Genomic DNA, 57,671 nt, shown 5'->3' with positions numbered 1-57,671 from the left:
CAAGCCAGCCGTCGAACCACGGCTTGTGCGAAACACCGACAATCGACAGCACACGGGCGCTCGGGCGTTCGCGGAAGGTCTCGCGGATGTTGGCGATCATGCGCAGGTTGCGGATTTCCCAGCCGCCCACCCACATCTGTGGGTAGCCCTCCTTTGAGGTCGAACGCATGGCGGTGCCGGCGTTGAGGTCGGCGAGCATCGCCAGGTTGGCGGGGCGATTGATATCGCGGTATAGGCCGAGCATATCGTGATTCTTCGTCATGACTTCCTGCCGCTTCTCCGCCGCCGCCAATTCCGCTTTGCCCGTATCCCAAGCCGCCTGCAGCGCCTTGCCGAATGCTGCTTCGTCAGCGACGCGGACGTTGTCGCCCGTGTGATTGTCGACGGCATGCACGCGTTGCAGACCCAGGCGCGCGGCCAGTTGCGCGCCAATCTGGTAGCTCTCGTTATTGCGGGTGGCGAGCTTCTCCAGCATCGCCACCAGCTCATCGTTCAATCCGTCGCCGGTACGCCGTTCGGCCGCCGGCAACTGCCACCATTGCACCAGCGCCGAGGCGCGGTCGTTGGCCGCCAGGAACCGCGACGCAAGCAGGCGTCGCTGATTCGGCGTGGGCTGCGCGGGCCATGTCTCGAGCAAGCTTTTCACAGCCGCGATCGCGGCGGGTACATCCAGTCCGGTGGCAGCCTTGGCTACATCGGTGTCGGGGCAGAAATCCAGCCCGTACACAGCGGGATGGCGAGCGGCCAGATCGCATTCCTCGCCGGACATCGACTCGATAGTGATGATGTCCGGCTTGAACGCCGCCAGTCTGTCGAGCACCGGGTTGAGTGATTCGGCCTTGAAGGTTTCCGGCATGCCACTCAAGTGCACTGAACCCAGCACCAGCACACGGGCGGGCGGCCCCGCCATGCCCTTATCGAGCACGGTCAGATCCACCTGCGCCTGCGCCACGGCCGGAGTCGCCAGCGCCAACACCCATCCCCACTTCGCCCATCGTTTGCTCATGCGTGATTCCCTGTAATGCGCCGACCGGGCGCGCCGGTATTTTTTACGGCGCGCATCCGCACGCACATGTGGCATTCGGCAGGGTGTTCGTTGCAGTGCGCGCACCAAGACCACCGGCCCGGCCGTGCACTGCAATAGACAAGCGATGGAAATCCGCCCACCCTACGGCGTCGGGTGCCGCGACTAACCTTCCAGGCAATAGGGTAGTTTCGCCTTCAACCCAACTGCCCTACTCGGCATCCAAGCAAATGCGCCCTCCCTCCGCACTTCTGTGTGCAACGTCACCCGGGCGCCTTTCCCACCTCAAGGGCACGCCAATGACTCGGAATCGTCTTCTCGCTCTTCGCTGCCTCATCCCCTTTTTCTTCACTGCCGTCTACGCTCCTGACGCCCACGCCACCTGGTCCATCGCGACCGTCAATCCGCGCACGGGCACCATAGGCGTGGCGGCGGCTTCATGCTCAGGCGGGGTCTACGGCATCCAGACCGTCGTTCCGGGCAAGGGGGTGGTCATTGTCCAGGCTGCCAGCAACCACGACGCTCGCGAGGCGGCGGTTGCCATGCTGCGCAAAGGCGCGCCCCTGGACACGATCCTCGCGAAAATCACCGCTCCCAATTCCGATTACCAACCGCAGCGTCAACAATATGCACTGCTATCCAGCGGAACAGACCCGCGCCCACGCACCTACACCGGCGCCGAAGTACCCGGCGCAAAAGCCACCGCCGGCGCCGATCACATCAGCGTGCAAGGCAACACCCTGGCATCGGAAGACGCCGTGGCGAAAACCATCGCAGCCCTGGGCAAGGCCGATTGGCCGGACGACCTGGCCATGGCCCGCGCCATCATGCGCGCCATGGACGCAGGCGCCAAAGCCGGCGGCGACCGCCGCTGCGGCAAGGCCAATAGCAATACCGCCTTTATCGGGCTTTATCGCAAAACTGATCCGCAGGACAAACCGTGGGTGGAGCTAGCCATCAACGGGCTTCCGGCTGGCACCGAAAGCGGTATGGCGCATCTTGATGGCCTGTTTCAACAGTGGGTGGATAACGGAACAAAACGGAGCAGTACGCGGAGATTTGTAGTGCCCTCTGTTGCGAGGCCAATCAAATGAAGCTGTAAGTCCCCACCTCCAATCAGATGGCTCCATCTGGCATCGAGCGGCCTTCAGCCATAAGCTTCGGCGATAGGTAGGATGTGGTGAGCAACGCGAACCGCATCGGTCGTGCCGCTCCGCGCCAGGGAAAACCTTTTTTCGGCCTAGCCGCGAACGATGCGGTTCGCGTTGCTCACCGCATCCTACGAGGGCTGCTGAGGTGTCAGGCAGATGAAATCCGCTGGGTTGACCTTCACCCAGCATCTCATCGAACAATGGCTCCCGGTCCGGGCGTCAACCTCCGGGCAAGCACCGCAACTCACCGGATACACCCTTCTCCACAATGGAATTTTTCATGTCCCGACGCTTCGCCGCTCTCGCTGCCCTCCTGCTTGTTTCGACCGTTGCATCGGCTTCCGCGCGCGCGACGTCGTGCCCGCGAGGCGCCTACGGCCCCGTCGGTGACAGCGACTTCGTGGTGGTGGTGCCACTACCGGATCCGTCGCAGTCGGCACAACGCTATTTGTTCCGCGACGGTCGCCGTGGCAGTACCGGAGATGCGAACACGCCCGTACACTGCATGACCGACGGCGCCGAGGTCCGAAGCGCGGACGGCTCGGTCGTGCTGTGGCCGCGACGCAAGCTTGCCGAAACCGACACCACGTTCGACAGCCACGGCGCGCGCATGGCCGGGCGCCTGATCGAACCCAGTACCGGCGACGCGCTGCCGCTGGTGGTGATGGTGCACGGGTCCGAGCGCACCTCCGCCACCGGCAGTGCCTATGCCTACGCGCTGGCGGCTCAGGGATTGCGGGTGTTCGCCTACGACAAACGGGGAACCGGCGCATCGGAGGGCGACTACACGCAGAACTTCGAACTGCTGGCCGACGACGCTGCAGCCGCGCTCGCGCACGCCAGGACACTGGCGAATGGGCGGGTATCGCGCGCCGGCTACTTCGGAGGCAGCCAGGGCGGCTGGGTAGCGCCGCTGGCCTCCACTCGCTCCGCAGCGGACTTCGTCGCGGTCGGCTTCGGCCTGGTGGTCTCGCCGATCGACGAAGACCGCGAACAGATGATCGATGAGGCGCGCAAGGCGGGGCTCGGCGCCGACGCCATGGCTGCGATTGATCGCCTGTCCCAAGCTACGGGGCGGCTGTTGACCTCGCAGTTCCGCGACGGCCTGGAGGCACTGGGTGAAGTGCGTCGCGACCTCGAAGGACAAGCTTGGGCCGGTGCCATCCAGGGCGAGCACAGCGGCCAGATGCTGCGTACACCCGACGATGTGCTGCGCCGGGTCGGCCGGCCGCTCTTCGACCAACACGAGCTGATCTGGAACTACGACTCGGTAGGTGCCCTGCGCAAGGTAAAGGTGCCGCTGTTGTGGGTGCTCGCCGAAGACGACCGCGAGGCACCGATCGAGCGCACCCGCGATGCGTTATTGGGGTTGATCGACGACGGCCGACCGATCGAGCTGTACATGTTTCCCGATACCGACCACGGCATGTTCGAGTACGAAACCCTGCCCGACGGTTCGCGTCGCGGCACGCGGATCACGGACGGCTACCTGCGCCTGCTTGCGGACTGGATCCGCGGCACACCTCAGGGCTCGTACGGGCGTGGTATGCGGCTCGGCGACGAGGCGCGTTAGAAGGACCGATCAATGTGGCGTCTGCGTGGCAGCGTCCCGATCCGGTCTGCGCGCGGGTTAGCTTGTTCCAAAGGAATTTGATGCCATCACACGGTCTCAACCCCATTCAGACATGGCGCTCACAGGTGCCGGCCTAGCCTGAAGCCGGTTTCGAGCGAGGACACACCCATGCTCCTGCAGACCGCAACGATTCTGTTAGCGATTACCGCCCTGGGTGGATTACTCATGGCGGGGATTCGCTTTACCGCCAAACATAATCCGCCCGCCTGGCTGGCGATGTTGCACGGGCTATTGGCCGCGTCGGGTTTGACGCTGTTGGCGTACGCGATTTGTACCCAGCCCGTGCCGGCGTTTGCCAAATTGGCGTTGGTGTTGTTTCTGTTGGCAGCCGGCGGCGGCGCGGTGATGAGCCTGGCGTACAAGTGGAAGAATCGCCTGTTGCCGGCTTGGTTGGTTGTTGTCCATGCAACGGCTGCTGTCATTGCATTCGTGTTGCTGGCGTTGGCGGCGTTTGGTTCGACTTATTAGGTAGTTCATAGGATGTGGTGAGCAAAGCGAACCGCATCGGTCGAGTACCTTTAGAACAGCGAATATTTTCTCTTGCGATCAGGACGCGAACGATGCGGTGCGCCTGCGGCTTACCGCATCCTACGGGCTGGCTGTAGCAAGTAGCCTGGGTAAGGCTGAAAGCCGCACCCGGGGAACGTATAGCTTCCGTGTAAAGCATCCCGGATGCGCTTCGCTTATCCGGGCTACGTGGATGTCTCGGCATCGGCGACGAAATCACTTACCAGATCAGGTCGTCCGGCACTTTGAACTGGCTGTAATAGTCGTCATCGCCGCCGCTGCTATCCGCGTTGGGTTTGCCGTGGTCTAGCACGATCATCGCCGCATCCCGGGCGTAAACCTTGTCCGCCGCGGCGCGGGGAATCACTGCATAGCCTTGGTCGTGGCGGGCGATGACCAGGGCGCCGCTTGCCAGCTGCGTGCGCACCGATTCGGTGACCAGCAGGTTCTTGATCTTGCCGTCGTCGGTGAAGCCGTAGGCGATCTCACCTTCGCGCTTGAGCTGGTTCTGCTCCACGATCTGACGCGCCTGGGCACGTTGCTCGTGCAGGCGCGCTTGCGCGTTGCGCTCGGCGGCCAGGGCGCGGTCGCGCTCCACTTTCTCCAGGCGAACGCGTTCGGCTTCGGCTTGCTCAGCGTTGGGTACCGGAGCTCCCTTGGCGTGGCGCTGCTTGGTCTGCTCGCGCACCACCTCGGCGACCTTGGACTTCTTGACCAGGCCGGCCTTGAGCAATTGTTCTTGCAGGGGATTACGCATGGAGAGGAGACCAAGGCTGAGGACAATCGCCGCCATGATAACCGCGTCGGAAGCAAGCCCGCGGAGTTCATCGGAGTGCCCTTCAGCCTCTCCTGGCTGGTAGCGGGCCGCCAGTCTGCCGCACAGGGAGCTGGCAATTGCGTCCATAAAACACCCGCAGCGATGAACTGGACTCGGCCAGGACGATATCTGGACAACGATCCGAATTGACGTCGGCGATCACGAAAGAGTTATCCATGTAATGACTATTCGTCCACGCATTGTCGCTGGTGGTTTGGAACACCGGCTCACCGAAGCCCGATGGTCCCTGCAGGATATAAGCCATCTGGTTGTAACTGTTCATCATGGCAACAATGTCGGGGTAGCCGTTGCCATCAATGTCGGCCACTTGCACTGCACCCGGCCGTTGGTACATGCCCTGGAAATGCAAAAATTCGTGGCGCCTAATGCTGTTTCCTTCGCCCCGGTAATAGACATGGATGCCACGAAGAGATGCCGATGCGTTTCCTTCGTCAGGCATGACTAAATCGGGTCGTCCGTCGCGGTCCATATCGGCGACGGTCATGCCAAACGATGGCATCGTCTGTACCGCGGGCATGGGTATCTCGATGAGACTTTGCAGTCCTCCGAAGAACGCAGCAGGGTATACGACTACCTTCGGCCAACCTTGCCCATTGGTCATGACCACATCGGCAATTCCGTCAGCCGTAAAGTCGGAAATCTCCAACGTGTTGTAGCCGGATAGTGGCGTAGCGATGCGTTGCGCACCACGGAACCCACCATGCCGATCGCTCAGGTAGATGTCGGCACCCTCTTCCCATCCTTGCGCAAAGATGTCCCGGTGCCCGTCGCCATCAAGATCGATAGCGCCCAGAGAGAGCGACCTGACGTTTCCAACGTAGGATTGGTATGCATAGCCTCCGGAGGTCTTCCTGAAAACCGTCAGGCCCTGACCCGCACCCACTACGATTTCCGGCAATCCATCGTTGTTCAGATCGACTGCTTCAACACTGCCGCCGCCACCGCTGGTGGCCATGATCGGCGACATAAGATCGATAGCATCGGCGAGTGTTCCGTCCGCGTTCTGCGCATGGATCCTCAACACGACTTTTAGCAGCGCGTCTATCGCCAACACGATGTCGTTACGGCCATCTCCCGTCACGTCGGCGACAACCACCTGGTCGGGCCAGACGTCCACGACGACGGGGGAAACGATGACGCGGTCGAAATAGAAGCCCGGCGCTAGCAATGCTGAAGCAAGTGCCGCCTTGGGTGGCGACGCGCCGCCCAGCACAGGCTCTGGAAAATCCGCCGGCATAACACTCGTTGGCAGCTTGGCGGCACGCGGTAAAGGCTGCGCCCCGCCTGACCACCGCGGCGCGCTGGCCACTTCCTGCGGCTCAGCAGACGTGGAGGACGTAGTGGGATGCGTGCGAAACCACAGCCCCAGAACAGCCCCCATCAACAGGAAAAACAACCAAAAGAAGATTTTCAATGACCCCATGTGCGTGCCCCTCTCCCCATTTGCAGTCCGAAATCCATGCAGCCGCCACTAGCGGCGTGATGTACGGGTCATCTTCGGAAAGACGATACCGTTGCCCCAGGCGCGCTTCGCTTGCCCGGGCCATGTACTAGCGTTGATCCACCCGCGTCAGGCCTACCCCACGCCGCCAGACGAAGTTCCAGTGGTATTTTCCGGTCGGCGGGCAATGCTTCGTAGGCTGCCGCCCTTCTGTCGTCGACACGTAACGCTTGCAGATGGGTGAGTCCTCGCGCACCTCGAAATCCACGTTCACTGTCTTGTTGCTGATCCGCACGCGCTGGATATCGCCCGGGATGAAGGCGTTTCCTTCTGGAACGTATCCGGTGGCGAACGCACGTTTGTCATCAGCGTGCATCTTGTCGTAGCCACCCGGCCGCGCTCCCGATTTATTCAACGTCAATACGCGGATGCCGTTGGTGCAGTCGAAGTTGGCCCCAATGCAGGTGGCTGTCTCCGCGTACAGGATTTCTTCGATGCCATCGCCGTCAAGATCGACCGGCTGCACATGCACCAGGCGGAAGTCGTTCTGTATGTCGTCGCCCGGATACAACGAGAGGTAGGTCTCCGCAATGCGGCGGGCCGCGGCCTGGTCGAGTGCATGAGCCTTGGGCACAGAGGTGAGCAATACGACGCCCGCCAACAGCAGGATAGGGGTGATGGTCCTTTGATTCATGATCGGTCCTTCCAGTGGAGATAACTACGGTGGTCGCTTTCCATCCGCAACAACAAGCACACCGCTAATCGAGCATTGCGAATCCGTCGTCGCCGATGCCCACCCACAGCACATATTCAAAATTCTGCACCATGCGGTGGAAGCCGCCTTCCGGGGCGCCGTAGTTCGCCCCCACCACGATGGTGTGCTTGCCCACCGGCAGCGGCGGGATCAACAGCCAGTACCCGTCACTGGCCGCAAGCGGCGTGATGTACCGATCATCTTTGGGAAGATCCGGATACATCTCAAAACAACCATCGCTGCGCACCCGGTAGCTGGCCACGTTTTTTACCTGCACCCCGTCGATCAAAACTACCGCGCTGACCAGATGATCGTTGTTGACCGCCGCCGAGGCCTGCAAGCGGTCGCACGACATCACCGTCTTGCCCTTCTTCACGCCCAACGGTATCTGGTGGAACATGTTGATCACCGGCAGAAACAAATGCTTGCCCGCCGGCACCTTGCACTCGCGACGTGCGTCGAAACTGCCGTCCGTTCCTGCCAGGAACCACACCGGTCCGTCTTGCCCTATATCGCAGAAACGCCCATCAGGATCGCGATAGGGTTCCACCGGCATGGACAGGGCCCACTGCCACCACCGCGCCGACAACTGCGCGTAACCCTTGCCTTCTACTTTCGCGGTCAATGGCAGCACGATGGGTTGCGATGGCGCTCGCACTTGCGCCGCTTCCTGAGCGAAGACTGGCAAGGCCAGCCATCCAAACGCAACCACCGCGCAAGCACGGCGTATGCAAACCTTCATTCCCTTCCCCGTTTGCCCATTCCCCGCCTTGCAAACTAACCGATACCAGGCGTCAGCAAAAGGGGGAATTACCGCACTATGGCGGCGTCGGGCCCAGGGTGCGGATCCGCGGCGCAGATCCGATTGGCAGGTAAAAGGCGCCGCCGGACAGGCAGGACGCGCGCCGGATCACATGTTGCGGCGGTACTCTCCACCCACGTCGTACAGCGCATGGCTGATCTGGCCCAGGCTGTGGGTCTTCACCGCCTCGATCAGCGCTTCGAACACATTGCGGCGTTCACGGGCGGTGCGTTGCAGGTAGCCCAGGCCATGGCCGTCGTGGACTTCCGCAGCACTGTGTTCTTCCAGCGCGATGCTGTGGGCATGCGAGGTTTCGCCGGCCGGCGCCAATGAATTGCGATTGTGCTGCCAGGTCTGCACGTTGGCGATCTGCTGGGCCTTTTCTTCCTCGGTCGAACGGATGAGTTCGATCTCGGTGATCACCTCGCCGCCATGCTCACGCGGCAGGAAGGTATTGACGCCGACCAGTGGCAGGCTGCCGTCGTGTTTCTTGTGCTCGTAATACAGGCTTTCTTCCTGGATCTTGCCGCGCTGGTACATGGTGTCCATGGCGCCCAGCACGCCGCCGCGTTCGCTGATGGCTTCGAACTCCTTGTAGACGGCTTCTTCGACGATGTCGGTCAGTTGATCGACGACGAAGCTGCCCTGCCAGGGGTTCTCGTTGAAGTTGAGGCCCAGTTCCTTGTTGATGATCATCTGGATGGCAACCGCGCGGCGTACGCTTTCCTCGGTCGGCGTGGTGATGGCTTCGTCGTAGGCGTTGGTGTGCAGGCTGTTGCAGTTGTCGAACAAAGCGTACAGCGCTTGCAACGTGGTACGGATGTCGTTGAACTGGATTTCCTGCGCGTGCAGCGAACGGCCGGAAGTCTGGATGTGGTACTTCATCATCTGGCTGCGTTCGTTGGCGCCGTAGCGCTCGCGCATGGCGCGCGCCCAGATGCGGCGGGCGACGCGGCCGATGACGGTGTACTCCGGGTCCATGCCGTTGCTGAAGAAGAACGACAAGTTGGGCGCGAAGTCGTCGATCTTCATCCCGCGTGCCAGGTAGTACTCCACGATCGTGAAGCCGTTGGACAGCGTGAACGCGAGTTGCGAAATAGGATTCGCCCCTGCTTCGGCGATGTGATAGCCGCTGATCGACACCGAGTAGAAATTGCGTACGCCGTTATCGACGAAGAACTGCTGGATGTCGCCCATCATGCGCAGCGCGAACTCGGTACTGAAGATGCAGGTGTTCTGCGCCTGGTCTTCTTTCAGGATGTCCGCCTGCACGGTGCCGCGCACGGTCTTCAGCGTGTCGGCCTTGATGCGGGCGTAGATGTCCGCATCGACCAATTGGTCGCCGGTGACGCCCAGCAAACCCAGGCCCAGGCCGTCGTTGGTCGGTGGCAGCTCACCGGCGTACTGTGGGCGCTCGCGTCCTTCGAACAACGCGTCGATTCTCTTCTGCGCTTCGGCCCAACGTGCGTCCTCGGCCTTCAGGTATTTTTCCACCTGCTGATCGATGGCGGTATTCATGAACATCGCCAGGATCATCGGCGCGGGCCCATTGATGGTCATCGACACCGAGGTAGTGGGCGCGCACAGGTCGAAGCCGGAGTACAGCTTCTTCATGTCGTCCAATGTGGGCACGTTGACGCCGGAGTTGCCGATCTTGCCGTAGATGTCCGGACGCGGTGCGGGGTCTTCGCCATACAGCGTGACGCTGTCGAACGCGGTGGACAGGCGTGCGGCAGGCTGACCGACGCTCAGGTAATGAAAGCGCCGGTTGGTGCGTTCCGGCGTGCCTTCACCGGCGAACATGCGGATGGGATCCTCGCCGGTACGGCGATACGGATAGACGCCGCCGGTGTACGGGTAACTGCCGGGCAGATTTTCTTTCTGCAGGAAAACCAGCAGTTCGCCCCAACTCTTGTACGGCGGCGGCGCGATCTTGGGAATCTTCTGGTGGCTGAGTGAAGTGGTGTAGTTATCGATGCGGATAGTCTTGCCGCGTACCGCGTATTCGTTGAAATCGTCGGTGACCGCTTTGAGACGGGTTGGCCACTCGCGCAGCAGCTTAAGCGCTTCGGAGCTGAGGGATTGGACAGCGTCGTTGTAGCGTTGGCGCAGGGTCAGCAGGGAACGGTCGACTGCGATCGCTTTTCCTTCTCCCGGGGGGAGAAGGGAAAAAGCGGGATACAACTCCAGCGCCGCAGGCAGCGCCGGATCGCCCAGATCATGCAGCGATTGCCAATAGCTTTGCGCGCGGCTGGCGGTTTCGGCTTCGGTTTCGATACGGCGATTGATGCCGCGGCCTTGTTCGGCAATCTCTGCCAGGTAGCGCACGCGGGCACCAGGAATCAGCACCGTGGCGCGCGGCTCTTTCAATTCAGTATCGATATCGGGATTGAAATCGCACCGAACGCTGCCGGCCTGCTTCGTTCCTTGCTCTGTGCTCCCCACTCCCAGCTTTCCTCGCAACAACCGGCACAGATTGACGAACATCCAGCTGACGCCGGGGTCATTGAACTGGCTGGCAATGGTGGGATACACCGGCACTTGTTCGTCTGGTGTCTGGAACGCCACCCGGTTGCGTTTCCATTGCTTGCGCACATCGCGCAGTGCGTCTTCGGCACCGCGCCTGTCGTACTTGTTCAACACCACCAGTTCGGCGAAGTCGAGCATGTCGATCTTCTCCAACTGACTTGCGGCGCCGTAGTCGCTGGTCATCACGTACATGGGAAAGTCGACCAGATCGACGATTTCCGAATCGCTCTGGCCAATACCGGCGGTTTCCACGATGACCAGGTCGAAGCCGAGCGATTTCAGGAACGCGATGCAGTCCTTTAATACCGCGTTGGTGGCCACGTGTTGCCGGCGCGTGGCCATGGAGCGCATGTAGACACGTTCGCTGCGCAGCGAGTTCATGCGAATGCGGTCGCCCAGCAATGCGCCGCCAGTGCGGCGGCGCGTGGGATCGACCGAAATCACCGCCATGCGCATCTGCGGAAAGCTGGCCAGGAAGCGATTCAGCAGTTCGTCCGTGACGCTGGACTTGCCGGCGCCGCCGGTACCGGTGATTCCCACGACAGGCGTCGTGGGAATTCGGGAATGGGGAATGGGGAATGGGGAATTGGAAGCGCTAGCCGTCCACTGCTTGCGCAGCTTGGTCAGTTCCGCCTCACTGAAGACGCCATCCTCGATATTGCTGAGCATGCGGCCGATGGCAATCTCATCGTTGATCGCCGGCTCCGCTGCTTTTACCCATTCCCTATTCTCTATTCCCCATTCCCTCGCGTGCTGCGCACGCGCCACCACATCCTCGATCATCTCCACCAAGCCCATCTTCATCCCATCATTGGGGTGATAGATGCGCTCCACGCCGTAGGCCTGCAGCTCGGCGATTTCTTCCGGGGTGATGGTGCCGCCACCGCCGCCGAACACGCGGATATGGCCTGCGCCGCGTTCTTTCAGCATGTCGACCATGTACTTGAAGTATTCGACATGGCCGCCCTGATAGCTGGACAACGCGATCGCGTCGGCATCTTCTTGCAGTGCAGCACGCACGACATCCTCGACGCTGCGGTTATGGCCCAGGTGGATCACTTCCGCGCCCTGCCCTTGGATCAGGCGCCGCATGATGTTGATCGCCGCGTCGTGCCCATCGAACAGGCTGGCCGCGGTGACAAAACGCAGCGGCGTGGTATCGGCCTGTGCTGCAGGAATATTTGATGCCGGTGTGCTCATGCGCCCTCACTCGCATTACTGCCAAGAGGGGAATTGTAGCCCGCCGCGCATCCGCGCCTGGTAAAGCCTTATCCGACGCGACCCTACGCCGCCGTTCGGAGCCGATCAGGCAAAGCCGTAAGGCAGATTGGGCGAAGACACCACGCGGCTGCCGATTGCCTCGCCTTGCAGGAACCTCAACGCATCTCCGATCACCGCCGGTTCGTTGGCAATGCGGTGATGCCCCAGGCCTTCGGTGGTCAGCAGCCGTGCATGCGGGCAATAACGCGCATAACGCTCACCCTCCGCCCACGGCACTTCGTTGTCTTCGATGTCGTGCACCACCAGCAATGGCCGGCCGATGTGCGGCGCGTTGACGTGCGCTTGCAGCCCATCCACCGAGATGCCGGTCAGCGATTCGAATTCCTCGAAAATGCGGTTGGACAGATGCGATGCCAAGCCGATGAAGCTACCGAACCTTTGCCCGGCGGCCATCGGATCGGCGGCCGGCGCGATCAGCATCACGCGCTGGGTTTGCAATCCTCGCGCCAGGGCGATCATCGTCGCGGCGCCCCCTAGCGAATGTCCGATCACTGCCGCCAGCGGGCCGAAATGTGCACCGACTCGGCCGACACCGTCGGCGAACATCGGCAGGGTCGCGCGCAAACCGGTACTGCGACCATGCGCGGGCTGGTCGAGCGCGATCACGGCGTAACCGGCACGGCGCAGCGGCTCCACCCACGGAAGAAAACGCAACCCGAAACTGGACCACCCGTGCGCCAGCAACACGGCCGGCTGGGTCTGCGGATCGCCCCAGACGTAGGTCACCATGCGTTCGCGACCGAACGGCAGTTCGACAATCCGGGCACCCGCGGTGTCGCACTGACGTGCGCGTTCGCGACCGCCTGGCATGGGCGTGCCAAACAGACGAAACGCCCTGCCCAAGGTGGTATCCGGCATCAACCAGCCTCCCACGGCAAAACGCAGGCGCAACAGAAGCAGCGAAAGAGATTTGCGAACGGTCGTTCTATTTCTGGGCGCGGAGATGGCGGCCATGGCAATGCTCCTACTGGATCAGTGGGGTTGGTTGGGGGAGTACGTCTTCAGCACGCGCTCGAACGAGCGATGCGCCAAAGCCTGCGCATGCTCGGGGTCGTAGAGGCGCGCGTGGTGCAGGCCTTCGGTGATGGAGAACAATTCGAAGGACATCAATTCCGGATCGGTGTCGGCGGCCAGTTCCCCGGATTCGATACACATGCCGATGGCCTTGGCGAGCTGCATGCGCCACTCGGACAGCCAGCGGACCACGCGGTCACGAAGCACGCCGGGGCGGCCGTCGTATTCGCCGGCCGCGCCCAGCATGATGCAGCCGTCCGGATTGTTGCGCACCCAGTCAAACCAGGCCGACATGATGGCGCGCAGACGCGCCAACCCGCGTGGTTGGCGCAGGGCCGGCATCACCACGGTTTCGCCGAAACGTTGCGCTGTCCAATCCAGCACGGTGAGCTGCAGATCCTCGCGCGATCCGAAATGGGCGAACACCCCGCTTTTCGACATCCCGGCCGCCATGGCCAACTCACCGATAGACAAACCTTCCAGCCCATAGCGGCAAGCGATGGCGTAAGCCCGTTCGATGATCATCTCGCGGGTGGCGGCGCCCTTATGGGTGGCTCTGACCTGGTTCATGGCGCAATAAATAGAACGACCGTTCGTATTTTTCAAGCCCTATCCGACGAGCGGTCACAAAGTGATCGCCAACCTTGCCATTCGTGGAACGCCGCTTGCTTCACCAAAGGCTATCCAAGACCTATTCATCACCAACATTCGTCCGACATCACGGTGCGCAACATGAACAGTTGCCGCCTGCAATTGAATTAAACTAGCTCCGTGCGACGAACCCGCCCGCAACACGGCTACGTCGCTTTTTTCTTTTCTGTCAATTCGTTAGGCACAGTTCCTGGCAACTTGCGTCATAAGCGACGCGACGCAAATCGGAGCCACCCATGATTTTCGAAACACTCGATACTTCCGGCCATGAACAGGTCGTGTTCTGCCACAACCCCGACGCTGGCCTGAAAGCCATCATTGCGATTCACAGCACGGTCCTGGGCCCGGCCCTGGGCGGCGTACGTATGCGTTCTTACGTGCGCAGCGAAGATGCGCTGACCGATGCGCTGCGGCTCAGCCGCACCATGACCTACAAGAACGCGCTGGCCGGCCTGAATGTCGGTGGCGGCAAAGCGGTGATCATCGGCGACAGCACCCAGGACAAGACCGAGGTGCTCTTCCGCGCGTTCGGACGCTATGTCGACTCCCTGGGCGGCCACTACATCACCGCTGAAGACGTGGGCACCGATGTCAACGACATGGAAAACGTCTACCGCGAAACCGAATACGTGGTGGGCGTGCACCAGGTGCATGGCGGCTCCGGCGATCCGGCTCCCTTCACCGCCTACGGTGCGCTGCAGGGCCTGATGGCGACCTTGAACAAGAAATTCGGCAACGAAGAAGTGGGCAGATACAGCTACGCCGTTCAGGGCCTGGGCCACATCGGCATGGAGTTCGTGAAGCTTCTGAAGGAACGCGGTGCCAAGCTTTTCGTCAGTGACCTGAACGCCAAGCTGGTGGAACGCGCGGTGGAAGAATACGGCGCCGAAGCGGTCAAGCCGGACGAAATCTATGACTTGCCGGTGGATGTGTTCTCGCCTTGCGCCATGGAGTACGCCATCAACGGCGAAACCCTGCCCCGCCTGAAAGCCAAGGTGATCTGCGGCACCGCCAACAATCAGATGTCGCACGTGACCGGTACGGAAGCGGCCAAGCGCGGCATTCTGTACGCGCCCGACTATGCGGTGAATGCCGGCGGCGTCATCAATGTTTCGCTGGAAATCGACGGCTACAACCGCGAACGCGCCATGCGCATGATGCGCACCATCTATCACACCGTCGGCAAGATCTTCGAGTTGTCCGATCGCGAAAACCTTGCGCCGCAATATGCAGCCGACCGATTGGCTGAAGAGCGCATCGCCGCGATCGGCAAGCTCAAACTGCCGATGGGCCGCACCGCGCCGCGCTTCCAGGATCGCATTCGCGGCAGACATTGAAATCGTTTACCGAGACGGCGCAATCTTGCGCCGTTTTGCTATTCCCCACGGCGCAAGGCGCTGGGCAACCGTCCACCCCCATGAGTAGAGAAGTCCGCATGCGTAACACCGCTGCCATCGCTGCTGTTCTAGCCCTGAGCTTGAGCTTTGCCGTCCAAGCCAATAACGAAGAAAAACTCGATTACGACCATCAGGAAAAATGGGAAAGTGCGCTGGATCGGGCACAGTCGCCAATCGACATCGTCACCGCACAAACGGTGAAAGCCGAGGACAGCGAGCCGCTGGGACTGCAGCTATGGCACAACGAGGCGCTGGTAAAAAAAGCCGAGGACAACGGGCACGCCGTACAGATCAATACCGGTGCCACCGAGGCGATGATCCGCGGCCGCCATTTCACCCTGGCCCAGTTCCACTTCCACGCCGAGAGTGAGCACACCATCGATGCCAAGCACTATCCGCTGGAGGGCCATTTCGTATTCAAGGCCCAGGACGGACGGCTTGCGGTGATCGGCGTCATGTACCAGGTCGGCCAGGCCAATCCCGCCGCTCAAGCGGTAATAGACGATCTGGAAGCGAAAGACGGCAAGGTGCCGCAGCCCAGCATCGATGTCGCCTCCCTGCTGCCCAAGCAGCGCGACTATTATCATTACCTGGGTTCGCTGACCACGCCGCCGCTGACCGAGAACGTGGAGTGGTACGTGCTGCCAGCACCGGTGACGATGTCCGAGAAGCAGATGGGCGTGTTCCTGAGCCACTATCCACACAACAACCGCAAGACCCAGCCGCTCAACGGACGGCCGGTAGTCCATCATCAAGGCTGATATGCGCAGTTTCTCCCTAGGCGACGATATTGATGCACTGCGCGAAGCGGTCCGCCGCTTCGCCGAAGCGGAGATAGCGCCGCGTGCGGCGCAGATCGACCATGACAATGCGTTTCCGCAGGACCTGTGGCCCAAGCTGGGCGAAATGGGCCTGCTGGGCATAACCGTTGCCGAAGAATACGGCGGCAGCGGCATGAGCTATCTGGCGCACCTGGTGGCGATGGAGGAAATCTCGCGTGCGTCCGGTTCGGTCGGCCTGAGCTACGGCGCTCACTCCAACCTGTGCGTGTCCAATCTGTTCCTCAACGGCAGCGATGCGCAGCGCCGCAAGTACTTGCCCAGGCTGTGCACGGGTGAATGGAAAGGCGCGTTGGCGATGAGCGAACCGGGCGCCGGTTCGGACGTGGTCGGCTCGATGAGCTGCCGCGCCGAACTGCGCGGTGATGTGTGGGTCGCCAACGGCAACAAGATGTGGATCACCAACGGACCAGAAGCCGACGTGCTGCTGGTCTATATGCGTACCGCGGGCAAGGACGCCGGCTCAAAGTGCATGACCGCCTTCATCGTCGAAAAAGGCATGAAGGGCTTTTCCACTGCGCAGAAACTGGACAAGCTGGGCATGCGCGGCAGCAACACCTGCGAGTTGGTCTTCGAGAATTGCGAAATCCCCGCGGAGAACGTGCTGGGCGAAGTGAACCAAGGCGTGCGCGTGCTGATGAGCGGCTTGAACACCGAGCGGCTGGTACTGACCGGCGGCCCCATCGGTTTGATGCAGGCGGCACTGGATGCGGTGCTGCCCTACGTGCGCGAGCGTCGCCAGTTCGACGCCGCCATCGGCACCTTCAGCCTGATGCAAGGCAAGATCGCCGACATGTATACGGCGCTGCAGTCCAGCCGAGCCTTTGCCTATCAGGTCGCCCGCGATTACGACGCCGGCCGCACCTCGCGCGCCGCCGCGGCCGGCTGCTTGCTGCATGCGTCGGAAGCGGCCGTGCAGGTGACGCTGGAAGCGATCCAGGCGCTGGGTGGCAACGGTTACATCAACGAATACCCCACCGGCCGCCTGCTGCGCGATGCAAAACTCTATGCCATTGGCGCCGGCACGAATGAGATACGCCGGATGCTGATCGGGCGGGAATTGTTCGACGGCCGCGATTGATCGTAGAGCGGGGCTGCGCGCAATACGCCCCTCGTAGAGCGGAGCTTGCTCCGCTGCTTTTGCATTGTTGCAAACGGTTAAAGCGGAAGAACAGCGGAGCAAGCTCCGCTCTACGAGGGGCGTATTGCGGCTGTTCGTTATCGCCTGCCGTTGCGACGGCCCTATTGCTACTGACCCGGCGCTATCACCAGGCGCAGCTCCGCTCTACGAGAGGCGCATTGCGGCTGTTCGTTATCGCCTGCCGTTGCGACGGCCCTATTGCTACTGACCCGGCGCTATCGCGAGGCGCAGCTCCGCTCTACGAGAAGCGATCCTCGTTAAAACTCCAGGACCAGCTTCGCCGACATCATCCGCGCCTGCGCACGCGCTCCGAAACCTTGGTCATAACCGAAACTGACCATCACGGCATCGGACATCTGCGAGTCGAAGCCCACACCGAAAACGCCGCCTGAAATCTCAGGCGAAGTACCCACCAACGGCGCCCACGCCTCCACGCCGACAAAGCTGGCGTCGATGCCCAATCCCCGCGTCGCCAGCGTCTCCTGCCATTCGGCATAGCCGCGTAGAGCGAAGCCCCTGCCGTGGCCGTCCTTCCACGTACGCTCCGCACGCAGGCCCCCGACCGCCATGGTGCGTTCACCGACACTGGCTTCGGTCTTGAGGCCGAATCCATTGGCGCCTGCTTCCATGAATCCATCGCGATCGACGCGCGCGTACTCGGTGCCCAGATAGGGAGTCATCGCAATGGCATCCGTGCCGAAGCGGTAGCCCGTTTCCAGGCCAAGGGACAGGAACTCGCCCGCGTATTCGCTGGCGACCACGCGACTCGCTTGACCCAGCAACAGTTCGCGACGCATCTGCCGGTCATAGCGTCCGAACCCTACTTGCCCGAGCGCGTAAGCGTTGTCGCGGATGCTGCCGACATAAAGCTGCCCCTGTGCTTGCCGGTCCTGGCTACGGTCGCGGGTACTGCCCACAACGTTGTGCGATTGAATTTCACCGAACGCGGCGCCGATCACACCGTGCTGGCCCAACCGCAGGTCGCTGCCCAGCATCCAGCCGTCCATCTGGAAATCATTGGCGCCGTAACTGCCACGCCCTGCTTCGCCGAGCCGTTGGTACCAATCGCCGCGTTGCACAGGTTGATCGACCAGTTGATCGAACCGCGACGACAATGCGCGCCGGTTCATGCCGATAGCATCGAACGTCATCGCATCCGCCGCCGCGTGGAGTTCGCCGGAGAGGCTGGCCAACGATGCCCTGGCTCGATCCCGCGTCGACGTACGCTGGAATTCGCCGGCAAGCAACTTGAAGCTTTCCATGCCGGATTCCGTAGTCGCGGCAAGGGCGTCGTAGGTATCGATCTGCTGGAACGCCTGCTCCATTCGAACGGCGGAGGCCGCGGACACCGCGCTGATCTGACCAAAAGACACGGCGGCGGCGGTGATATCCAGTCGAACGATGTCGAGCCACGCGTCGGTCGCGTCATAGCCAAGCGTGGCTTGCAGGAATACGCCTGGACCGTTGCTCAAGGAATCAAAGCGTCCGCTCAACCCACCCTGCGCGCTCAGCACCAGTTCCCGGTTGCTGCGCACATAGCCGTTACGGATACCGATGACTTGCAGATCCCCGGCCAATTGCGCGGTGCCGAAGACGTTCAATGGCGATCCGATTTGATAGGCGAAGCGGCCACCGGCTCCCTGCACGTAGTTACCTTCCACTAAGCGGCTTCCCGCCATGCCCGGCACCGTCAGTGTGCCGCGGTTGTCGATGTCGCCCCGCGCGCTCAGTCCGCGCAGCTCCAGATTACCGCCGGCTTCAATAACGCTGTCGCCCGGTATGGAGGACGAAAACATCAGCGTGCCACCCTGGACGCGCGTGTTGCCGCCATAGTTCGTCGAGGACGCAAGTTCCAGCCGGCCACTGCCGCGCTTGATCAGTCCACCGTTGCCGCTGATCGCGTTCGACCAGACCGACGTGACGCCATCGAAGGACACGGTCACGTCACCCCAATCGAATCGCGATGGGCCGAGTACCGCCTTGCCAACGTTGAGCGCGCCGTAGCCGAACACGGGGTCCACTCCTGGATTGCCCAGGTCCGTTGCGGTACCCAGCAGTGTCTGCCTGACCAGATCGTTGTTGAAGTATGGAAACGCTTCCCATACCAGCGCCGCGGCACCGGCCACTTGCGGCGCGGCCAGCGAAGTGCCGCTCCAGGTCCAATAGCTGGGATTGGTCGGCGAATCGTTGGTACCGGTTACGGTCACCGTTCCTGGTGCCGCCAGGCAGTAATTCATTGCAACGCCACAGGCATTGGAATAGCTGGCAAGTTGCGTGGGGTTGTCGGTATCCAGCGCAGATACCGCCAGCCAACCGCGTTCCAGGTCCGCTGCAGGCAAACTGCCACCACTGCCCAGCTGGCTGGGCAATGCCGCCATGCTGCTGGGATTGGCACGCGATTCGTTACCGGTGGCGAACACCACCAAGCCTCCGTTGCTCACGATGAAAGGGCGGTATTCGTCCGCGATGGGCGCGGTTGCCGCAGGGTTCGTCCAATACAGGCCGCCCCAGGAATTGTTCATGATCTTGGCGCCGCGATTGATCAGGTCCTGGTGGATAGGTGCCAGACCTAGTGCACCATTGACTTCATTGCCCTGCCCGGAACCGTCATCCGTCGGTCGTTTGTCGGAAATGATGCGCGCGGAAATGATTGATGCCCCAGGCGCTATGCCGCCGGGCCAGTTTCCGAATGGCTTGCCTGCCATGATCTGCGATACGGCCGTGCCGTGGCCTACCACGTCGTCCACGGTCAGATTATTGGGTGGCGAAGCGATGTAGGTCAGATTGTTCAACACCCTGCCCTGCAACGCCGGGTGATTGCGGTTGACGCCGCTATCCACCACCCCGATACGGATGCCCTGACCGGTGAATCCGGCCGCATGCGCCGGCGCCGTATTCGTTATCTCCAAGTGCCTACCGTAGGCAGGATTGGGGGTGCCGACCACGGGTGGCGTAGCGGGCGGAGGGGTGCTCGGAGGCGGTGACGCCGGCGGAGGATCGGCGCGGACGGTACCGCCTCCTCCTCCACCGCCACAGGCGGCCAACGACAAAGACATCGCCAGCAGTGCCGCTTTCGATGCGACACCGGTCTTCCCCATCCATCCTTCCATTGCGACTCCCCAGTCCAGTTGTCTTACTCGATATCACGCCCCGGCTCGCAATCTAACCCACCGTCCACCCACTTGCATCGTGGCAGGCGCCTATATCGAATGGCCGATTTGCTGCCCTTCGGCGGCGGGCGGATAATCGCAGGTCTACTCTTCAGAGGTACCCCCATGTCCGATATCGTCATCGCCGCCGCCAAGCGCACTGCCATCGGTTCCTTCCTTGGCCAGTTCACTGGCGTCCCTTCCCCCACTCTGGGCGCCGCCGCGATCCGCGCTGTGCTGGAACAGGCCGGCGTGCCTGCCGCGGATGTCTCTGAAGTAATCATGGGCTGCGTACTGCCAGCCAACCTGGGCCAGGCGCCCGCCCGCCAGGCATCGCTCGCCGCCGGCCTGCCCACCAGCGTGGGTTGCACCACCGTCAACAAGGTCTGCGGTTCGGGAATGAAGGCGATCATGCTGGGCCACGACCTCATCAAGGCCGGTTCGGCCAGTATTGTCGTCGCCGGCGGCATGGAGTCCATGACCAACGCCCCGCACATGATTCCTAACTCGCGCACCGGCAACCGGTACGGCAACTTCCAGACTGTCGACCACATGGCATGGGACGGTCTGACCAATCCGTACGATGGTCAAGCCATGGGTGTATTCGGTGAAGCCACCGCGGAAAAGTTCGGTTTCACCCGTGAAGACCAAGATGCCTTCGCCATCGAATCGGTCAAGCGCGCGCAGGCCGCGCAGCAGTCCGGCGCTTTCAACGATGAAATCGTTCCGGTCAAGGTAGCCACCCGCAAGGGTGAAGTGGAGTTCGCCACCGACGAACAACCGAACAAATCCGATATCGCCAAGGTTCCGACGCTCAAGCCCGCCTTCAAGAAAGACGGCACGGTAACGGCCGCCAGTTCGTCGAGCATCTCCGATGGCGCCGCGGCCACCGTACTGCTTAGCGCCGAAGAAGCTGCCAAGCGAGGCATCAAGCCGTTGGCGAAGATCGTTGGGCACAGTACGTTTTCGCAACAGCCGGAATGGTTCACCACTGCCCCGGTAAGCGCTATAGAAAAGCTGCTCAAACAAGTGGGGTGGTCGGTGGACGATGTTGATCTGTTCGAGATCAACGAAGCGTTCGCCGTGGTTGCCATGGCACCCATCAAGGAACTGGGCATTCCCCACGCCAAGGTCAACGTCAATGGCGGCGCTTGCGCGCTGGGTCACCCCATCGGCGCATCCGGCGCTCGCTTGGTGGTCACCCTGATCAATGCCTTGCGCGCACGCGGCGGCAAGCGCGGCATAGCCAGTCTTTGCATCGGCGGAGGCGAGGCCACCGCTATCGCTGTCGAGCTAGTTTGATTCGCTTCAGGAGCGCTCGAAACGCCAAGACCGTTCAAACCATTGTGTTTGCGCGACATTTTCTACTGAGACGCAAAGACACTTAACAGCTAATTGACAAACGTAACGCCCGACCGCTTGACAGCGGTCACGGGCTTGTCATCATGTTGCAGGCGCGCAATTGCGCGTTGCCTAAACAATCGACGAGGAAAACCGACCATGACTATTAATAAGGCTCTGATCGCACTGGCCCTGGGTTTCGCCCTGGCTGCGTGCTCGAACCAGGACCAGGCCGCCGACGCCGCTGCCGATGCCAACGCCGCTTCGACCGAAGCCCAGGCTGCCGCTGACGCCGCCGCCGCCGCTGGCAGCACCACTGCCGACGCTGCGCAGCAGGCTGCTGATTCTGCCGCTACCGCTGCAGACGCCGCTTCCACCGCTGCTACTGACGCTGCCGCTGCCGGCACCGCGCCAGCTGCCGACGCCGCTGCCGACGCTGCCTCTCAGGCCGCCGACACCGCCGAAGCCTCCAAGGATGCTGCTCAGGAAGGCGAAGAGAAGAAGTAATCTGCTGCTGTCTTGCGGATTTAGCGTTAAACTTGAAAAAGCCGCCGGTTCACTGGCGGCTTTTTCTGTACCTGGGACCGGTCCCAGCCTCGCCTTTACTGGCTAAGCTGCCCGCCGGTCGCAGTTAACCTTACTAATAACTAATGCTGGGGATCCCATGAAAATCAAGTTCTACGTCCTGTTGGCCGCCGCTGTCCTGGCCCTGAGCGCCTGCACCAAGCCGGAAGCCGAGCAGGCTGCCGACGCGACTGCCGCCGCCGCTGACGAAGCCGCTGCTGCGACCGAAACCGCCGTTGCCGACGCCGCCGCTGCTGCTACCGACGCAACCGCCGCCGCCACCGACGCTACCGCTGCTGCTGCCGACGCGACTGCCACCGCTGCTGCTGACGCGACCGCTGCCGCTGCTGACGCAACCGCCGTTGCCGCCGACGCGACCGCCGACGCTGCCCAGGCTACTGCTGACAAGGCTGCCGAAGTTGCCGACAAGGCCGAAGAAGCCGCCAAGAAGTAATCGACTTACCTTCGGGTAAATCGAACAAGGCCCGCGCAAGCGGGCTTTGTCTTTTGTAGCGGCGGAAAGTTTGGCGTCCGCACGCCTTTGTGTTGTGATGCGCCCTTTCCATGCCTGGCCGCACTATGCCGTCGTTGATTTCGCAGCTGGATCCGCGCTCGCAGGAGTTCCTGGATAACGTCGAATACCACCGCGCACTGGTCGCGGAACTGGATCGCCGGCTGGCGCGGGCGGCCGATGGCGGCGGCGAAAAAGCACGGACCAAACATACCGAACGCGGCAAGCTGCTGGCACGCGACCGCATCACCGCTTTGCTCGACGCGGGATCCCCTTTTCTTGAAATCGCGCCGCTGGCCGCCGAGGACATGTACGACGGTGCGGCACCCGCGGCCGGCATGGTCTGCGGTATCGGCCGTGTGATGGGACAGGAAGTGGTGATCGTCGCGAACGACGCGACAGTCAAGGGCGGCACTTATTTCCCAATGACCGTCAAGAAACACCTGCGTGCGCAGGAAGTCGCGCGCGAAAACCGCTTGCCGTGCGTCTATCTGGTCGATTCCGGCGGCGCCTTCCTGCCGTTGCAGGACGAAGTGTTCCCGGACAAGGAGCATTTCGGCCGCATCTTCTACAACCAAGCGCGGCTCAGCGCCGAGAACATCGCGCAGATCGCAGTGGTCATGGGCAGTTGCACCGCGGGTGGTGCCTACGTGCCGGCGATGTGCGACGAGAGCATCATCGTCAAGGAACAAGGCACCATCTTCCTGGGTGGCCCGCCCTTGGTGAAGGCGGCCACGGGTGAAGTGGTGGATGCCGAGGCGCTGGGTGGCGCCGAAGTCCATACCAGCCTTTCCGGTGTAGCCGATCACCTGGCCGAAGACGACCGCCACGCACTGGATATCGCGCGAAGCCTGGTAGGCAACCTCAATCGCAGGAAAGCTCCACAGATCACCGTGCGCGAATCGCGTGAACCTGTGTACGCGCCCGAAGAGCTGTACGGCATCGTGCCGAAAGATACTCGCCGTCCGTTCGACATCCGCGAAGTGATCGCGCGGATCGCCGACGGTTCGGAGTTCGATGAATTCAAGGCGCGCTACGGCAAGACCCTGGTCACCGGCTTCGCCCATCTCCATGGCTATCCGGTCGGCATCATCGCCAACAACGGCATCCTGTTCTCGGAAAGCGCGCTCAAGGGGGCGCACTTCATCGAACTGTGCAATCAGCGCGGCATTCCACTGGTGTTCCTGCAGAACATCACGGGATTCATGGTCGGCAAGAAATACGAGAACGCCGGCATCGCCAAGGACGGAGCGAAGATGGTCACCGCTGTGGCCTGCTCTTCCGTGCCCAAGTTCACCGTAGTGATCGGTGGCAGCTTCGGTGCCGGGAACTACGCAATGTGCGGCCGCGCCTATGGCGCCAGGTTCTTATGGATGTGGCCCAATGCGCGCATCAGCGTAATGGGCGGCGAACAAGCGGCAAGCGTGTTGGCGACCGTCCGGAGCGATAGCTTGGAAAAGGCCGGCCGCTCGTGGACCGCGGAGGAAGAGGAAGCGTTCAAGGCCCCGATCCGGCAGCAGTACGAATCCCAAGGCAGCCCTTGGTACGCCACCGCGAGGCTGTGGGATGACGGAATCATCGACCCCGCCGACACTCGCCGGGTGCTGGGTCTCGGGATCTCCGCATCGCTTAACGCCCCCATTGAGCCCGCGCGCTTTGGCGTTTTCCGGATGTAGCCACGCCGGCATCCGCTCCTTCAGGCAGATGAAATGGTCATCCACAACACCTGCTGCTAGGTGAACCAGCCAGCAGCGGCGCGCAGATGGCAGGCCAATTGGTGTGAGCGGTCACAGCCGTGTCACCGGCGGGCGCCCATAGTGGGGCGTTCTTATTGCCCGGAGTTTCACGCTATGTCCATCTGGAAAGATCAAGGCGCTACCAAGAAAGATGCCGCTACCCTGGTGCCGGAGCCATCGTCCCCTCCCGAGCGTGAAGCACCTGTCGCCGCGACCTTTTCGCCGACTGTGACGGCCCCGGCTGCACGCGCAGCTGTCGAACGCGAACCCAAGGAATCGCTGATCGCGGCCGACCTGACCATTGAGGGCAAGATCGAGGGTGTGGGCCACATCCGCATCGCCGGCAAGTTCAAAGGCGATGTCAACGTGCAGGGCGACCTGACCGTGGAAACCGGCGCCAAGCTGAACGGCGGAGTGCGCGCCAAGAAGATCACGATTGCCGGTGAGCTGGAGGGCAACATCGAATCGGCCGAGCGTGTGGAACTACTGGCGTCCGGCGTGCTGATCGGCGACGTAAAAGCCCAATCACTGACCGTCGCTGCGGGCTCGCGGATGCGGGGACAAGCCGAATTCGGCTGGGACGACAGCAAGACCACGGCCAAGCCCGCCAAGAACAACGGCACGGAGCCACTTCCGGGCGCATGAGCAGTCCGCGTCCGGGACAGGCCGGCGCCACCCGCACTTGCCCGCACTGCAAGGCCACCATTCTGGAAAGTGCGTTGGTTTGCCCGGCCTGCAGACACCATCTGCGGTTCGAACCGGGGGCGGTCGCGACAGCGCCCATCATCACGCCCTTGCGCGTGGAAGGCAGCATTCGCCATCCCGCAGACGGCGGAGCGTGGGAATACTGCGTGATGCTGTCGATTCGCAACGACCGCGGCGATGAAATTGCCCGTCAGGTCGTCGGCGTCGGTGCCATGCAGCCAAACGAGCAGCGCACCTTTACCCTGGCCGTGGAAGTCACTCCCGCCACCGGCAAGGGCGGGAAGAAAACGACGCGGCATTGAATCCAGGTCGGCCCACCTGGCCGACGCAGATTACGGTGTATCGCAGCCGCTGCAACCGCCACAGCCCGCACCGCTCGCGCTTCCCCGGGGAGCAATACGGCGTCCTATTGCACGCTGCCATGCAGGGCGGCTTTCGTGTAGCAGCCGCAGCGCCACCGCAACCCGCAACTTGCGCATGCTTCCGGGAAACTGCTTCTTCGCCACTACCCACACGCTGACCAGCACCGCCACGGCGATGATCACGTATTGCAGGGTCAGCGATGCGCTCACGGCTCAGCCAGCTCCCAATCGCACAGCGACTTGGTAGGTAACCAGCGACGCTGCGTAGGCCATCGCGAACAGATAGATGGTCGCGATGGCCATTTGCTTCCAGGAGTTGGTCTCACGCTTGATGGTGGCCAGGGTGGAGATGCACATCGGCGCGTAGATGTACCAGACCAGCAGCGACAGCGCCGTGGCCAGCGACCAGCCATCGCTGATGATCGGCGACAGTGCCTGCGCCGCTGCTTCATCGTCGGCGGCGGACAGTGCGTACACCGTCGCCAGCGACGATACCGCTACTTCGCGCGCGGCCATGCCGGGAATCAACGCGATACAGATTTGCCAATTGAAGCCCAGTGGCGCGAAGAACACCGTCATGGCGTGGCCGATGCGGCCAGCGAAGCTGTAGTCGATGGCCGGCCCCACCGCGTCGGTGGGCGCCGCCGGAAACGACAACAGAAACCACAACAGAATGGTCAAGGCCAGGATGATGCCGCCGACCCGCTTGAGGAAGATCACCGCGCGCTCCCACAGGCCGATCAGCAGATCGCGCGGATGCGGCAGACGGTAAGACGGCAACTCCAATAGCAGCGGGTGCTCGCCCTTGTCGCTACGCCAGCGCTTCATCATCCAGGACACCAACAAGGCGCTGAAGATACCGGCGGCATACAGACCGAACAGCACCAATCCTTGCTGATTGAAGATGCCCCACACCTGCTTCTGCGGCACGAATGCGCCAATCAGCAACGTATACACCGGCAGCCGCGCCGAACAGGTCATCAGCGGTGCCACCATGATCGTGGCCAGGCGATCGCGCGGATCCTGGATGGAGCGCGTGGCCATGACGCCGGGAATGGCGCAGGCGAAACTGGACAACAGCGGGATGAAGGAGCGTCCTGACAGACCCGCCGACGCCATCATGCGATCCAACAGGAACGCCGCGCGCGGCAGATAGCCCGATTCTTCCAACGCCAGAATGAAAGCGAACAAGATCAATATCTGCGGCAGGAATACGATCACCCCGCCCACGCCGGCAATGATGCCGTTCACCAGCAGGCTGTTGAGCGGCCCCTCCGGTAGTGTTGCGCCCACCCATTCGCCCAGCGCACCGGTGCCGGCGTCGATCAGGTCCATTATCGGCGTAGCCCAGGCGTACACCGCCTGGAAGATCAGGAACATCACTACGATCAACGCTACCAAGCCGAATATTGGGTGCAGCAGCCAACGGTCCAGCGCATCGTCGATCTCCGCGGTACGCGTCGGCATGCTGACCGCCAGCGACAGCAACCGGCGCGTCTCTTCGTGGTAACGGTCGGGGTGGAGATCGGCCTGCGCGCCTAGCTGCACGTGTGGCGTATGCGGATGCGCCGCCATTCGGTCGATTTGCTCCACCAGCGCCTTCGCACCGTTGCGTTGGACGGCGACGGTTTCCACCACGGGCACGCCGAGTTCTTTCTCCAGCACGGCCAAGTCGATGCCTATTCCGCGGCGTCGCGCGGCGTCGGCCATGTTGACCGCGACGATCATCGGTTTGCCCAACTCCCGCACTTCCAGCGCAAAACGAAGATGCAAACGCAGGTTGGTGGCGTCGATCACGCAGACCAAAACATCGGGAGCCGGTTCTCCCGGCAGGAAACCACGGCACAGGTCGCGTGTGATCGCCTCGTCCAAGCTGGCCGCATGAAGACTGTACGCACCAGGCAAATCCAGCACGGCGTAGCTACGGCCAGACGCACTGTGGAAACGTCCTTCCTTGCGTTCGACCGTCACACCGGCGTAGTTGGCGACTTTCTGCCGGCTGCCGGTGAGCTGATTGAACAGCGCCGTCTTGCCGCAGTTCGGATTGCCGACCAGCGCCAGTCGCAGGGGAACTGCCTGCGCATTCATGCGTGGCCTTCCTGGTCAGCGCCGTTGGAGCGCAACCGCACGCGCGCGGCTTCGGCGCGGCGCAACGCGAAGCGGGTGAAGCCTACCTGCACCAGCAGCGGCTCCGCGCCCATCGGACCCTTGGCGACGATCTCCACTTGCTCTCCATTGACGAATCCCAATTCACGCAGGCGGCGGGCGATGTTGTCGTTGGGTCCATGATCTTCCACAGACTCCACGATGGCCGGGGTCCGCCGGGGCAATTCGGTCAGCGTCACGTAATTAACTCTTAATGCGAACTATTCTCATTGTAGCATCGCCGCAGTGCACGAAAGGCGCCACCCGCTCTAGGGCTATCATTCAGGGACTTTTGAAGGAATGGCCCTGATGGCGGAATCGCCGGTTAAACAATCGCTTGTACAGGACCTCCGGGGCAGTGTTCTGCATATAAGCCTGCACCGCCCAGAACTGCATAACGCCTTCGACGCCGACCTGATTCTGACGCTCACCACGGCCCTGGAGAACGCGGCCGCGGATCCGGCGATCCGGGTTGTGGTGCTGGAGGGCGCCGGCACTTCTTTTTCAGCCGGTGCCGACCTCAACTGGATGCGCGGCATGGCGGCCGCTAGCGAGACCGAGAATCGTCAGGACGCGCTTGCCCTCGCCCGCCTGATGCGAACGCTGGACGAACTGCCCAAACCCACCATCGCCCGAGTGCACGGCGCGGCCTTCGGCGGCGGGGTGGGATTGGTGGCGTGCTGCGACATTGCCATTGGCGTGCCGGAGGCGAAATTCGGATTGACCGAAAGCAAGCTCGGGCTGTTGCCTGCGGTGATCTCGCCGTACGTCATCGCCGCTATCGGTTCCCGCCAAGCACGGCGCTGGTTCGCCAGCGCGGAAATCTTCGACGCGCATACGGCCTTTCAGATCGGTCTACTGCACCAAGTCGTGCCGATGGACCAACTGGACGATGCCGTCAACCGGCAAGTCGCCTTGTTGCTGAAAGCCGGACCGGTCGCGACCGCCAGCGCAAAGCGACTGGTGAGTCGCGTTGTCGGCGAAAGCGACCGCGATGTGCTGGACACCGACAACGCTCGCCTGATCGCGCAATTGCGTGTCTCCCCGGAAGGCCAGGAAGGACTCGCGGCCTTTCTCGAAAAACGTCCGCCCGTCTGGGCAAAGGAATAAACGATGATCGACCATATCGGTGTATCTGTTTCCGATTACGCGCGGAGCAAAGCGTTCTACGAAGGGGTGCTGGCTCACCTAGGTGCGGCGCTGGTAATGGAAGTGACGCCGGAAATGACCGGCGATGGCAGTAGCCATGCAGGCTTCGGGCGCAGTGGCAAGCCAACCTTCTGGATCAGCCCGCGCGCGTCCGACTCGTACAGCCATGTCGGCTTGGTTGCGGAAAGCCGTGAACAAGTCGATGCGTTTCATAGGGCCGCACTGGCCGCTGGCGGCAGCGACAACGGCGCGCCGGGTGTCCGGCCGCATTACCACCCCAACTACTACGCAGCGTTCGTGCTGGACCCGGATGGCCACAATATCGAAGCGGTTTGCCACGTGCCGGAATAAGACATTTGGAGTCAATACGTAGGATGGGTTGAGCGCAGCGATACCCATCGCTTGCGTCGGGCTACCGAACGATGGGTATCGCTGCGCTCAACCCATCCTACAAGTTGCATCTTCTCCCGCTCTCTCTTTGGGAGGGCTTAGAACCGGAATCTTGATGTTCAACAAAATCCTCATAGCCAATCGCGGCGAGATCGCCTGCCGGGTCATTCGTACCTGCCGTCGCCTGGGTATTCGCACGGTCGCTGTTTACTCGCAGGCCGATGTCGATGCTCAGCATGTGCGATTGGCCGATAGCGCCTATCTCATTGGCGGGCCGAGGCCGGCGGAGAGTTATTTGCGCGGCGATGCCATCATTGAGGTGGCGAAGAAAGCCGGAGCGCAGGCTATCCATCCCGGCTACGGCTTTCTGTCGGAAAACGCGGATTTCGCAGAAGCGGTAGACGCCGCCGGCATGGTATTCATCGGTCCGCATGCCGCTTCGATGCGCAAGATGGGCAGCAAGGCCGGCGCCAAGGAACTGATGGCCGCGGCGGGTGTGCCGGTGGTGCCGGGTTATACCGGTGCCGACCAGTCGCCCGAGCTGCTGCTGCGCGAAGCGATCGCGGTGGGTTTTCCGCTGATGATCAAGGCCGCGCATGGCGGCGGCGGCAAAGGTATGCGCATCGTGCATGGGCCGGACGATTTTCTTGCTCAGCTGGAAAGCTGTCAGCGCGAAGCCCGCAATGCCTTCGGCCGTGACCGGGTGCTGCTGGAACGCTATGTGCAATCGCCCCGGCATATCGAAATCCAGGTGTTCGGTGACGGTCATGGCAACGCCATCCATCTCAACGAACGCGAATGCTCGGCGCAACGCCGCTACCAGAAGGTGCTGGAGGAATCCCCGTCGCCCTTCCTGACGCCGGCTCTGCGGGCAGCCATGGGAACAGCGGCGGTCGACGCCGCGCGCGCCATCGATTACGTCAATGCGGGGACGGTGGAATTCATCGTTGATCCACAGGGCGCGTTCTACTTCATGGAGATCAATACACGGCTTCAGGTGGAACACCCGGTGACCGAGTTGACTACCGGGCTCGACCTGGTCGAATGGCAGTTGCGCATCGCCTCTGGAGAACCGCTGCCGTTGACGCAGGCGCAAGTGCCCCAATCCGGCCACGCCATGGAAGTACGTCTGTACGCGGAAGATCCGGAGGCCGGCTTTCTGCCGGGTTCCGGACGCCTGGAAACACTGCGGCTGCCAGCGCCCTCCGCGCACGTGCGCATCGACTCGGGAGTGATCGAAGGCGACACGGTTTCCATCTTTTACGACCCGATGATCGCCAAGCTGATCGTCTGGGAAGAAGACCGGCCACGCGCCCTCGCCCGCCTGCGCGAGGCCTTGGCGCATTGTCATATCGTTGGGCCGAAATCGAACATCGGTTTCCTGGAGCGGCTGGTCCGGCACCCGTCCATTGTCGAAGGCAGTATCGATACCGGTTATCTGGACCGGCATCTGGACGAGTTCATGCCGGTCGAAGCGGCTGACGCGCATCTATTGCTGGCGGCGGCAGCCGTGGTCCTCTTGGCCCAAGAGAACGACGCGCTGACCAAAGCAACCGCATCCGCCGATCCGTACTCTCTCTGGGCAGTCGCCGATGGCTGGCGCCTGGGCCATGGCGGCTACCGGCCGCTGGCCTTCCTTCATCGTGGCCAGGATCTGGCATTGATCGCGCATGGCGCCGCTGGCGACTACCGGATTGAACACCAAGGGTCGAGTGTCGCGATCCAAGGCGCACGATTGACCGGCGGTGCCCTCAGTCTACGTATCAACGATGAGGCCAGGCGTTTTCAGGTGACCCAGGACGGAAAGCACCTGATCGTGCACGATGGAGAACAACGCCTGGCACTGGAAGCCGTACCGGTATACCGCCGCATCGACACCGGTGACGTGTCAGGCGACGATCGCATCCGTGCGCCCATGCCAGGGCGTGTGGTGGTAGTGAAAGCCAAAGCCGGCGATGTGGTCGGCGCGGGACAGGAGCTGCTGGTGATGGAAGCGATGAAAATGGAGCTGGCGTTAAAAGCACCGCGCGATGGCGTGGTGAAGGAACTGCGTGCCAGCGCCGGCGATTTCGTCGAAGCCGATGCCGTGCTGGCGCTGCTGGAATGAAAACGTGCTAATGCGTCGGGCTCGTCGCGGTTGGCTCTGTTCGTACTGGAAGGTTGGCTGATGCTCGGAAGTTCCTCATCGCTCGGTCTCTTAGCCACCACGGGTAAAGCCCCGGGTCTGCGCTGCGCTGCGGCCACGGGACGGCAGCCATGACCGATTTCGTCCGCATCGTCGAGGTCGGGCCGCGCGACGGCCTGCAGAATGAGAAAGCCATCGTCGCCACCGCGGACAAGATCGAGCTGATCGATCGTCTGTCGCAGACCGGCCTGCGCACTATCGAAGCCACCAGCTTCGTCAGCCCAAAATGGGTGCCGCAACTGGCCGATGCCGCGGAAGTATTCTCCGCCATCACGCAGAAGCCCGGTGTCGCTTATCCGGTGCTGGTACCCAATGAAAAAGGTTACGAACGTGCACGCGAAGTGGACGTGCGGGAAGTGGCGGTGTTTACCGCTGCGTCCGAAGCGTTCAACCAGAAGAACATCAATGCGAGCATCGATGAATCGATCGAGCGGTTCCGCCCCGTGCTGGAACGTGCCCGCGCCGACGGCGTGAAAGTGCGCGGATACGTTTCCACCGTCCTCGGTTGCCCCTACCAAGGCGAGGTTCCCGTGGCCGACGTTGTGCGCGTGGCACAACAACTACATCGGCTCGGCTGCTATGAAATCTCGCTTGGCGACACCATTGGCGTGGGCACTCCCCACAAGGCCAGCGCCATGCTGAAGGCCGTTGCTGGCGAAGTCCCACTGCCTGCGCTTGCCGTGCACTTCCACGATACGTACGGACAGGCGCTGGCCAATATCCTGGCCTGCCTGGAATACGGTGTCCGCGTGGTTGATGCTTCGGTTTCCGGCGCAGGGGGCTGCCCGTACGCGAAGGGCGCCAGCGGCAATGTGGCCACCGAGGACGTGGTGTACCTGCTGCATGGGCTGGGATTCGAAACCGGTGTGGACCTGGACCGTTTGAGCGAAACCGGACGTTGGTTGGCCGCCCGCCTGGGCCGGGAAACCGGCAGCAAGGTCGGCAAGGCATTGGCCGGCGCATGAACCCTCTCGCGCCGTCCGACGAAATGGTTTCCACTTCGGCGGACAGCGATACCGCGGCGATCCTGCTTGGGCTGGAACGTGCGAGCGCGGACACCTCACTCAGCGAGGAAACACGCGAACTGCTAGCGGCTGCACGAACCGCTCTACTGGCCGCCAGACAGGACACCGAGACCGCACGCCAGCGCTACCGCAACCTGTTCGACGCGGTGCCGGATCCCGTCAGCATCATTGCCGAAGATGGCACCGTACTGGACCTCAATCGCGCTGGCGTGCACGCCTACCGCCGGCCGCGCGAGGAGATCGTCGGCCAGAACATCAGCCTGCTCAATCCGGACCTGCCGCGCGATCACCTGGTGCCTGTCTGGGAAACGCTCAACCGCGGCGAGACCTACGTCATCGAAGTCACCAACATGCGTGGCGATGGCACCCGCTTTCCGGTGGAAGTGCATTCGGCCAACATCTCTTTCGACGGTCGCAAGAGCATCGTCGCCGTGGCCCGCGACATCAGCAGTCGCCGCGAAGCGGAAATGCGCTACCGCGAACTGATGGAGACGATCGACAAAGGCATCGTGGTGCAGAACCGCGATCTTGGGATCCAGTACTGCAATGGCGCGGCCTTGCGTATCTTCGGCATCCGCGAGGACCAACGCGTGTCCGACGAACTGCGGCTGGACCGCTGGCGCATCGTCGATGGAAACGGCCGGGAAATTCCGTCGTCCGATCTGCCCGCGCAGCGCGCGCTGGATTCCGGCCATGTGGTCGAGAGCGTGTTGCTGGGCATGTACCACCGGCAAAAGAAGCAGCTGATGTGGCTGACCGTCACCGCGGTGCCGCAGTTCGCTCCTGGCGGCAACGAGCCCGCGCAGGTGACCTCCATCTTCAACGACGTCACCGAGCTCAAGCGCGACAGTGCCCTGTTCGACCGGGCCCAATCGCTGGCGCATATCGGCGGCTGGGAATGGGACATCGGCCGCGACCGCATGTACCTGACCGATGAAGCGCTGCGCATCCTGGGCGCGGCGCGTCCGCTGAAAACGCTGGACGCCATGCTGACGTGCCTGCGGGAACCGGACCGCAAGCGGCTGCGCTGCGCCATCGAGAAGATCGTCGAAGGCGGCACTGGCTTCGATCTGGAACTACAGGGCTCCCAGGCCGACGGCCACACGTTCTGGATTCGCGCGATCGGTGAAGCCGAACCTGGCGATCCGGTGACCTCGCGTATCACCGGCACGATGCAGGACATTTCGCAGGACAAGCAGGCCGAGGAAATGCTGCGTATCCAGGCCCGGACCGATCCGCTGACCGGCCTGATGAATCGCGATGCAGTGTTGAATGAACTAGGCACCCGCTTGGCCGATCCGGAGCTCGCCAAAGCCGCGGTGCTGTACATCGACCTGGACCGCTTCAAGATGGTCAACGACGTACTGGGGCACAACGCTGGCGACGAACTACTGGTGCAGGCGGCCAACCGCATCCGCGGCGCAGTGGGCACCGACGGCATGATCGCGCGCTTCGGCGGCGACGAATTCCTGGTGGTCTGCGATGCCCGCACCGAACCCGGCCAGCCGGAGGCGCTGGCCAACGCGGTGTTGCATGCCTTCGCCGATTCGTTCCGCTTCGGCAAGGATGAGTTCGCCATCACCGCCAGTATCGGTATCGCGCGCGCGCCACGCGACGGCGTTCGCCCGCAGCAACTGATCCAGAACGCCGATATCGCGATGTACGACAGCAAGCACCGTGCGCGCAACGGCTGGCAGCCGTTCACCCCGGAACTGGCGCAGCGGCAGCAGGACCGGTTGCAGATCGAAACGCAGCTGCGCCGCGCCGTGGACAATGAAGAATTCCGACTGGTCTATCAACCGCAGGTCGATCTGCGGCTTGGCCGCATCGTCGCCGCGGAAGCGCTGATCCGCTGGCAGAACCATCAGTTGGGCGAGTTGCGCCCGGATCTTTTCATCAGCCATGCGGAAACCACCGGCGATATCGTGCGCATCGGCAGCTGGGTGCTGCAGGAAGCCTGCCGCCAGGTGGCCGACTGGCGCGATCAAGGGCTGGGCATCGTACGGGTAGCGGTCAATGTGTCGTATCGGCAGTTTGTCGGCGACGATCTGGCCGATAACGTGCGAAGACTGCTCGCCGAATTCGACCTGCCAGGTGCGGCATTGGAGCTGGAATTCACCGAACGCGTACTGATCGAGGATGCGCCCGCCACCTTGCACACCTTCGCCCAGCTGCGCGAACTGGGTGTCGTGCTGACCATCGACGACTTCGGCGAGGGCTACAGCGCGCTGAACTATCTGCGCCGCCTGCCTATTCACGGCTTGAAGCTCAGCCAGCTGTTCACCGAAGGCGTGCCCAACAACCGGTCCGACGTGGCGGTCTGCCAGGCCGTCTCCGCCATCGCCCGCAGCCTCGGCCTGACCCTGGTCGCCGAAGGGGTTGAGTCGGAAGCGCAGCGGCAGTTCTTGTTGCAGCTGGGCGTGCCGGTGGGCCAAGGTTTCCTGTTCGCACCCGGCCTGTCGCCGGACGAATTCGCTCGCCGCCTCACCGACACCCCGCTGGAGCGGGTTTCAAACGGCTGAAACCATCAAATGGGCGTTGTAGGGGCGGCGCCGCTTTTGTAGGAGCAGCGTCCCGCCGCGAGCTGTTCCTGTCAGATCGCGATAGATGCGAAGAGCTCGCGGCGGGACGCCGCTCCTACAAGAGGCATGCATGAAGGGATACCACGGATCGGATGCCCATCGCATCGCGTAAAATGCCCCGATTCCCGCTAACGGTTTTTTCCGCATGCATCTTCCCGATATCCGCGCCGTCATAACCGGCGGCGTTTCCGGTCTGGGCTTGGCCGTCGCCCAGCATCTGGTTGCCCAGGGTGGCAAAGTGGCCCTGTTCGACGTCAACGACGAAAAGGGCACGGCGGCGGTTGCCGCGCTGGGCCAGGACCACGCGCGCTACTACAAGACCGACGTGACCGATGAAGACGGCGTGGCCGCGAACATCGCACAAGCTCGGGATTTCCTGGGCGGACTGAATGCGGCCATCAATTGCGCCGGCATCCTCGGCGCTGGCCGTGTGCTGGGAAAAGACGCACCGATGCCGCTATCCACGTTCCGCACCACCGTGCTGGTCAATCTGGTCGGCAGCTTCAACGTGGCCAAGGCAGCCGCCGACGTGATGCAACACAACCCAGCTGGCGAAGACGGCGAGCGTGGCGTGATCATCAATACCGCCAGCGTCGCAGCATTCGAAGGACAGATCGGACAGGCGGCGTACTCGGCGTCCAAAGGCGGCGTGGTCGGCATGACCCTGCCGATGGCGCGTGAGCTGTCGCGATTCGGTATCCGCGTGATGACGATCGCGCCCGGCATCTTCTGGACACCGATGGTCGACGGCATGCCCGAATCGGTGCAGCAATCGCTCAGCGCTTCCATTCCGTTCCCCTCGCGTCTGGGCAAGCCGGAAGAGTTCGCCGAAACCGTCGGTTTCATCCTGCGCAGCCGCTACCTCAACGGTGAAACCATTCGTCTGGATGGCGCCGTGCGGCTGGCACCAAAGTGAACACGCTGCAGGTGACGTTCGGCCCCGCAGCATCGACGACGGTCTTTGCCGGGTTATTGGCCAGCAATGGTTTGCCGGTGAGCGATCTGACCGACTTGCCGGCACCGGATTGCCTGGTCGCAACGATCGAAGATCATGTGGTGGGTGCGGTGGGTTTGCAGATATTCGGTCCATACGCGCTGCTTCGTTCGCTGGTGGTCGCGGATGATCAGCGCGGGCACGGATTGGGTGGAGAGCTGGTGGATCGCATCGAGTCGCTGGCACGCGATCGCGGGATTAAGCAGTTGTTCCTGCTCACCACGACGGCAGAAAGCTTTTTCGCCCAGCGCGGATATTCCAGTGCCGACCGCCAGTCCGCACCGGACGCGATTCGCGGCACTCAGGAATTCTCGTCGCTGTGTCCGGCTAGTTCGGCGTTCATGCATAAAGACCTTCACTGACGGCACGGCTATCCGTTGCCGCCTTCCTTCCATTTCTCCAACGTCAGAATACTCCCATGAAAGCCTACGACATCAAGAAAGGAAACGTCGTCGAACACAACGGCGGTGTGTACCAGGTCCGCGACATCGAACGCAGCTCGCCGCAGGGCCGTGGCGGCAATGTGCGCTTCCGTTTCACCATGTACAGCGTGCCCGGCGGCAACAAGTTGGACGCCAGTTTCGATGGCGATGACGATCTGAAAGAAGTCGAACTGTTGCGCCGGCTGGCGACGTATTCGTACAAGGATGGCGACGCGTTTGTATTCCTGGATGACGAGGACTACACACCGTATACCTTGGACGCGGATGTGGTGGGCGATGCGGCCGGCTACATCACCGACGGCCTGACCGGCAGCTATGTGCAGGTCATCGACGACATGCCGGTAGCCGTGCAGCTGCCGCAACACGTCACCCTGGAAGTGGTGGAAACACCGCCGGAACTGAAGGGCGGCACCGCGACCAAGCGCCCCAAGCCGGCCAAGCTCAATACCGGCATCGAAATCATGGTGCCCGAGTACATCACCACCGGCGAGCGTGTCCTGGTCAACACCACCACCGGCGAATTCGGCGGCCGCGCGGATTGATTTTCTTGCCCTTTTCAGCACCCGATCGACCGTAGGAGCGCCGTCTCGGCGCGAGCTTTTGCTTTCATGACAGCCAAAGGAAGAGCTCGCGGCGGGACGCCGCTCCTACGGGAATCCTTTACCGAATAATTCGAGCGCAGTGCCTTCAACGCAGTTGCATTCCGCCCTGCTCCTTGTGCAAGCGGCGCAAGCGTTCGCCCAGCGCCTCGATGTTGTTTTCTGTGCCCTCCAGCGCTGCACGCTGTTCCGGACTTAGCCACTGCCGCGCGTTGGCGCGCAGGGCTGCGTGTTGCTGCTTCAGTTGTGCGGCGTAGCGGCCACCCGTCTGCATCAGAATGTTTCGCTCTTCCGCCTGCGGCAGTCCATAGCCGCCCTCGGGCAGCAATGTCGCGGGGCGGCTGAAATAGCCCTCCGTCTGCAGAAGATCACGCAGCGCCGCTACCCCGTCGAAAGTGTCGGCGCCCCTCTGTTCGCGGTTGCCCAGATAACGCCGCTTGAGCTCATCGCGCGCCAGCAGCTCCTGCCGCCGCAGCGCGGCTTCTTCCAACAGCAGCAATGCGGCGCTGGTACGCAGAACCTGCGCTGGATTCGATCCAGGATCGGCGCGTTGCAGCCAGGGCGCGCGCACGCCCGGCGATAACGCCAGCCATTCCTGGACCTGCGTTTGCGGGAGCTTTAGCGTCGTGCGCGCGACATCGAACATGGCCTGAAAATGCGCGCTCAGCGGTTCGAAACGGTAGCCTAGACGCACTGCTTCGATGGGATCGTCCAGTACTGTTTCGTCGGCGATACCTCGCTTCTGCAATTTCCTTAGCAAAGCAGTCGGGGTGATGCTCGACAAGCGTTCACCGGCCAGGCGCGGCACGCCATCGTGCAGCAGCTTGAAAGTTTCCACTGCGCAGTTGTTGCTGAGAAAGTAATAGCGCCCGTCATAGCTCCAATGAAGTTGCGCGGCACGTTCCAGCAAGCTCGCGACTTCGGATGGATCCAAGCGCAGCGGTATCGAGCGAAGGCCACGCAGCTCGACCTTGGTGTATTCGTCGATCACCTGCCCCAACGGCAACACGAACAACCGCGACGGATAGGAACCGGTCAATCCGCGCCAGCTGGAAATCTGAACGTCATCGACAAAGGCGCGAAACGACAATACGCGATGGTGGGCGAGATCCAGACGGCAATCTGGTCCAGGAGGCCGGCCGGGTGCGCAGATCACCAGCCGTAACATGCTATGCCCCCACCGGCTCATCGGCTGTTCGTTGCCTTCCGCCAACAAGTAATCCACGGCGTAGACGCGATCAGCTTCCAGTTGCAGCAGCGGTGTTTCGGTTTCGTCCGTGCCGGCTTGCAGGAAGACCAGCCCCGGAGCGCACGTGTTCTTCGGCGGCATCCAACCGAAATGACCTGAGAAGTAGCGGAACAGCGCCGGCCGCCGGCAGGCGTAATCCGGGTCCAGCAGGAAGTGCTCCAGATTCACCGCGACGAATTCGGCGGCCTTGGTCAGCTCATAAGGATCCGGACTGCGGTCGCTGAAAGCGTTGCGCGAGGTGCGCAAGCCCAGGCGCAATGGCGCCACCTGCCAACCGGCGATATCGAGCAGTCGAGGATCGCGCGATAGCTGGCCTTGAGGGGCGCGATCATAAAAATGCGCTAGCTCATGAATGACCGCCGCCAACGCCGCGCGCTTGCCCGGATCATCCACACCGGCATCAGCCGGACGCGACATCCAACCGTCAAGCAGCTTGCGACCCAGCAACAGGCGCTTCGCCTGCGCGCGCCCGTGGACCTGCTGGGGCAAATCATCGCGCCATGCCGCAGCAATTCGCGGTTGCGAAGCGGCCACCCAGGCGGGCGGCAAGCGCTCCTTTGCGGCCTCCAGCAACTGGCGCGTCGCAGCCGCCTGCTCAGGCGTCAGCGTTTCGGTTTCAGGTTCGAGATTCAGCGCGGCCTGCACGTTTGCCGTGCAGGCCAGCAGGCAAAGAACCAGCCACGTTCGCGGCCGGCGGAACGGACTCACAACGCCAGGATGGCCTGCGCGAGTTCCAGATCGCTGGCTTGGCGCGCGGCCACATCGCGCTCACGCAGCTGGCGCAGTGCGGCTTCCAACCGAGCGCCACGGATGCGGCCTTCGCTGGCAACGAAACTGGCGGCATCATCGCGGGCCTGCAGCACCACTTTGTCGTCTTCGGAGGTACTGCCGGAAGAAGCCGAGGAGCCCGCCGACGAAGCACCGGCCGAACTGCCGGCGAAGCTGCCCGCCAGCGTGGGAAGAGAAAGCGCCAGCAACGCACCGGCAATCAAAAGTCGCGACATATCGTTTCCATTGTGGGCTATGGCGCCAGTGTGGCGCGGTGCGGCAAGCGTACCGGCAAATACGTCTGTTCGCATGAACATCGTCACCTTGCCGGCAGCGCAATTCGCGCTGCATTTGGTTCTGGTTTGTTACCGCTAGCGACGCCTGGGATCTGTTTGCCCGCAACGTGAAAGGAGAGGCAGATGCCTCGCCTCGCTCGGATGGAAGCTGTCTGAAACTCAACCGGTGGTCTGGCTGGCTCGGATCGTTCAGGCGTCGAATACCTTGCCGGGGTTCATCAATCCGTTCGGGTCCAGTACCCGCTTGATGCCGCGCATTACCGCGATCTCCTCGGCACTGCGGGTGCTTTCCAGATAACCCTTCTTCACCAGGCCGATGCCGTGTTCAGCGGAAATGCTGCCCTGGTACTTGGCCAGCGATGCCGCCAACAACTTCGTGACCTGCTCGCACTGGCCGACGAATTCGGCATCGGCCACGTCATCAGGCTTCAGCACATTGATGTGCAGGTTGCCGTCGCCGATGTGGCCGAACCAGACCACCTCGAATTGCGGGTAAGCCTCGCCCAGCAGTGCCTGGGTTTCTTCCAGGAACAGGGGCATGACGGAGATCCGTACCGAGACATCGTTCTTGTAAGGCTTGTAGCGCGCCAAGCTTTCGGTAATGCCCTCACGCAAACGCCATAATTGCGCCGCTTGCGCATCGCTCTGGCTGATAACCCCGTCGCCTACCCAGCCGTTTTCCATGCACGCCTCGAACGCCGCCATGGCGGCCGCTTCCTGGGCTTCATCGCCAATGGCGAATTCGGTCACGACGTAGTACGGATAAATCTGGTCGAACGGCTGCTGCGCGCCATGCGCCAGCACATGGTGCAGCGCACGGTCGGTGAAGAATTCGAAAGCCTCCAGTTGCAGCCGGTCGCGGAACGCGGCGAACACCTTCATCAACACGTCGAACGACGGCAGCGCAAGCAACATGACGTTGGTCGGCGGCGGCGGATCGGTCAGGCGCAGGGTCGCTTCCACCACGATGCCCAGAGTGCCTTCCGAACCGATGACCAGATGGCGCAGGTCGTAGCCGCTGGAGTTCTTGATCAGCCCACGGTTGAGTTCCAGCAGTTCACCGGTGCCGGTGACCAGCTTCAGTCCCGCGATCCACTCCCGGGTATTGCCGTAGCGGATCACCCGGATACCGCCGGCATTGGTGGCGATGTTGCCGCCGATCGAGCAGGAACCGCGGGCGGCGAAATCGACCGGATAGGACAAGCCGTGTTCACGGGCGGCGTTTTGTACGGCTTCGAGCGGTATGCCTGGCTGCACGGTCAGAGTGCGATCAATCGCATTGAAATCCAGTACCCGGTTCATGCGCTCAAGACTGAGCACCAGTTCGCCGTTGGCCGCTACTGCGCCGCCCGACAATCCGGTGCGCCCACCCGAAGGCACCAGCGCGATACCGTGCTGGTTGGCCCAACGCACCACGATCTGCACTTCCTCGGCCGATGCCGGCAGGGCGATCGCCAGCGGCGCGGGCGTCCAGCGGCGGGTCCAGTCGCGGCCGTAGTGCTCGCAATCGGGCGGGTCGGTCTTCAGGCGGAGGTCGGGGGCTGCTTGCCGCAGGGCCTCCAGGCGTGGGTCAGTCATCGTGATGGGGTCGCGGTGGGGACGGCCAGCGTGCCAGCGTCGCCGCGGCGCGTCCAGAAGCTCGCGCAAAGTTGCCACGGAAACCATTTTCATACCGCCGAAAACCGCATATGCACACCTGCGGCAGCGCAGCAAAAACGCCGGCCTTCTGGCATAGTGGAAGGCCGTCTTCTTCCTCTCTTCTCCGCGCAATGTCGACCAAGAAAACCTCCTATCCGAAGCAGGACATCCGTGTGTTGTTGTTGGAAGGAGTCAGCCAGACCGCGGTGGAAACCTTCCGCGCGGCCGGTTATTCGCAGATCGAATACCACGCCAAATCGCTGCCCGAGGATGAGCTCAAGCGCGCTATCGCCGAGGCCCACATCGTCGGCATCCGCTCACGCACGCATCTGACCGAAGACGTGCTTTCGCATGCACGCCGGGTAATCGCGGTGGGCTGCTTCTGCATCGGCACCAACCAGGTCGATCTGGATACGGCGGAACTGGCTGGCATACCAGTCTTCAATGCGCCTTACTCCAACACCCGCAGCGTCGCCGAACTGGTGATCGCCGAAGCCATCATGCTGATGCGCGGCATTCCGCAGAAAAGCGCCGAATGCCACCGTGGGGGCTGGTCCAAGTCGGCCGCCGGCAGCCACGAAGCGCGCGGCAAGACTTTGGGCATCATCGGCTATGGCCATATCGGCACGCAGGTAGGCGTGCTGGCCGAAGGCATCGGCATGAACGTGATCTTCCATGACATCGAGACCAAATTGTCGCTGGGCAACGCGCGCTCGGCAGCCGGCTTGGACGATCTGCTGGAGCGCTCCGATGTGGTCACGCTGCACGTACCTGAAACGCCGGCCACCCAGAACATGTTCGGCGCCGCCCAGATAGCAAAGATGAAACGCGGCGCACATCTGATCAATGCCTCGCGCGGCACGGTGGTGGATATCGATGCGTTGGCGGCGGCGCTGCAATCCGGCCACATCGGTGGCGCCGCGGTGGACGTTTTCCCAGTAGAACCCAAAGGCAATGACGACGCCTTCGTCTCGCCGCTGCGCGGTATCGACAACGTCATCCTGACCCCGCACGTGGGCGGCAGCACGCTGGAAGCGCAGGACAATATCGGGGTGGAAGTGGCGGCCAAACTGGTGCGCTACAGCGACAATGGTTCGACGTTGTCGGCGGTGAACTTCCCTGAAGTCACCCTGCCCGGCCACGAAGGCAGCCGCCGCATCCTGCACATCCACCGCAACGTGCCCGGCGTGCTCTCGCAGGTCAACGACGTCTTCCGCGCGCAAGGCGTGAACATCGACGGCCAGTTCCTGCGCACCGATGCCAAGGTCGGCTATGTGGTGATCGACGTCACCGCCTCGGAAGCGCAGGCGGCCGAACTCAAGGATGCGCTGGTGGCGATTCCTGGCACCTTGAGGACGCGGGTTCTGTACTGAGCACGCGACGAATTTTCAGCGGAAATGCGCCTTCGCACTTCGTTCGCTGTACATGACGGATGCTTGCCGCAATAGCTATTGAAATCTAGGCGTGTGCTTGACGCACACCGGGAGAACCGAATGCCTCGCGCTTCCACCGCTTTTCTTTTCGATCTCGATGGCACATTGGTCGACAGTGTTTACCAGCACGTGCTGGCCTGGAAAGAAGCGCTGGATCGGGAAGGCGTGGAACTGTCGGTATGGCGCATCCATCGCAAGATCGGCATGAGCGGCGGATTGTTCGCCAACATCCTGTTGCGCGAAACCGGGATGGATATTACCGAGGAGCGGCTGCTGCGGCTGCGCGACTGGCACGCCGAGGCGTACAACCGCCATGCTTCCCAACGCGGCGTGCGACCACTGCCGGGTGCGCGAGAACTGTTGGCATTCCTGACCGAGCAAGGCATTCCCTGGGCCATCGCCACCAGCGGACGCATGGAAACCGCTGCGCACAACCTGGAAGCGTTGAGCGTGGATCCGACGAAGGTGCCGGTGGTGACGCGCGATCAAGTACGGCATGCCAAGCCGGATCCGGATCTATTCCTTGCAGCCGCCGACCGGCTGGGCGTGGACATCGGGCACTCGCTGGTGATCGGCGACAGCATCTGGGACATGCTGGCCGCGCAACGCGCCCGCGGGCTGGGGGTGGGACTGCTGTCCGGCGGCTATGGGCAGGAAGAATTGGAACGCGCTGGCGCCTTTCGCGTCTACGAAGACCCGGCCGATCTGTTGCGCCGCATCGATGAAGTCGCCGCGCGTAGCTAAGCGCACGCGATTGTAGGAGCGCCGTCCCGCCGCGAGCTCTGCTCCCACAGGGCGCCCTTGCGGTTTGCCATCCGCGCAAAGCGAAGGCGCCGCCCCGATTCGGTCCGCTGAAGCGGTTTTCTTCGGAAATCACGGATTTTTCGTGCTTTCCCGATAGACGATGCCCCGGCGGCATCGCAGTCTCGGTAGCCCCTGACTACTGATGACTCCTGCATGTCGCTTCAATCACGTTCTTTGTTCGCATTCGGCATTGCCACCTTACTGGCGCCCGCGCTCCCCGCCGTTGCCGCCGCCGAAGGCGCCGCACCTGGCGATGACGTCCGCTTCACTGGCAGCTTGATGGCGGTTTCACCGTCGCTGCCGCGCGGCGTACTCAATATCGAACCGTATTTCATCTATCACCGTGCCAATGGAATGTTCGACGGACGCGGTGACCGTGTCGATTCAGCAGGACGTGACAGCTGGGCGATCGCTGTGCCCGTCAACTATGGCCTTACCGAGCAGCTAGAACTAAACCTGGGCCTGAATGCCAGCGATGGTGGCCGGGGTTGGCAGGTTGGCGACACCGTCGCGCGTATCAAGTATCAGATAGCCGGCCACGACGGTGGCCATAGCACACCGGCCATAACGCTCGCAGCCAGCCATACTTTCAGCACCGGACGTCACGATCGACTCGAACTCGCCGGCAACGATCGCTTGCACGACGCCAGCGGCAGTGGCGTGAGCAGCAATTCGTTGGCGGTCTACACGCAAAAATACTCGGTGCTACCCAACGGGCGCACGCTGCGCACCCGCGTTAACGTGCGCTACGACCTGCCAAGTCAAGGCAACGATATCGATGGCGTCAGCATCTACGGTACCGAAGCCGGGTTCCGTGGACGGATTGATACACGCTCGGGCTATGCGGGACTGCTCGCTCTGGAATACAGCATCAGCTCGCGTTGGGCCGCTGCCCTGGACCTTCAGTACAAACACCAAAGGGGCTATCGTCTGTACGGCACCGCCGCAGACTTGACCCAGGTGGATGAACGCAACGGCTCGTCATGGCAGTTCGGCGTGGCGCCGGCAGTGGAGTATCACTTCTCCGACCGAGTTGGAATGATCTTGGGTGTCTACCGGCCACTGTCCGGTCGGAACAGTTCCGCCACGATTTCACCCCAGTTGGCGATCAACATGGTCTTTTGACCGCGGTCCAACGACCGGCTCCCCGCCGGACAAATAAACGCGTGCATCCAGCATGGCCGTCTTCGCAGATTTCCTGCGAGTCACCGAAAACGGCCGTTGTCTAGCGCCGTTGACAGCCCGATCTTTTTATCGCTCTTGAAGACCTGACCCCTATGGAAAAGACCTCGATCCACGGCATGTGGTCCTCGCGCATGATGTTCGTTCTTGCTGCCGCCGGTTCGGCGGTGGGCCTGGGCAACATCTGGCGCTTCCCCTACCTGACTTCCGACAACGGTGGCGGCGCGTTCGTGCTTGTGTATCTGGGCTGCATCGCGGTGGTGGGACTGCCGATCCTGATAGCCGAAGTATTGATCGGCCGCCATGGACGCATGAGCCCCATCAACACCCTGCGCAAACTGGTGCGGGAACAAGGCAGTAGTCGCGGCTGGGTGGGCATCGGCTGGCTGGGTATCGCCGCCGGTGTCCTGATCCTGAGCTTTTATAGCGTGGTCGGTGGCTGGACCTTGCATTACGCCTGGCTATATCTCAAGCAACTGCTTGGCGGTGCTCCCCTGGGTGATCCTGCGGTGGTTTTTAGGGCGCTGCTTTCCAACCCGTGGGAGCTGACCTTCTGGCATGCGGTGTTCATGCTGCTGACCACGGCCGTCGTGGCACTGGGTGTGGAAAAAGGACTTGAGCGCGCGGTGCGCTACCTGATGCCGGCACTGCTGGTGCTGCTGCTATTGCTGGTTGTCTATGGCTTCACCACCGGTCGCATGGCAGATGCCGCGACTTTCCTGTTCCGCCCGGACTTCTCACGCATCAACGGCGGAGTACTGCTGAGTGCGATGGGCCAGGCTTTTTTCACCTTGAGCCTGGGCATGGCCACGATGATGACTTACGGGGCATATCTGCCGCGCGATGGCATTTCCATCCCGCGCGTGGTCACCGTGGTAGCGCTAACCGATACCTCGATCGCGTTACTGGCCGGCTTGGCGATCTTTCCGATCGTCATCGCATTCGGTCTGGATCCGGCGGGCGGCGGTCCGGGCCTGATTTTCAATTCACTACCACTAGCGTTTGAGGCGATGCCATTCGGCAAGGTATACGGCCTGTTGTTCTTCGGCCTATTGGCGATTGCCGCCTGGACCTCCTCGATTTCGCTGCTGGAACCAGGGACTGCGTACCTGACCGAGAAGTTCGGACTCATGCGCCGCAAGCGCTCCGCGTTGCTGCTCGCCGGGATTTCCTGGGCGATAGGACTGCTGTCGGTCCTGTCTCTCAACGTCTGGTCCGATGTCAAAGTCCCCGCCAGCATCAACGTGCTGGGTGGCAAGAACATCATGGACATTGTCGAGTTTCTAGCCAACGACCTGATGCTGCCTTTGGGCGGACTACTCCTCGCGTTGTTCGCAGGCTGGGTGCTAAGTCGCACTGTCTTGCGCGAGCAGCTGTCCGAAATGCCGGAGTGGTTGTTCAACGTCCTGCGCTGGACGTTGAGGATCGTAGCTCCGTTGCTGGTACTGGCGGTGCTGGTACAGGTAGTGAGTTGAGTCCAGCCTAGCGGTTGTAGGAGCGCCGTCTCGGCGCGAGCTCTTCCTGCCAGATCGCGAAAGAAGCGAAGAGCTCGCGGCGGGACGCCGCTCCTACCGGGCAGCGGCCGCTCCTACAGCGGCCTTGGGCCGCTTGCGCGCATCAACCATTTTCGCGCCATGCGGCTCAGCGATTCATCGAAACCATCCGCGGCGATGGGTGCGATGTCCCGCCACGCAAGATCCAGCGACTCTTCGCTGATCACGTAGTTCTCATCCTCACCGGCCCGCACCACGTAACGCACGTCGTAATGCCAATGGCCTGGCACGTCCCGGCGTTCCGGGATCCAGTGCCGATCCAGATCGAAGATGGTATCGGCCTCGACTTCCAGCCCTGGCAGTCCGGATTCCTCCTCGGCTTCCTTCAACGCCACCTGGCCCATATCGGTGTCGCCATCGGCGTGGCCGCCCAACTGCAGCCAGCGCCCCAATTTGCGGTGGTGGGTCAACAGCGTCCGCCGGCCGTCGGCGCTGACCAGCCAGGCGCCGCCCGTGAAGTGGCCTTCGTGCCGCTCGCGCACGAACGGATTGGCCGGATCATCCAGCAGCGCCAGGAAGTCGGCCACGGTGGCGGATTCCTCGGGCCAGCGCTGCTGATAATGTGTTAGTTGTCTCGCCAGTGCCTGGTATCTACTCGTCACGCTGTTCCTCATTCCACAACTTGCGCCAAGCGTGGGATTATCGCCCGTCGATGCTGCAACCGCGCTTGTGCTCCCTGCCGTGCTTTGGCAAGGTACCGCCTTCCGTCAGCACCCCCAGGGTGCCGACGCGCCTATTTCGATGCACCGGCCACAAGCCGGGCCATAGCCAGTAAGGGGATGTAGCGAATGTTAGAAGGTCTGTTCAGGGTCAAGCCTGTGGAAGCGTCGCCGCATGTGGACGCGGGCGAACCGGTGGAAGGGTCCCTGACGGGCGAATCGGACCTCAAACGGGTCCTTACGGCACGCCACCTCCTCCTGCTTGGCGTGGGCGCCATCATCGGCGCGGGCATCTTCGTGATGACCGGCCAGGCCGCCGCCAATCACGCGGGCCCGGCCATCATGCTGAGCTTCGTATTGGCTGGCGTGGCGTGTGCTTTCGCGGGTCTTTGCTACGCGGAATTCTCCGCGATGATCCCGGTCTCGGGCAGCGCCTACAGCTACACCTATGCCACGCTGGGCGAGGCGGTGGCCTGGTTCGTGGGCTGGAGCCTGGTGCTGGAATACCTGTTCGCCGCGTCCGCGGTGGCAGTCGGCTGGTCCGCCTATACGATCAGCCTCATGGAAACGATCGCTCACTACCTGGGTAGCGATTGGAAGTTCCCGGCGTTGCTGGAATCCGCGCCGGTAACTTACGCCAATGGCAACTTCACCCTGACCGGTTCGCTGTTCAACCTGCCGGCCGTGCTGATCGTGAGCGCGGTAGGCGTCTTGTGCTACATCGGTATCCGTCAGTCCGCCACCGCCAACGCGGTCATCGTGACGATCAAGGTGGGCGTGATCCTGGCGCTGATCGGCTTCGGTTCGCAGTACGTCAATCCGGACAACTGGACGCCGTTCATCCCGCCCAACGAAGGCGGCGACCGTTTCGGCTGGCCCGGCGTGTTCAGGGCAGCGTCCATCGTTTTCTTCGCGTATATCGGCTTCGACGCGGTTTCCACCACCGCTCAGGAAGCCAAGAATCCGCAGCGCGACATGCCGATCGGCATCCTCGGTTCGCTGGCCGTCTGCACCGTTCTGTACATCATCGTCGCCGCCGTGCTCACCGGTATGATGCCGTACAACCTGCTGGGGACCGCGAAACCGGTCGCCACTGCGCTTGAGAATTACCCGGCACTTTCCTGGCTGAAACTTGCGGTAGAGATCGGCGCCGTCGCCGGCCTCACCTCGGTCATCCTGGTCATGCTGATGGGTCAGCCCCGCGTCTTCTTCGCCATGGCACGCGACGGCCTGATGCCGAAGTTCTTCGGTGCCGCCCACCCCAAGTACCACACGCCGCACAAGGCAACCGTGGTCGTCGCCGTGGTCGCCGCGCTGCTGGCCGCTTTCTTCCCACTGGGCATCCTGGGCGACCTGGTATCGATGGGAACGCTGCTCGCGTTCGCGACCGTCTGTACTGGCGTGCTGATCCTGCGCCGTACCCGCCCGGATCTGCCACGGCCTTTCCGGGTTCCCTTCGCTCCGGTCACCTGCGTGCTGGGCACCCTGTCCTGCCTGGCACTGGTGGGCTTCATGGGCTGGTACAACTGGGCCCTGCTGGGTGCCTGGACGTTCGTCGGCTTCTTGATCTATTTCGGATACGGTTACCGTCACAGCAAGTTGCGACAGGCGCCGTAACCGACGGGAACCCCAAGGCCGGCGGCAGTTTCGCCGGCCTTTTTGCAATTCGACCTGGTGGCGCGCCACCTATTTTGGAAGTAGCCGATGTTCGGACAACTCTGGGCCACCAAACACCCCCATGCCAGCCATACCGATGCGGCGGGCTTGAATCTCATTCGCACACTGGGGCCTTGGGGCCTGACCGCGCTTGGCATCGGCGCGGTGATTGGCGGCGGCATCTTCGTCATCACCGGGCAGGCGGCGGCGGATCACGCCGGGCCGGCCATCATGCTTTCTTTCGTACTGGCGGCCATCTGCTGCACGTTCTGCGCGTTGGCCTATGCCGAGTTCGCGGCCATGGTGCCCGTGTCCGGCAGCGCCTACACCTACACCTACGCCACCTTCGGCGAACTGGCCGCCTGGTTCATCGGCTGGATGCTGGTGCTGGAATACGGGGTGTCCGCCTCCGCCGTCGCGGTCAGCTGGACCGGCTATTTCCTGAGTCTGCTGGACCACTTCGACATTCATCTTCCCAAAGCGCTGGTCAGCGCGCCGCTCGATGCCCAGCTCAACCCGACCGGTTCGATTGCCAACCTGCCCGCCGCGGCGATCGTGCTGCTGCTGACCTGGGTGTGCTACATCGGCATCCGCAAATCCTCCGCCATGAACATGGTCATGGTGATACTGAAAACCAGCCTGATCCTGCTGGTGATCTTTGCCGGTTGGAAGTACGTCGACCCCAGCAACTGGCAGCCTTTCATTCCTGAGAATCAAGGCCCGGGGAAATACGGTTTCGAAGGCGTGTTGCGCGGTGCGGCGCTGGTGTTCTTCGCCTATATCGGCTTCGAAGCGGTATCCGTCGCTGCTCAGGAGTCGAACAAGCCACAGCGTGATCTGCCTTTCGGCATGCTGCTGTCGCTGGCGATCTGCACGGTGTTGTACATCGCCATGGCCGCGGTGATGACCGGCTTGGTGCCGTATACGCTGCTGGGCACCGACGAGCCGGTGGTAACCGCGGTGGCGGCGCATCCGCAACTGGGCTGGTTGAGGATTGTCGTGGAAATCGGCGCGCTGATCGGTTTGTCGTCGGTGGTGCTGGTGATGATCATCGGGCAGCCGCGCATTTTCATGATCATGGGCCGCGACGGGTTGCTGCCGCCAGTCTTCACCAAGATCCACCCCACCTACCGCACGCCGCATATCAACACGGTCATCACCGGCATCGGCATCGCGCTATTGGCGGCGCTGTTCCCACTTGACGTGTTGGGCGAACTAACCTCGATGGGCACGCTGATCGCCTTTGCCGCGGTTTGCATGGGCGTGTTGATCCTGCGCCGCACACAACCCAACCTGGCGCGTCCATTCCGCATTCCGTTTGCGTGGGGCATCTGCCTGGCGGGTGTCTTCAGCTGCATGGCGCTGCTGTCGACCATGACCTTCCACAACTGGATGCTGATGGGTGTCTGGACCGCGGTTGGTTTCCTGATCTACTTCGGCTATGGCTTCCGGCATAGCCGCCTGCGCGGCGTGAAAAGCTGATCCGCCGAGAACCAGTTCACGCTCCTGCCGTGCTCGGCAGGCGGCCCGCGTACGGTGCTCGCAATGCTCACGTATCCCACATAGGCTGCGCTTGCTCCGCTCCGCCACGGACCGCCTACCTTCGTCGCGACGGAGCGTGAACAGGTTCTGAGGCTTTCGACGCGCGCTACAATGCGCGCATGAACGCATCCGCCTACGACGCCGTCCGCCTGCGGGAACTGGCCGGCCTGCTGATCTCCAATATCCGCGAGCTCTCGCAGGCGGGTTGGACACCTGCCACCAGCAGCAATTTTTCGCATCGGCTGGACGACCGGCACGCCGCGATCACCGTGTCCGGGCGCGACAAGGGCCGACTGAACGAAGACGACATCATGGTGGTCGATTTCGATGGCAGGGCCGTCGGCAGCGACCATCGTCCTTCGGCGGAGACCCTGCTGCACACGCAGCTCTACCGCCGCTTTCCCGAAATCGGTTGTGTACTGCACACCCATTCGCCGGTGCAGACCATCGCTTCGCGGTTGTTCGCCGGCGCCGGCCATATCCGGTTGGAAGGCTACGAGTTGTTGAAGGCCTTTCATGGCAACACCACCCATGAATCCGAGATCGAAGTGCCTGTGTTCGGCAACACGCAGGACATGCCCACGCTAGCCGCGCAGGTGGACGTGTTGCTGGATCAGCAGGCGCTATGGGGTTATCTGATCGATGGGCATGGCCTGTACGCCTGGGGCCGCGACATGGCCGAGGCGCGCCGCCATCTGGAAGCATTCGAGTTCCTGTTCCACTGCGAGCTGGAGCTGCGCAAGCTGGGCTGCCGGCGCTGAACCGGACCACAGCGTTCCGGACCGGTCACTGGTCCGTACCCGATCACCTGCTAACCTTTTCAAACCCCCTTATCCGAGGCTTGTCGCCATGAGCCGTCTTCGCATCTTCAATGAGAACGATCCGGCCACGCCGGAATTCGCCAGCTACGATCCCGATTTCATCGCTGCCGAGCTGCAGAAGATCGGGGTGACGTTCGAACGCTGGAAAGCCAATAAGCCGATCACCCCGGGGGCATCGCCGGAGGAAGTGATGGAGGCTTATCGCGCCGACATCGATCGGCTCATCGCTGAGCGCGGTTTCAAGACCGTCGATGTGGTCAGCATCGCGCCGGACAATCCGCAGCGCGAGGCCATGCGCGCGAAATTCCTGGACGAGCATTTCCATAAGGAAGACGAAGTGCGTTTCTTCGTCGCAGGCTCCGGCCTGTTCACCCTGCACGTCAACGGCAAAGTGTACGAAGTCGAGTGCGTGCAGGATGATCTGATCGCCGTCCCGGATAGCACCAAGCATTGGTTCGACATGGGGCCTGAGCCGAACTTCGTGGCGATCCGTTTCTTCACCGAGCCGGACGGCTGGGTGGGTCATTTCACCGGCACCGAGATCGCAAAGAAATTTCCGCGCTATGAACCAGGCGGCAAGGCGTGATGCAACCCCGCGCCATTCTCACCGACATCGAAGGCACCACCAGCAGTATTTCCTTCGTCAAGGACGTGCTGTTTCCCTATGCGCGTCGCGCCCTGCCCGCCTTCGTGCGTCAGCACGGCCACGATCCGGAAGTACGCCGCTGGCTGGATGTCGTGGCGACCGAGCACGGCAGCATCTGCAGCGACGATGTGATCGTGGAAACCTTGCAGGGCTGGATCGACCAGGACCGCAAGCACACCGCGCTGAAGGCATTGCAAGGCATGATCTGGGAAGCCGGCTATCGCGACGCCGACTTCACCGCGCACATCTATCCCGACGCAGCGCCGGCGTTGCAACGGTGGCATCAGCAGGGCTATCCGCTGTACGTGTATTCGTCCGGCTCGGTACCCGCGCAGAAGCTCTTCTTCGGCCATAGCGACGCGGATGACCTGACACCTCTCATCTCCGGCTGGTTCGACACCGAGGTCGGCGGCAAGCGCGAAGCCGAAAGCTACCGCCGTATCGCCGAGAGCATCGGCGTGGCGCCAGAAGGCATCCTGTTTCTCTCGGATGTGGTGGAGGAACTGGACGCGGCCCGTGAAGCCGGGATGCAGACGCGCCTGATCGATCGGGTACAGGATTACCCGAAGCCGCGAATTGGCGATGCTGCCAAGGGGCATGTTCGCGTTTCCAGTTTTGCCGATGTCCAGATTCCTGTTGACTAAGCGGGGCTGGGAAATGCTGCTTCTACCTCCTCCTTTTTAGAAGGGGGCAAAAGCCAGATGCTCTTTCCGCTCGCCACTTCACTCCGCAGCCCGCAATTGAGACTAATTCTCATTCCCGCAATGCGCGCGACATCCAACTAAACTTCGCGCCACGCAACTCGCCCGCATTCGCCAGCCAGTAACGCGTTCCGCGCCAGCCAGCCATCGCCAGCAAGCCCGGATCCAGATACGCCTCCTTCGGGAGGCGTTTTTGTTTAGGAGCGATGCGAGTCGCGACCGAAAATTGCCTGGGTGATCTATCGCGACTCACCGGTGCCGGCACCACTCTTACAACGGCATCCATCACCAAGCCGCACGTGTGGCGCCATCAACCGTGGATCTTCTCGCCCCGCGCCAGCATCTCCACCAACTTCTTCACTCGGTCGGCACGCGTCTCCGGCTTCTTCGCGGTTTGCACCCGCCAGCACACCGCATAGCGGTTGGTCTTGTTCAACGTCTCGAAGAAGGCTGCGGCTTTCTTGTTCTTCGCCAATGCCGCCGCCAGTTCGGGGGGTACCTCCATGGTGGTAGCGCTGTCATAAGCGGCTTGCCAGCGGCCATCGGCTTTGGCAGCTTCCACTTCGCGCAAGCCTGCGGGTTGCATGCGTCCGGCGGCGATCAATGCATCCACCTTGGCGACATTGATCTTTGACCACACGCTGCGTGGTCTTCGTGGGGTAAAGCGCTGGACGAAACATTGCGCATCAAAGGTCTTTTTCTGTCCGTCGATCCAGCCATGGCAAAGCGCAACCTCCAGCGCTTCGGCATAGCTCACGGAGACCATTTCCGAACCCTTCTTCGCGATCTGCAGCCAGACGCCTTTTTCCGCGGTATGCGCCGCGAGCCACTTTTCCCACGCGGCGGCGTTCTTGAAGTGTTTGACGGGTAGATCGAACGTCTGGGACATGATTACTCCGTTGCAGACTGCAGCTTGTATGAGGTCGTTGCCCGCAATTCCCCGCGCCAGCGATCTTGTGCCCGCACTTCCACGCTGTGCTCGCCTGGCTCTAGTTGCGTGGGCAACGAGCCGCGCCAAAGATGCGGCGATGGCTTGGCTTCCGGCGAACGATCGTAGCCGCGTAACGTTTCCGCCAAATCATCGCGCATATTTTCCACGGTCAATGCCGGATCGGCTTGCAGAACCTTCATCATCGGTTTCCAGTCGCCGCCGTCGATGCGGTACTCCACCCGTGTGCCGTCATCACCCATGTAGACGTTGGCGTAAACGCCCCATGCCGGATACGCGCCCTGCCGCAAGACCTTGGGTGCGTGCAGGCCGATCGCCGACTGCGGGTTGCGCGCCGGGTGCCATGACAGCGCGTACACGCCACCATTGCTCACCCGTAGCCGTGCATAGCCGTTCGGCGTGCCGTCGGCCATGGTGGCATCCGGAACGCCCTCTTTGTCCTTCACGCCCGACCAGAATGCACCGCACGCAGCACCGACGTTGTACTCATGCAGCGGCCGTTCGCCTGACCAGCCGGTTGCAGCGTCGTGGTACCAGTGTCGTTGCGTATGGCTATGTCCACTGAGTATCAGCACATGTGGAAAGTCCCGCAGCAGCTCGAACAACCGCTCGCGGTCTGGCTTGCGGAAGGTTTCTGCACCGCCTGTCGCTTCGAACAACGTGATATGCATGCCCAGCACCAATAGACGATCCTTGGGCACGGTACGCAGATAGGCTTCGAGGAACCCGAATTGATCCTCGCGGAAACCACCAACATAGGCGGGCTTCCCGCTGGGCCGGTAGATCACGTTATCCAAGCCAATGAAGATCGCGCGCGCTTCTTCCCAAGCGAAAGTATCTGGTCCGTAGACGTTGCGAAAGCTCGACAGTGAATCCTCGTCGCGAGGCGCATCGAAATCCAGATCGTGATTGCCCGCGATATGCAGCCACGGTATCTGCAACCGCTTCGTCTGTGCATTCAAAGCCGGATACAGCGACAGATCGTCGTCGACGACATCGCCCAAGGTCAGTCCCAATTGCGCGTTGTGCTTACCGATCAGGGGCTCAATGATGTCGCGCTGGTAGTAGCCGACATCGGTGCGACTCTTGGTCTGCGTGTCGGCGAACAGCAACACGTCAAGATCGCTCTGCCCCGATACCTTTTGTGGCAGGAGACCGAAGTTCCTGCACTTAGGGGATGCCGCCGGGATGCCGCCGTACTTCAGCGATGGGCCGGGCTTGCTATGCACGTGCGTCCAGAAATCCGGCAGTCCGTCCGGTCGCTGCGGCAAGTCGTATCCGGCTGGCTTGATGACGAATACCGTGCGACCGTCGATCACCGGTAGTCGGTACTCGCCGTTGGCATCGGTGAGAACCACAGTCATACCGTCGGAAACCTTGATGTCTGGCAGCGATTTCTCGCCTGGATCTCTCTGCCCGTTGCCATTGCTGTCTTCCCAAACCTGGCCGGCGTTGCAGGGCGACGACGGCACACTAGCCGCGGCGGGGTGAGCCAGTGACAACAGGGATAGGACGGCGAGAAAACAGCGCACGGGCGACTCCGGGGAATACCGGGGTCGATTATCGCCTGGAGTAACCCTGCAAGCGCAAAGAGCCGGGTAGGAGCGGGCGTCCCGCCGCGAGCTCTTCGCTTCTATCGCGATCTGGTGGAAAGAGCTCGCGGCGGGACGCCGCTCCTACGGGGCAATCGTGCTCCCTATTTGCGGTGACGATCCTGCAGCACCGCTACGGCATCTTGCAGCGAGAGCCCCCTGGCGCGCAGCAGCACGGTCAGGTGGAAAAGCAGGTCGGCGCTTTCGCCCAGCAACGCCGCATCGTCCTGGGCGACGGCGGCCAATGCGGTTTCCACGCCCTCCTCGCCGACTTTCTGTGCGATGCGCCGCACGCCACCTTCAAACAAGCGCGTGGTGTAGCTATCGGCGGGACGATCGCGCTCGCGTTCGGCGACCAACGCATCCAGGTCGGACAGGAAATCCGAGGGTGCATCGGCGAAGCAGCTCGCGCGCTGAAGATGACAGGTAGGACCCTGCGGGTGCGCCTGGATCAACAGGGTGTCGTTGTCGCAATCGGTCTCCAGCGACGCCAGGCGCAGCACATGGCCGGAGCTCTCGCCCTTTTTCCACAAACGCTGCTTGCTGCGGCTGTAGAACGTGACCTCGCCGCTATCCAGGGTCGCCTCGAGTGCCGCACGGTTCATGTAGCCGAGCATCAGTACACGGTGATTGCCGGCATCTTGCACGATGGCCGGCAACAGGCCGTCGCCCTTGTTCCAATCCAATTCTTCCGCTAAGAAAGTCGCATCCGGCCTCGCGGATGAAAGCGGCGGTATCGCATCAGTTCCCACGGCGCACCTCGATGTCCTGTTCCGCCAGATCACGCTTCAGATCGGCGATGGCAATTTTTCCACTATGGAAAACACTGGCGGCCAGTGCTGCGTCCACGTCTGCCTCACGGAAAACCTGTGCGAAGTGCTCCGGTTCGCCGGCGCCGCCAGAAGCGACCAACGGCACCTGGCAGATCGCGCGTACTGCGCTCAATTGCTCGATATCGTAGCCGCGGCGAACACCATCGTTGTCCATGCAATTCAGCACGATCTCGCCAGCGCCCAACCGCTGCGCTTCGGTCACCCAATCGAGCGTGCGTATCGGCAAGGCGCGGGTCTTGGCCGGGTCCCCGGTGTACTGGCGTACGCGCCATTCGCCGTCGGCTTCGCGAACCGAATCGATGCCGACCACCACGCACTGCACCCCGAAAGCTCGCGCCAATTCGGATATAAGCTCAGGCCGCGCCAATGCGGGTGTATTGATCGAAATCTTGTCTGCCCCGGCATATAACACTGCGCGCGCGGTTTCCACGCTACGGATGCCGCCGGCTACGCAGAAGGGAATATCCAGCAGACTGGATACGCGTTCCACCCAGCTGTAATCCACCGATCGGCCTTCCGGGCTGGCGCCGATGTCGTAAAACACCAGCTCGTCGGCACCTTCATCACGATAGCGCAGTGCGAGTTCGACGATATCGCCCATGTCCACGTGGTCGCGGAAGCGCACGCCTTTGACCACGCGGCCGTCGCGTACGTCGAGGCAGGGAACGATGCGGCGACTCAGCATGCCAGTGCCTCCGGCAACGTGAAGCGACCTTCCAGCAAGGCGCGTCCCAGCACGATACCGGCGCAGCCTTCCGTTCTCGCCGTCGCTACGTCGCCGGCTTCGCGTACGCCACCAGAGGCCTGCACCCGCAACGTCGGTGCGATCCGTCCCAGATGGCGATAGAGATCGAAGTTGGGACCCGACAGCATGCCATCGCGCGCGATATCAGTGCTCAACAAATGCAACAAGCCGCCATCGGCGAAGCGTTGGGCCAAATCATCCAATGTGTCGGCAGCGGTTTCGGTCCAGCCGTGCACCGGCAAACGCCAGATACCGGCTTCATCCTGTCGCGCATCCAGCGCAACGGTGATGCGTTCGGCGCCGAATCCGGCGATCCAATCCAACACGGTTTGCGTCTCGCGCACCGCCAGCGATCCGATCACCACCCGCTGAGCGCCCGCCTCCAGAATATCCGCCACGTCCTGTTGCGAACGCACACCTCCACCGGTTTGCACTTTCAGTCCTGTGGTCGCGCGGATTTCGCGCAGCAACGGCGCAAGCGTATACCCGCCTGCACGTGCCGCATCCAGGTCGACCAGGTGCAGCCACTGCGCGCCTTGTTGCGCGTAGAGCTGCGCGACGACGAGGGGCTCACTGTCATAGCGCGTCTCGCGCGCATAGTCGCCTTGCGCCAGCCGCACCACGCGTCCTTCACGCACGTCAATGGCGGGGTAAAGCTGAAAGCCCGTCTCGCGCTGAAAGGGAGGCTGTGCCGTATTGGCAGCTATTCCGTTCATGCCAGGCCGGTCTCCAGGAAATTCTTCAACAATGTGGCACCGACCGTCGCCGACCGCTCCGGATGGAATTGCGCGCCTGCCACATTGCCGCGCTGGACAATGGCCGCGAACGACGAGCCGTGCTGAGTGGACGCCAGGCAGTCGTCCGTCACCGGTGCCGCATAGCTATGCACGAAATAGGCGTAGCCGTCTTCCTCCATGCCTTTCATCAGGGACGTGGGACGCTGCAGGTGCAACGTATTCCATCCCATGTGGGGTACACGCACGCCTTTGCCCGCTGGCAGTTTTGCGACGTGGCCCGGTAGCAGTCCAAGGCACGGCGTGTCGTCTTCTTCGGAGTGTTCGAACAGCAATTGCATGCCTACGCAGACGCCTAGCAATGGCTTTTCCAAGCTACGCAACGTATCCACCAATCCCAGTTCGTGCAGCCGCCCCATCACCATGGCGGCGGTGCTGACACCGGGCAGGATCACTCGATCAGCATTGCGTATTGTCTGTGCGTCACCTGTCAAAGTCGCTTCCACGCCCAGGCGCCGCAAGGCGTAACGCACCGAGCCGAGATTGGCGCCGCCGGCATCGATCAGGGCAACCTGCATCACAGGGCTCCCTTGGTCGAGGGCAGTTCCGCACCTTCGCGGCGAATGGCTTGCCGCAATGCGCGCGCCAGCGATTTGAAGCAGGCTTCGACCTTGTGATGGTCATTGTCCCCGCGCACGCTGAGGTTGAGATTCAGGCCGGATGCATCGCACAGCGAACGGAAGAAATGCGGCACCAGTTCGGTCGGCAGATCGCCAACGCGCTCGCGCTTGAACTCGCCTTCGAACACGAAGTACGGCCTGCCGCTGAAATCCAAGGCCGCCGTTGCCAGCGTCTCGTCCATCGGCAGCGTGAACCCATAGCGGCCGATACCGCGCTTGTCGGCCAGTGCTTCGCGCAACGCTTGTCCCAACGCTAGCCCAGTGTCCTCGACGGTGTGGTGCTCGTCGATGTGCAGATCGCCGTCGGT

General features: G+C 62.3%; 51 protein-coding genes and 1 pseudogene (2 of these 52 running past the window's edge). 29 read left to right on the top strand and 23 right to left on the bottom strand.

Going from position 1 to position 57,671, the window contains the following annotated elements; all coding sequences use genetic code 11:
• Positions 1-1,006, bottom strand: the 5' portion of a protein-coding gene (locus AADW18_RS00745) for a DUF5694 domain-containing protein (RefSeq protein ID WP_337341436.1). It extends 50 nt beyond the left edge of the window; 1,006 of the gene's 1,056 nt are visible here — the first part of the coding sequence; it begins with the start codon at positions 1,004-1,006; its stop codon lies off the left edge, out of view.
• Positions 1,007-1,254: 248 nt separating this feature from the next.
• Here AADW18_RS00745 and AADW18_RS00740 point away from each other — a divergent pair, with 248 nt between their 5' ends.
• The 3 genes from AADW18_RS00740 (at position 1,255) to AADW18_RS00730 (ending at position 4,276) form a co-directional block, all read left to right on the top strand.
• Entirely contained in the window at positions 1,255-2,118 is an 864-nt protein-coding gene (locus tag AADW18_RS00740) for a DUF1028 domain-containing protein (RefSeq protein WP_337341435.1), read from the top strand.
• Between the two features lie 337 nt (positions 2,119-2,455).
• A complete protein-coding gene (locus tag AADW18_RS00735) occupies positions 2,456-3,748 on the top strand; it encodes an alpha/beta hydrolase (protein WP_337341434.1) in 1,293 nt (430 codons plus the stop codon).
• A 168-nt stretch (positions 3,749-3,916) separates the two neighbouring features.
• Complete coding sequence (locus AADW18_RS00730) at positions 3,917-4,276, top strand: hypothetical protein (RefSeq protein ID WP_337341433.1); 360 nt, start codon at positions 3,917-3,919, stop codon at positions 4,274-4,276.
• A 259-nt stretch (positions 4,277-4,535) separates the two neighbouring features.
• On the opposite strand, the gene AADW18_RS00725 is transcribed toward AADW18_RS00730, so the two are convergent.
• The 7 genes from AADW18_RS00725 to AADW18_RS00695 form a co-directional block, all read right to left on the bottom strand.
• A complete protein-coding gene (locus AADW18_RS00725; RefSeq protein ID WP_337341432.1) occupies positions 4,536-5,072 on the bottom strand; it encodes a DUF2058 domain-containing protein in 537 nt (178 codons plus the stop codon).
• A gap of 82 nt (positions 5,073-5,154) precedes the next feature.
• Positions 5,155-6,576 (bottom strand): VCBS repeat-containing protein, encoded by a 1,422-nt coding sequence (locus AADW18_RS00720; protein ID WP_337341431.1) that lies wholly within the window; start codon positions 6,574-6,576, stop codon positions 5,155-5,157.
• Positions 6,577-6,703: 127 nt separating this feature from the next.
• Positions 6,704-7,288, bottom strand: coding sequence for a hypothetical protein (locus tag AADW18_RS00715; protein WP_337341430.1), 585 nt, complete (start codon positions 7,286-7,288; stop codon positions 6,704-6,706).
• Between the two features lie 64 nt (positions 7,289-7,352).
• Positions 7,353-8,090, bottom strand: a complete 738-nt coding sequence (locus tag AADW18_RS00710) for a hypothetical protein (RefSeq protein ID WP_337341429.1) — start codon at positions 8,088-8,090, stop codon at positions 7,353-7,355.
• Between the two features lie 168 nt (positions 8,091-8,258).
• On the bottom strand, positions 8,259-11,879 hold the full coding sequence (locus AADW18_RS00705) for a methylmalonyl-CoA mutase family protein (protein WP_337341428.1): 3,621 nt from the start codon (positions 11,877-11,879) through the stop codon (positions 8,259-8,261).
• A 105-nt stretch (positions 11,880-11,984) separates the two neighbouring features.
• A complete protein-coding gene (locus AADW18_RS00700; protein WP_337341427.1) occupies positions 11,985-12,914 on the bottom strand; it encodes an alpha/beta fold hydrolase in 930 nt (309 codons plus the stop codon).
• 18 nt (positions 12,915-12,932) lie between these two features.
• On the bottom strand, positions 12,933-13,544 hold the full coding sequence (locus AADW18_RS00695) for a TetR/AcrR family transcriptional regulator (protein WP_337341426.1): 612 nt from the start codon (positions 13,542-13,544) through the stop codon (positions 12,933-12,935).
• Positions 13,545-13,861: 317 nt separating this feature from the next.
• Here AADW18_RS00695 and AADW18_RS00690 point away from each other — a divergent pair, with 317 nt between their 5' ends.
• From AADW18_RS00690 to AADW18_RS00680, 3 genes are all read left to right on the top strand, one after another.
• The gene (locus AADW18_RS00690; RefSeq protein WP_337341425.1) at positions 13,862-14,962 is read left to right on the top strand and encodes a Glu/Leu/Phe/Val dehydrogenase dimerization domain-containing protein; all 1,101 of its coding nucleotides are present in this window, start codon (positions 13,862-13,864) and stop codon (positions 14,960-14,962) included.
• Positions 14,963-15,060: 98 nt separating this feature from the next.
• The gene (locus AADW18_RS00685; RefSeq protein WP_337341424.1) at positions 15,061-15,783 is read left to right on the top strand and encodes a carbonic anhydrase family protein; all 723 of its coding nucleotides are present in this window, start codon (positions 15,061-15,063) and stop codon (positions 15,781-15,783) included.
• A 1-nt stretch (position 15,784) separates the two neighbouring features.
• A complete protein-coding gene (locus AADW18_RS00680) occupies positions 15,785-16,942 on the top strand; it encodes an isovaleryl-CoA dehydrogenase (protein ID WP_337341423.1) in 1,158 nt (385 codons plus the stop codon).
• A 317-nt stretch (positions 16,943-17,259) separates the two neighbouring features.
• On the opposite strand, the gene AADW18_RS00675 is transcribed toward AADW18_RS00680, so the two are convergent.
• Positions 17,260-20,100 carry a S8 family serine peptidase gene (locus AADW18_RS00675; RefSeq protein WP_337341422.1) on the bottom strand — a complete coding sequence of 947 codons (2,841 nt, stop codon included), beginning with the start codon at positions 20,098-20,100 and terminating at the stop codon, positions 17,260-17,262.
• Between the two features lie 177 nt (positions 20,101-20,277).
• On the opposite strand from AADW18_RS00675, the gene AADW18_RS00670 reads away from it, so the two are divergent.
• From AADW18_RS00670 to AADW18_RS00645, 6 genes are all read left to right on the top strand, one after another.
• On the top strand, positions 20,278-21,453 hold the full coding sequence (locus AADW18_RS00670; RefSeq protein ID WP_337341421.1) for a thiolase family protein: 1,176 nt from the start codon (positions 20,278-20,280) through the stop codon (positions 21,451-21,453).
• 198 nt (positions 21,454-21,651) lie between these two features.
• Complete coding sequence (locus AADW18_RS00665) at positions 21,652-21,999, top strand: hypothetical protein (RefSeq protein WP_337341420.1); 348 nt, start codon at positions 21,652-21,654, stop codon at positions 21,997-21,999.
• 157 nt (positions 22,000-22,156) lie between these two features.
• A complete protein-coding gene (locus tag AADW18_RS00660; RefSeq protein ID WP_337341419.1) occupies positions 22,157-22,510 on the top strand; it encodes a hypothetical protein in 354 nt (117 codons plus the stop codon).
• Between the two features lie 125 nt (positions 22,511-22,635).
• On the top strand, positions 22,636-24,243 hold the full coding sequence (locus AADW18_RS00655; RefSeq protein ID WP_337342087.1) for a carboxyl transferase domain-containing protein: 1,608 nt from the start codon (positions 22,636-22,638) through the stop codon (positions 24,241-24,243).
• Between the two features lie 174 nt (positions 24,244-24,417).
• Positions 24,418-24,948, top strand: a complete 531-nt coding sequence (locus AADW18_RS00650; protein ID WP_337341418.1) for a polymer-forming cytoskeletal protein — start codon at positions 24,418-24,420, stop codon at positions 24,946-24,948.
• Complete coding sequence (locus AADW18_RS00645) at positions 24,945-25,310, top strand: hypothetical protein (protein WP_337341417.1); 366 nt, start codon at positions 24,945-24,947, stop codon at positions 25,308-25,310. The genes AADW18_RS00650 and AADW18_RS00645 overlap by 4 nt, the downstream gene beginning before the upstream one ends.
• Positions 25,311-25,340: 30 nt before the next feature.
• On the opposite strand, the gene AADW18_RS00640 is transcribed toward AADW18_RS00645, so the two are convergent.
• The 3 genes from AADW18_RS00640 to AADW18_RS00630 are packed head-to-tail and all read right to left on the bottom strand — an operon-like array spanning position 25,341 to position 27,715.
• Complete coding sequence (locus tag AADW18_RS00640) at positions 25,341-25,580, bottom strand: DUF6587 family protein (protein WP_337341416.1); 240 nt, start codon at positions 25,578-25,580, stop codon at positions 25,341-25,343.
• A gap of 3 nt (positions 25,581-25,583) precedes the next feature.
• On the bottom strand, positions 25,584-27,458 hold the full coding sequence (feoB, locus tag AADW18_RS00635; protein ID WP_337341415.1) for a ferrous iron transport protein B: 1,875 nt from the start codon (positions 27,456-27,458) through the stop codon (positions 25,584-25,586).
• The gene (locus tag AADW18_RS00630) at positions 27,455-27,715 is read right to left on the bottom strand and encodes a ferrous iron transport protein A (protein ID WP_337341414.1); all 261 of its coding nucleotides are present in this window, start codon (positions 27,713-27,715) and stop codon (positions 27,455-27,457) included. The genes feoB and AADW18_RS00630 overlap by 4 nt, the downstream gene beginning before the upstream one ends.
• Positions 27,716-27,824: 109 nt before the next feature.
• Here AADW18_RS00630 and AADW18_RS00625 point away from each other — a divergent pair, with 109 nt between their 5' ends.
• The 8 genes from AADW18_RS00625 (at position 27,825) to yeiP (ending at position 36,825) form a co-directional block, all read left to right on the top strand.
• On the top strand, positions 27,825-28,625 hold the full coding sequence (locus AADW18_RS00625; protein WP_337341413.1) for an enoyl-CoA hydratase-related protein: 801 nt from the start codon (positions 27,825-27,827) through the stop codon (positions 28,623-28,625).
• A gap of 3 nt (positions 28,626-28,628) precedes the next feature.
• The gene (locus AADW18_RS00620) at positions 28,629-29,015 is read left to right on the top strand and encodes a VOC family protein (RefSeq protein WP_337341412.1); all 387 of its coding nucleotides are present in this window, start codon (positions 28,629-28,631) and stop codon (positions 29,013-29,015) included.
• 154 nt (positions 29,016-29,169) lie between these two features.
• Positions 29,170-31,161, top strand: a complete 1,992-nt coding sequence (locus AADW18_RS00615) for an acetyl/propionyl/methylcrotonyl-CoA carboxylase subunit alpha (protein WP_337341411.1) — start codon at positions 29,170-29,172, stop codon at positions 31,159-31,161.
• 149 nt (positions 31,162-31,310) lie between these two features.
• Positions 31,311-32,204, top strand: a complete 894-nt coding sequence (locus AADW18_RS00610; protein WP_337341410.1) for a hydroxymethylglutaryl-CoA lyase — start codon at positions 31,311-31,313, stop codon at positions 32,202-32,204.
• On the top strand, positions 32,201-34,786 hold the full coding sequence (locus tag AADW18_RS00605; RefSeq protein ID WP_337341409.1) for an EAL domain-containing protein: 2,586 nt from the start codon (positions 32,201-32,203) through the stop codon (positions 34,784-34,786). The genes AADW18_RS00610 and AADW18_RS00605 overlap by 4 nt, the downstream gene beginning before the upstream one ends.
• 205 nt (positions 34,787-34,991) lie before the next feature.
• Complete coding sequence (locus AADW18_RS00600; protein ID WP_337341408.1) at positions 34,992-35,762, top strand: SDR family NAD(P)-dependent oxidoreductase; 771 nt, start codon at positions 34,992-34,994, stop codon at positions 35,760-35,762.
• A complete protein-coding gene (gene arsN2 / locus AADW18_RS00595) occupies positions 35,759-36,202 on the top strand; it encodes an arsenic resistance N-acetyltransferase ArsN2 (protein ID WP_337341407.1) in 444 nt (147 codons plus the stop codon). Before AADW18_RS00600 ends, arsN2 begins: the two co-directional genes overlap by 4 nt.
• A 56-nt stretch (positions 36,203-36,258) precedes the next feature.
• Positions 36,259-36,825, top strand: a complete 567-nt coding sequence (gene yeiP, locus AADW18_RS00590; protein ID WP_337341406.1) for an elongation factor P-like protein YeiP — start codon at positions 36,259-36,261, stop codon at positions 36,823-36,825.
• Positions 36,826-36,970: 145 nt separating this feature from the next.
• On the opposite strand, the gene AADW18_RS00585 is transcribed toward yeiP, so the two are convergent.
• The 3 genes from AADW18_RS00585 to AADW18_RS00575 form a co-directional block, all read right to left on the bottom strand.
• Positions 36,971-38,839 carry a DUF4105 domain-containing protein gene (locus AADW18_RS00585; RefSeq protein ID WP_337341405.1) on the bottom strand — a complete coding sequence of 623 codons (1,869 nt, stop codon included), beginning with the start codon at positions 38,837-38,839 and terminating at the stop codon, positions 36,971-36,973.
• On the bottom strand, positions 38,836-39,135 hold the full coding sequence (locus tag AADW18_RS00580) for a DUF2388 domain-containing protein (protein ID WP_337341404.1): 300 nt from the start codon (positions 39,133-39,135) through the stop codon (positions 38,836-38,838). The genes AADW18_RS00585 and AADW18_RS00580 overlap by 4 nt, the downstream gene beginning before the upstream one ends.
• Before the next feature lie 249 nt (positions 39,136-39,384).
• On the bottom strand, positions 39,385-40,773 hold the full coding sequence (locus tag AADW18_RS00575) for an FAD-binding oxidoreductase (RefSeq protein ID WP_337341403.1): 1,389 nt from the start codon (positions 40,771-40,773) through the stop codon (positions 39,385-39,387).
• 191 nt (positions 40,774-40,964) lie between these two features.
• Between AADW18_RS00575 and serA the strand changes: the two genes are divergently transcribed.
• The 4 genes from serA (at position 40,965) to AADW18_RS00555 (ending at position 45,727) form a co-directional block, all read left to right on the top strand.
• Entirely contained in the window at positions 40,965-42,206 is a 1,242-nt protein-coding gene (gene serA, locus AADW18_RS00570; protein ID WP_337341402.1) for a phosphoglycerate dehydrogenase, read from the top strand.
• Positions 42,207-42,326: 120 nt separating this feature from the next.
• Complete coding sequence (locus tag AADW18_RS00565) at positions 42,327-43,010, top strand: HAD family hydrolase (protein WP_337341401.1); 684 nt, start codon at positions 42,327-42,329, stop codon at positions 43,008-43,010.
• 213 nt (positions 43,011-43,223) lie between these two features.
• Positions 43,224-44,195 carry a hypothetical protein gene (locus AADW18_RS00560; protein ID WP_337341400.1) on the top strand — a complete coding sequence of 324 codons (972 nt, stop codon included), beginning with the start codon at positions 43,224-43,226 and terminating at the stop codon, positions 44,193-44,195.
• A gap of 152 nt (positions 44,196-44,347) precedes the next feature.
• Positions 44,348-45,727, top strand: a complete 1,380-nt coding sequence (locus AADW18_RS00555; RefSeq protein ID WP_337341399.1) for a sodium-dependent transporter — start codon at positions 44,348-44,350, stop codon at positions 45,725-45,727.
• A gap of 113 nt (positions 45,728-45,840) precedes the next feature.
• On the opposite strand, the gene AADW18_RS00550 is transcribed toward AADW18_RS00555, so the two are convergent.
• Positions 45,841-46,407: an NUDIX hydrolase gene (locus AADW18_RS00550; RefSeq protein ID WP_337341398.1), complete on the bottom strand. Its 567-nt coding sequence runs from the start codon at positions 46,405-46,407 to the stop codon at positions 45,841-45,843.
• A 186-nt stretch (positions 46,408-46,593) separates the two neighbouring features.
• Here AADW18_RS00550 and AADW18_RS00545 point away from each other — a divergent pair, with 186 nt between their 5' ends.
• The 5 genes from AADW18_RS00545 (at position 46,594) to mtnC (ending at position 51,773) form a co-directional block, all read left to right on the top strand.
• On the top strand, positions 46,594-48,081 hold the full coding sequence (locus AADW18_RS00545; protein WP_337341397.1) for an amino acid permease: 1,488 nt from the start codon (positions 46,594-46,596) through the stop codon (positions 48,079-48,081).
• An 87-nt stretch (positions 48,082-48,168) separates the two neighbouring features.
• On the top strand, positions 48,169-49,602 hold the full coding sequence (locus AADW18_RS00540) for an amino acid permease (protein ID WP_337341396.1): 1,434 nt from the start codon (positions 48,169-48,171) through the stop codon (positions 49,600-49,602).
• Positions 49,603-49,781: 179 nt separating this feature from the next.
• On the top strand, positions 49,782-50,423 hold the full coding sequence (locus AADW18_RS00535) for a methylthioribulose 1-phosphate dehydratase (RefSeq protein WP_337341395.1): 642 nt from the start codon (positions 49,782-49,784) through the stop codon (positions 50,421-50,423).
• An 88-nt stretch (positions 50,424-50,511) separates the two neighbouring features.
• Positions 50,512-51,069, top strand: a complete 558-nt coding sequence (locus AADW18_RS00530; RefSeq protein WP_337341394.1) for an acireductone dioxygenase — start codon at positions 50,512-50,514, stop codon at positions 51,067-51,069.
• Positions 51,069-51,773: an acireductone synthase gene (gene mtnC / locus AADW18_RS00525; protein ID WP_337342086.1), complete on the top strand. Its 705-nt coding sequence runs from the start codon at positions 51,069-51,071 to the stop codon at positions 51,771-51,773. Before AADW18_RS00530 ends, mtnC begins: the two co-directional genes overlap by 1 nt.
• Positions 51,774-52,140: 367 nt before the next feature.
• On the opposite strand, the gene AADW18_RS00520 is transcribed toward mtnC, so the two are convergent.
• From AADW18_RS00520 to hisB, 7 genes and pseudogenes are all read right to left on the bottom strand, one after another.
• Positions 52,141-52,719, bottom strand: coding sequence for a YdeI/OmpD-associated family protein (locus AADW18_RS00520; RefSeq protein WP_337341393.1), 579 nt, complete (start codon positions 52,717-52,719; stop codon positions 52,141-52,143).
• A gap of 2 nt (positions 52,720-52,721) precedes the next feature.
• A pseudogene (locus AADW18_RS00515) lies at positions 52,722-54,161 on the bottom strand (calcineurin-like phosphoesterase family protein); the annotation flags it as partial.
• A gap of 314 nt (positions 54,162-54,475) precedes the next feature.
• Positions 54,476-55,057: a bifunctional phosphoribosyl-AMP cyclohydrolase/phosphoribosyl-ATP diphosphatase HisIE gene (gene hisIE / locus AADW18_RS00510; RefSeq protein ID WP_337341392.1), complete on the bottom strand. Its 582-nt coding sequence runs from the start codon at positions 55,055-55,057 to the stop codon at positions 54,476-54,478.
• A 55-nt stretch (positions 55,058-55,112) separates the two neighbouring features.
• Positions 55,113-55,889, bottom strand: a complete 777-nt coding sequence (gene hisF / locus AADW18_RS00505) for an imidazole glycerol phosphate synthase subunit HisF (RefSeq protein ID WP_337341391.1) — start codon at positions 55,887-55,889, stop codon at positions 55,113-55,115.
• Positions 55,883-56,665 carry a 1-(5-phosphoribosyl)-5-[(5-phosphoribosylamino)methylideneamino]imidazole-4-carboxamide isomerase gene (gene hisA, locus AADW18_RS00500; RefSeq protein WP_337341390.1) on the bottom strand — a complete coding sequence of 261 codons (783 nt, stop codon included), beginning with the start codon at positions 56,663-56,665 and terminating at the stop codon, positions 55,883-55,885. The genes hisF and hisA overlap by 7 nt, the downstream gene beginning before the upstream one ends.
• Positions 56,662-57,261, bottom strand: a complete 600-nt coding sequence (gene hisH, locus AADW18_RS00495; RefSeq protein WP_337341389.1) for an imidazole glycerol phosphate synthase subunit HisH — start codon at positions 57,259-57,261, stop codon at positions 56,662-56,664. Before hisH ends, hisA begins: the two co-directional genes overlap by 4 nt.
• Positions 57,261-57,671: the end of a bifunctional histidinol-phosphatase/imidazoleglycerol-phosphate dehydratase HisB gene (hisB, locus tag AADW18_RS00490; RefSeq protein WP_337341388.1), read on the bottom strand. Its footprint extends 663 nt past the window's final position; only the last 411 of its 1,074 coding nucleotides appear in the window; the start codon falls outside the window, past its right edge; the stop codon is at positions 57,261-57,263. Before hisB ends, hisH begins: the two co-directional genes overlap by 1 nt.

The sequence above is a fragment of the Pseudoxanthomonas sp. CCNWLY206-1 genome (genome assembly GCF_039710385.1).
Taxonomy (GTDB): Bacteria; Pseudomonadota; Gammaproteobacteria; order Xanthomonadales; family Xanthomonadaceae; genus Pseudoxanthomonas_A.
Note: the sequence above shows the minus strand (reverse complement) of the source record. Positions and strands in the feature narration are given on the sequence as shown.

Coding starts and splice junctions, on each gene's coding strand:
- AADW18_RS00740 (WP_337341435.1), top strand. CDS start 1,255: ATGCGCCCTCCCTCCGCACTTCTGTGTGCAACGTCACCCGGGCGCCTT.
- AADW18_RS00735 (WP_337341434.1), top strand. CDS start 2,456: ATGTCCCGACGCTTCGCCGCTCTCGCTGCCCTCCTGCTTGTTTCGACC.
- AADW18_RS00730 (WP_337341433.1), top strand. CDS start 3,917: ATGCTCCTGCAGACCGCAACGATTCTGTTAGCGATTACCGCCCTGGGT.
- AADW18_RS00725 (WP_337341432.1), bottom strand. CDS start 5,072: ATGCGTAATCCCCTGCAAGAACAATTGCTCAAGGCCGGCCTGGTCAAG.
- AADW18_RS00720 (WP_337341431.1), bottom strand. CDS start 6,576: ATGGGGTCATTGAAAATCTTCTTTTGGTTGTTTTTCCTGTTGATGGGG.
- AADW18_RS00715 (WP_337341430.1), bottom strand. CDS start 7,288: ATGAATCAAAGGACCATCACCCCTATCCTGCTGTTGGCGGGCGTCGTA.
- AADW18_RS00710 (WP_337341429.1), bottom strand. CDS start 8,090: ATGAAGGTTTGCATACGCCGTGCTTGCGCGGTGGTTGCGTTTGGATGG.
- AADW18_RS00705 (WP_337341428.1), bottom strand. CDS start 11,879: ATGAGCACACCGGCATCAAATATTCCTGCAGCACAGGCCGATACCACG.
- AADW18_RS00700 (WP_337341427.1), bottom strand. CDS start 12,914: ATGGCCGCCATCTCCGCGCCCAGAAATAGAACGACCGTTCGCAAATCT.
- AADW18_RS00695 (WP_337341426.1), bottom strand. CDS start 13,544: ATGAACCAGGTCAGAGCCACCCATAAGGGCGCCGCCACCCGCGAGATG.
- AADW18_RS00690 (WP_337341425.1), top strand. CDS start 13,862: ATGATTTTCGAAACACTCGATACTTCCGGCCATGAACAGGTCGTGTTC.
- AADW18_RS00685 (WP_337341424.1), top strand. CDS start 15,061: ATGCGTAACACCGCTGCCATCGCTGCTGTTCTAGCCCTGAGCTTGAGC.
- AADW18_RS00680 (WP_337341423.1), top strand. CDS start 15,785: ATGCGCAGTTTCTCCCTAGGCGACGATATTGATGCACTGCGCGAAGCG.
- AADW18_RS00675 (WP_337341422.1), bottom strand. CDS start 20,100: ATGGGGAAGACCGGTGTCGCATCGAAAGCGGCACTGCTGGCGATGTCT.
- AADW18_RS00670 (WP_337341421.1), top strand. CDS start 20,278: ATGTCCGATATCGTCATCGCCGCCGCCAAGCGCACTGCCATCGGTTCC.
- AADW18_RS00665 (WP_337341420.1), top strand. CDS start 21,652: ATGACTATTAATAAGGCTCTGATCGCACTGGCCCTGGGTTTCGCCCTG.
- AADW18_RS00660 (WP_337341419.1), top strand. CDS start 22,157: ATGAAAATCAAGTTCTACGTCCTGTTGGCCGCCGCTGTCCTGGCCCTG.
- AADW18_RS00655 (WP_337342087.1), top strand. CDS start 22,636: ATGCCGTCGTTGATTTCGCAGCTGGATCCGCGCTCGCAGGAGTTCCTG.
- AADW18_RS00650 (WP_337341418.1), top strand. CDS start 24,418: ATGTCCATCTGGAAAGATCAAGGCGCTACCAAGAAAGATGCCGCTACC.
- AADW18_RS00645 (WP_337341417.1), top strand. CDS start 24,945: ATGAGCAGTCCGCGTCCGGGACAGGCCGGCGCCACCCGCACTTGCCCG.
- feoB (WP_337341415.1), bottom strand. CDS start 27,458: ATGAATGCGCAGGCAGTTCCCCTGCGACTGGCGCTGGTCGGCAATCCG.
- AADW18_RS00625 (WP_337341413.1), top strand. CDS start 27,825: ATGGCGGAATCGCCGGTTAAACAATCGCTTGTACAGGACCTCCGGGGC.
- AADW18_RS00620 (WP_337341412.1), top strand. CDS start 28,629: ATGATCGACCATATCGGTGTATCTGTTTCCGATTACGCGCGGAGCAAA.
- AADW18_RS00615 (WP_337341411.1), top strand. CDS start 29,170: ATGTTCAACAAAATCCTCATAGCCAATCGCGGCGAGATCGCCTGCCGG.
- AADW18_RS00610 (WP_337341410.1), top strand. CDS start 31,311: ATGACCGATTTCGTCCGCATCGTCGAGGTCGGGCCGCGCGACGGCCTG.
- AADW18_RS00605 (WP_337341409.1), top strand. CDS start 32,201: ATGAACCCTCTCGCGCCGTCCGACGAAATGGTTTCCACTTCGGCGGAC.
- AADW18_RS00600 (WP_337341408.1), top strand. CDS start 34,992: ATGCATCTTCCCGATATCCGCGCCGTCATAACCGGCGGCGTTTCCGGT.
- yeiP (WP_337341406.1), top strand. CDS start 36,259: ATGAAAGCCTACGACATCAAGAAAGGAAACGTCGTCGAACACAACGGC.
- AADW18_RS00580 (WP_337341404.1), bottom strand. CDS start 39,135: ATGTCGCGACTTTTGATTGCCGGTGCGTTGCTGGCGCTTTCTCTTCCC.
- AADW18_RS00575 (WP_337341403.1), bottom strand. CDS start 40,773: ATGACTGACCCACGCCTGGAGGCCCTGCGGCAAGCAGCCCCCGACCTC.
- serA (WP_337341402.1), top strand. CDS start 40,965: ATGTCGACCAAGAAAACCTCCTATCCGAAGCAGGACATCCGTGTGTTG.
- AADW18_RS00565 (WP_337341401.1), top strand. CDS start 42,327: ATGCCTCGCGCTTCCACCGCTTTTCTTTTCGATCTCGATGGCACATTG.
- AADW18_RS00560 (WP_337341400.1), top strand. CDS start 43,224: ATGTCGCTTCAATCACGTTCTTTGTTCGCATTCGGCATTGCCACCTTA.
- AADW18_RS00555 (WP_337341399.1), top strand. CDS start 44,348: ATGGAAAAGACCTCGATCCACGGCATGTGGTCCTCGCGCATGATGTTC.
- AADW18_RS00545 (WP_337341397.1), top strand. CDS start 46,594: ATGTTAGAAGGTCTGTTCAGGGTCAAGCCTGTGGAAGCGTCGCCGCAT.
- AADW18_RS00540 (WP_337341396.1), top strand. CDS start 48,169: ATGTTCGGACAACTCTGGGCCACCAAACACCCCCATGCCAGCCATACC.
- AADW18_RS00535 (WP_337341395.1), top strand. CDS start 49,782: ATGAACGCATCCGCCTACGACGCCGTCCGCCTGCGGGAACTGGCCGGC.
- AADW18_RS00530 (WP_337341394.1), top strand. CDS start 50,512: ATGAGCCGTCTTCGCATCTTCAATGAGAACGATCCGGCCACGCCGGAA.
- mtnC (WP_337342086.1), top strand. CDS start 51,069: ATGCAACCCCGCGCCATTCTCACCGACATCGAAGGCACCACCAGCAGT.
- AADW18_RS00520 (WP_337341393.1), bottom strand. CDS start 52,719: ATGTCCCAGACGTTCGATCTACCCGTCAAACACTTCAAGAACGCCGCC.
- hisF (WP_337341391.1), bottom strand. CDS start 55,889: ATGCTGAGTCGCCGCATCGTTCCCTGCCTCGACGTACGCGACGGCCGC.
- hisA (WP_337341390.1), bottom strand. CDS start 56,665: ATGAACGGAATAGCTGCCAATACGGCACAGCCTCCCTTTCAGCGCGAG.
- hisH (WP_337341389.1), bottom strand. CDS start 57,261: ATGCAGGTTGCCCTGATCGATGCCGGCGGCGCCAATCTCGGCTCGGTG.